Here is a 54,553-nt window from a genome sequence, read left to right on the forward strand (position 1 = left end):
CCGGATACACATATGCACCGATCTGCGAATTGCGAAGCATGTCGACGATCGACGACTGCTCCTGCAGTTTTTGTTCAAGATTTGCTGCCATGCTAGCTTCCTCTCTCAGTTGGAACCGATACGCTAAATTTGTAAGCACTACATACTAAATTTTTGCCGGCCTGCAAGCGTAAAGGCACGTTACCGTTAGGGAGCCAGGATATGCGAGTCGAGTCCCTCGACCATGTAAACATCATCACCGACCGGATGGAGGAAACCGCACAATTCTATGCGCAATTGCTCGATCTTGAACGGCGCGATGCACCGCCGCCGCTGACGCCCGACAATGCCACATGGATGTTCGATGCGGCGGGCCGTGCGATAATTCATATCAATACGGTGGATTGTCCGCGCACTTATGACCGCGCGGTGGAGCCGGGTTCGCTAACCGGCGCGCTGCATCACGTGGCTTTGAAATGCGAAGGCTATGAGTCGGTCATTTCGCGGCTCGATGCGATGGATGCCGATTATCAGACCAATCTGGTCGAAGCGATTGGCCTGCGGCAAATCTTCACTGCCGATCCGAACAATGTCCTGCTGGAACTGAATTTCTTTGCCGTATAAAAAGAGGGAGGGGACATCCCCCTCCCTCCGTTGACGGGTTTGCGGGACCGAAAGGCGCTCGCCCGGCTTAGTCCAGATTGCCGTTAAAGAAGCCGGTCAGCTTGTCGAAGGGGATGAGGCCGGTGCGGTCATAGAGATCGACATGGCCGGCCCCTTCCACCCAGAACAATTCCTTAGGCTCGGCCGCGCGGGCATAGGCGTCTTCGCTGAACTCGCGCGAATGCGCTTCGGTCCCGGTAATGAACAGCATGGGGCGCGGGCTGATCGTTTCGATATCCATGAAAGGATAGAAGTTCATGAACTTCGTGTTGCTGCTCGTGGTGGGATGTGTGGTGGTTTCCCGCGTCTGCCCCTTCGGTATGACTTCACCGCGCGGGGTGCGATAATAATCGTAGAATTCGTCTCCGATCGGATTGCCGGTGATTTCATGCGGTGTGCCGCTGGTATAGGCCAGCGGCGCGCCTTCGGCTTCGGCCCAGCGCTGCTGTGCGGCTTCGGCAATCGCAGCCTTGCGATCTTCGAGCGAGACCGATTTGTTGAGGCCATGCCGATTGGCCTGGCCCATATCGTACATGCTTACCGTCGCGACCGCCCGAATGCGCGGATCGATCCTGGCGGCGCTGATAACGAAGCTGCCGCTGCCGCAAATGCCGATAGCGCCGATCCGGTCGCGGTCGATATAATTCTGCGTGCCGAGATAATCCACCGCCGCGCTGAAGGCTTCGGCATACATATCGGGTGAAACGCGGTTGCGTGCACCTTCGCTGTCTCCCCAGAAGGGCAGATCGATAGCGATAGTGACAAAACCCTGCTCGGCCATTTTGGTGGCATAGAGATTGGCGCTCTGTTCCTTCACCGCTCCCATCGGATGGCCCACGACCAGAGCCGGATGAGTCGTGTTGCGGTCGAGATTCTTCGGGATGAACAGATTGCCCGCCACATGGGTGTCGTACACTGTCCTGAAAGTGATCGCGTCACGTGTAACGGCATCGCTCTTATAGAAATTGTCCGCTCCATTGGAGAGATCGGGCGTATATGTTTCGGATGCCATGCCTTCGGTTCCTTTCTCGTTTGGTCCGTTCAGACCGTGCCAGAGCGGAAAGACAATGTTACCTGTCCGGCACTGCCGTTATTCGGTACAGCTATGAGATAAGAAGGCCGTATATCTGGGGTAGATGCCATCCTTTGCACTCTGCGGTGAGCTGCGTTCAACAAAGCGATGGCAGGACTATGGCCCTTTGCGGCTAAGCGGCGAAACGGCGGCGATATTCAGCGGGGGTGAGGCCGACGATGCGACGGAAAACCCGGCGAAAGGCGCTGGCATCCTGATAGCCGACTTCCCAGCCGATCTGTTCGGCGGAGGCTTTGCTGAACTGCAATTGCTCCTGCGCGCGGGCGACCCGTAAACGCTGGGCATATTCGGTGGTGGTGTGCCCGGTGGCCTTGCGGAAGCGGCGCAGAAGGGTGCGTTCTTCAAGGCCCGACACATCGCATAAGACGGGCAGATCGATGTCGGTCGCGCCGGTGGTCTGAAGCCAGTGCTGCAATTTCAGAATGGTTTTGTCGCCATGAGAGAGATTAGGCGAAAACACGCTATAATAACGCTGTTCGCGCCCTGGCGGATCGATCAGGAACATGCGTGCCGTATCCATCATGATCGTGGGACCGAGATATTTTGCAATCAGTTGCAGGCCCAGATCGGTCCAGGCCATAACCCCGCCCGCGGTGAAAATATCGCCATCGTCGATCGTTAGCCGGTCAGTATCGGGCTGCGCTTCGGGAAAGCGGCTTTGCATCAGCTCCCGGTAAATCCAGTGGGTCGTGACCCGGCGTCCGTCCAGCAGGCCGGTTTCGCCCAGAAGCAAGGCCCCGCCGCACACCGATGCGAGAACAGTTCCCTCTTTATGCAGCGCCCGCAGCCATGGCGCATAGGATTGGGCCAGCGCGCGATCGACCGGCCCGCCCAGTGCCGGAGGAAGCACCACCACAGCGGGATGAACGTCTTGCTGACTATGCGAATGGAACACCGGAGCCGGGCTGCCCGTTTCTGCCGATTGTCGCCAATGGCTCACCGTGAGAACGGGCGGAGTGCCGCCGGGAGATTTGTCCTGCGCGATTTCATCGCCTTTCAGCAGCAGATCGGTCAGGCCCAGCACGGCGGCCATCTGGCATCCGGGATAGATCAGAATGGCGATATTCGGCGCAGCGGAAGCGGATGGAATCGACATATGGCGATATTAGCACGGATAATGTCGTTTCCGCCAATCTTCAGATCGCCTAGAGCGGATTAGGCTTGCCGCATCACATTTCAAACAAGGAGCTTTTTATGACCAGGCAAGCCGTTCTCGTCGTCGATTTGCAGAAGGATTATCTCCCCGAAGGCCGGATGGCGCTGGAAGGCGTGCATGAGGCTGTGGCCAATGCGGCCAGAGTGATCGCCGACGCTCGTGAAAAGGGCATTCCGGTTTTCCATATGTGGCATGAGGCGCCGGAGGCCGATGCAGGCTTTTTCCTGCCGGGCAGCGAAGGCACGCAGATTATTCCGCAGGTTACGCCGCAGGAAGGCGAACAGGTGCTGCGCAAGCATTATCCCAATTCCTTCCGCGAAACCGGGCTGCTGGACCTTTTGCGGGCCGAAGGGATCGAGGCGATCACGATGGTCGGTGCGATGTCGCATATCTGCATTGCCGCCACCGGCCGCGCCGCCACCGATTTCGGTTTCGATGTGACCACGATTCACGATGCCTGCGCCACCCGTGCGCTGGAATTCGATGGCGTCACGGTTCCTGCCGCGCAGGTCCACGCCGCCAATATGGCCGCGCTGGATTTTGCCTATGGCAAGGCGATTGCCACGGCCGATTATCTTTCCGATTAAGCCAAAGAAGGGGAGGGGCGTGCGGGATTCTTCCCTGCGCACCCTCTCGTTACCGCTTTTATGCTGGTGCCGATCCGGCGGTGGTGGTGCGGTACATCTCCCGCCGGAAGCCGTCATAATCATTGGCCGCCAGGTGCAGCGTGGCGCGATTATCCCACAGGGCGACCATGCCCGTTTCCCAGCGCAGACGGAAAGTGAAGGCGTGATTGGTGATATGGCGGCGGAGAAAATCGAGAATCGGGCCGCTTTCCTGCGATGTCATCCCTTCTATCCCCACAGCATAGACTTCATCGACATAGAGCGCTTCCTCCCCCGTGTCGGGATGGGTGCGGATCAGCGGATGATAACGCCCTTCGAGTGCTTCGCGTTTCTGCTGCTCGTCGGCAAAGGGCAGGCCCTTGCCCGCCAGTCTGGCCTGGGTCGCATAATTGGCTGCGGCCGACATATGCACCCGCAGCGGGCGTAGCATGTCCTGCATCACCGGGCTGAGGAAACGGAAAGCGAGCGCGGTATTGGTCCAGACCGTATCGCCGCCATAAGGCGGGATCTCCACAGCGCGCAGCATGGTGATGGAGGGCGGTTCGGCGAGAAACGGGGAATCGGTGTGCCAGCCACTGCCGAACAGCGCCTTGGAGCGGGTCGTGGCTTCCTTGATGATCGGATGAACATTGCGGTGCCCCTGCGTCCCCTGCGTATAGGCGTCCACAGCAAAGGGGCCGAGCTTTGCAGCAAAGGCTTCATGCTCGTCATGCGTCAGGTTCTGATCGCGCAGGAACAGAACCTTGTGGCGGTGCAGCGCATCGCGAAATTCGTTAAAAGCCGCATCGTTCAGATCGGGCAAACGGACATCGCACAGTTCGGCGCCCAGTGCAGCGGCGGCGGGTTGTACCGTAATATGGCGATAATCGCGCGGGGCATTATCGAAATCGCCATGCAGGCTGATCCGGGCTTCTTCCATCGATCCTCTCCTCTCGGCAGACGGTGCGCGGCTATTTTTCTGTCTGGCGCTCCGTTTTTTAAGCACATTGCCCTATTTTGGAAAGATAGCAGTTCGGCTCTGCATCCGTAAATAATCAGACAAAACGGCCTATTGAAAATAACTATTTAAAACCACGTGATTTTACTTAATCATCTGGCAACTTTAAGGCTTTACCCTGTCTGGATCGTAAGAGAGGTTTATGAATGCTGGATCGGGAAAAAGCAGAAAAGCATCGGCAGCGGACGCTCGCTATGCTGGCCATTCTCGATACCGCGCCGGAGCGAGAATTCGAAGCGATTGTGAGCGCTGCGCGGCGCATATTCCGCTGTAAGACGAGCTATATCTCGCTGATCGATGTCGATCGCCAATGGTTCAAGGCGCGGCAGGGTTTTGCCCCGCAGGAAGTGCCGCGCGAATGCTCGATCTGTGCAACTGCTGTCGACCAGGCCCGTTCGATTGTCGTGTCCGATTTACAGGCCGACCCGTATTTCAGCGCCTTGCCCGATATCCGCAATGCGCCGGAGCTGCATTTCTTCGTCACCTTGCCGCTGCTGGGGCCGGAGCTGGATGGGCAGAGAGTCCCGATCGGTACGCTATGCGTGATCGACGATAAGGCGCAAAATCCCGAGCCCGGCCAGTTGCGCGAACTGGGCGATCTGGCGCATCTGGTGGAGGTACTGTTCCAGACCCGTTTCGCGGAACGTCTGGCGCAGAATCAGATCAGGGATCAGGCCACGCTTTCCCGCAAACTGGAGCGGCGACAGCGGCAATTCGAACTGGCTGAAAAGATGGCCAATATCGGCTCCTGGCGGCTGGATCTGGTGACGCAGGAAGTGGACTGGTCTCACCAGACGCAGGTCATCCACGGTATCTCGGGTGCGCCGCATGACAATCTGGGCCATGCGCTCGAATATTTTCCGCCCAAAGACCGGCAATCGATCAATCAGGCAGTCGAAACCTGTATTGCCACGGGTGAATCCTACGATCTGGAAGTCGATCTGATCGATGCGCAGGGTATGAAGCGGCGGGTCCGGGCGATGGGAATGCCCGAGCGGGTCGATGGCAAGCCAGTGGCGCTAATCGGCGTAATTCAGGATGTGACGGAACGCCATATCATGCTGCAAAAGCTGCATCAGCGGGCCTTTACCGATGAGCTGACCGGCCTCGCCAATCGCGCACGTCTCAATCAATATCTCGATGACAGCATTATCGGCGCGCGGAAACGCGGGAGACGACTGGCCGCGGCGATTATCGATCTCGACAGATTCAAACAGGCCAATGACCGGTTCGGCCATGAAGCGGGTGACGATGTCCTGCGATTTATGGCGGACAGGCTGCGTCATGGCACGTGTTCGGCCCATCTCTCAGCCCGGCTGGGGGGCGATGAATTCGTGGTCGTGATCGAGGAAAGCGATTTGCTCGACGATCTGCCCGGCACTTTGCACGCGCTGCTCGAAGAACTGCGCTACGAAGTCGGTTCGGGCGACGATCGCGTTATCGTGACCGCGACGATCGGTGCAGCCTGGCTGACACGGGAGATCGACAATCGCAGTATGCTTCTGCGGTTTGCCGATTACGCTTTATATACGGCCAAAGAAAAAGGGCGGGGCACGGCGGCGATTTTCGATGGCAGCCATGCCCCGGTCTGGACGGGCGATCCTTCCGATATTCGTCTGGTGAGCTGACCGGAACGCCTGCTTGTGTCCGGCGGCCGGTCAGCTTGCTGCTTTTTACCCGTCCAGCTCGATCACCGTCTTGGAAAAGCTCTCCGGCCCCCAGGCATGGTCATAGGCTTTGGGCGCATCCTCGAAGGCGAAGCGTTTGCCGATCACCGGGGTGATACCGTTTACATCGATGGCCCGGTTGAGCTTGCGCGCCATGGCTGCCGAGCCGACAAAGATGCCGCGCATCGTGCCCGCATTCATCATCAGCCCGCGCGGATTGGGGCCGCCTTCGGGGGACAGCACACCGATAAAGGCGATTTCACCTTCCGTGCCCAGCGCCTGCATAGACTGTTCCGCCGTGCCGGCTCCGCCCACTTCGACGACCTTGTCCACCCCGCCGAATTGCTCCTGCACATAAGCGCCCCATTCGGGCGTGCTTTTGTAGTTGATCGTATGTGCGGCACCCAGAGCCTGCACTTTTTCGAGCTTGGCATCCGAAGAGCTGGTGGCGATCACTTCGGCCCCGGCGGTGCGGGCGATTTCCAGCGCGAGCATCGAAACACCGCCCGTGCCGAGCAGCAGGACCTTATCCCCCGGCTGGACCGGGCGCGGCCCTTCGATCAGCGCATTCCATGCGGTGACCCCGGCACAGGGAAGGCAGGCAGCCTGTCCGAAATCGAGGCTGCGCGCCATGGGCACCACCCCCGTTTCGGGCAGCACGACATATTCGGCCAGCATGCCGGGGGCCATGCCGTCTCCCAGAGCCGGACTGCGCCGCGGCGGGCCGTCCACCCAATTGGTGAAGAAAGTGCTTTGCACCCTGTCGCCCGGAGCGAAAGCGGTTACACCGTCGCCCACCGCTTCGACTTCGCCCGCTCCGTCGGAAAGCGGAATGGCCGGCCGGGTCAGCTTTCCGCCGAAATAGTCGCCCGAAGCCACGGCAAAGTCGCGGTAATTGATCGACCATGCACGCAGGCGGATAAGCACTTCGCCGGGACCGGGCGAGGGTTTGCCGATCTCCTTGAGTTCGAGCTGTTGATAGCCGTCGGAACCGGCGGGTAGCATCCATGCGCGCATGACTGATCTCCTGTTTCTGCACAGCCCGCAAAGGGGCTTTCATCTCTCCAACTACTGATCGCCGCTCCAGGTCCGAAGTCCGGGTGCTGTACGGTCCTCGCTTTGCAGCGCTTCGGCCACGGCCGGGCGTGCTTTCATTTTATCACGCCAGGCAATGGTGCGGGGAAAGCGGCCGGTCACATCCAGATCGGGGAACATTCGCTCCACCATCGCACCGCAATGGGAAAAGAAATTGATATCGGCGAGCGTGTAGCTGTCACCGGCCAGCCATTCGGTTTCCCCGAGCTGATTTTCGACTTTGTTCATCGCATATTCGATCTTTTCCATCGCATTGGCGAGATCAGCTTCCGAAAAGCCGGAGCGCGCCTGCATCCATTTCTTGCGCTGATCGGGCAGTGGCACATGCTCCATCAGTTTCTCGAATTCCCCGCTTTCGATATTGCGCGCGATAACCCGCACCAGACGGTGCCAGCCATGCATGGAAACATAATTCATCACATGCTCATCGACGAATTTGTTCCAGTAGCGCATCCGTGCCGCACCCACCGGATCGTATGGGCGCAGCGGGCCGGATGCGGGCTGCCGGTTGGGGAAAACATCTTCGAGATATTCATTAATGATCGTGGTGTGAGTGATGATCGTGCCATCGTGATCGAGCACCGGCACCTGCCCTTCGGGATTGATCGCCTTGAACCAGTCCGAATGCTGTTCGAACTTATGCAGATCGACATAGATGGATTCGTAGGCAATCCCCTTTTCCTTCAGGGGAATCATGCTCTTCAGCGAATTGGCCAGCGGCTCGGCATGGTAATATTTTATTGCCAATTATTCTCTCCCATTTGGCAGCCCGCCTTGCGGGCGGATCTTTATACTTCGATGGATTCCAGCACACCGCCATCCACGGCCCAGTCCTGACCCGTCACATGGCTGGCTGCATCGGACAGAAGGAAAGCGGCGACTTCGGCGAGCTCCCCGGCAGATCCCATGCGGCGCTGCGGCACACGGGCTTCGATGGTTGTTTTCTGCTCACCGGGAATTTCTTCCAGCATCGGTGTCTCGATAAAGCCGGGGATCACGCAATTGCAGCGTATGCCTTGCGGCGCCGTTTCCACCGCCACGGAGCGTGCAAGACCGAGCACGGCATGTTTCGATGCGACATAGCCCGCATTCATAGCCATGCCGCGCTTTGCCGCAAGGCTGGCCGTTATGAGAATCGCTCCCCTGCCTCGCTCGGCCATGCCGGGAAGCACATGTTTGATAGCCCAGAAAGGGGCCTTGAGATTGACTGCCAGAACCTGATCGAAAGTTTCGTCGCTATACTCGCCGATCGGAGCGAAAGTGCCGCCGATTCCGGCATTGAGAAAAAGACCGTCAATCGGGCCATTCTGCTCCATGGCGGAATCGAGCGCGGCGAGCGCCGCCGGTTTGTCCGCAACATCGGCCGCTGCCCATCTGGCGCTGTCGCCCAGCTCGGTGCAAAGCGCTTCCAGAAGATTGGCGCGGCGCGCTATCAGTGTGACGGTACCGCCTGCTTTGACGATACGATGTGCAGTGGCCTTGCCGATACCGGTCGAAGCCCCGGTAATGACAATGTGACGTCCGGTGAAATCCATCGCGCATCCTTTCTGCCGATCCGCCGCTTCTTCGCGGTCTTGCAGGATCGGTCTCTCCCATTCTTATGCAGGCGTATAATGACGGGAGGGAAAAGGGAACAGCGGATTACCCTGCTGCCACAGAGGAGAGACGGGTTGCATCGGAGGATGGTTCTCGCCCCGTCACGGGATAGCCAGAGCGGGGCGAGGGATTTACGATCTGTCGGCAAGCGCCTGCAGCGCATCGGTTACCGGGTGATCGCCGTCGGTCAGTTCGATGATACAATGGTGGAGTGCCGGCGTTTCGATCAGCGTCGCCAGCGTCAGCGCGACATTGTCACGCGAAACATTCCCATAAGGCACTGCCAGATCGGCATTGATCCGGCCATCGCCACTATCATTGGTCAGCGTGCCGGGGCGCAGAATGACCCAGTCGCGATCACTGGCAACCAGCTCGCAATCGGTCTGCTTTTTGACCCGCATATAATTTTCGAACCCTTCTTTCGGTTCGCCGCCGCGCCCCGATTCGGGAAAGGCCGAGACTTGCAAAAAACGCTTAACCCCGGCCATTTGTGCAGCCTGAAGCGATTTGCGGAATCCGTCTCCGTCGATTGCATTGGTGATTTCCTGTCCGGCACCGCCTGCACCGGCAGAAAAGACAAGCGCATCGCAGCCTGCCATCAGGGAAGCGAGGTCTTCAGCCGTGAGTTCCGTCAGATCGCCCGAAACGGGTGTTGCGCCCAGCTTTTCGAGTTCGCTTTCCTGTTCTGCCCGGCGAAAAAGCGAAAGCGGCTGATGCCCCTTATCCGCGCAGATTTTCGCAAGCCGGCGAGCGATCTTGCCGGCGCCTCCAACGATAAATATCTTCATAATCGGCCTCTTTTATCGGCTGTCCCTTCGAGCCCGGCGGGCAGGACAGATCCGATCTGCGCATGAGGCGAGAATTTTCAACCGCAGGCGCGGCAGTCCGGATCTTTCGCGATGCTGAGTGAGCGCATGCCCGGCTGCATTCCATCGAGCAGATGGAGCGTGCCCCATTGCGCGGCACCGAAAGCGCTTTTCCCGTCGAGCAGGAGGCGGATCGCCTGCATGGCGGCAAAGGTTCCCACCCAGCCCGCCATGGCCCCCAGCACACCGTCCTGCGCGCAGGTGTCGCAATCGTCGCCATCGAAAGCATCGCCGACATAGCAGCGATAACAGGGCTGATCGGCGCGGTGGCCGGCAAAACTGCCGACCTGCCCCTGAAACCGGCCGATAGCGGCGCTCAGCAAGGGGATTTGCGCGGCAACACACGCATCCGAGACGGCAAGGCGTGTGGCGAAATTGTCGCAGCCATCCAGCACCAGATCGGCACCCGCGATCAGCTCGCCCGCATTATCGGGATAGATCCGGGTGACTTTCGGGTCGACCGCAAGATTGGGATCGAACCGTGCGGCCCATTCGGCACCGGCCAGTGCCTTGTCGCGACCGATGTCGGCGATTGTGAAAATCGTCTGCCGCTGGAGATTGGTCTCATCCACCTGGTCGCTGTCGATCAGCGTCAGGCGTCCGATTCCGGCGCCGGCGCAATATTGCAAAGCCGGACAGCCAATCCCGCCGACCCCCACCAGAACCAGGTGAGCATTGCTCAGCGCAAGCTGCCCGGCCCCCCCGATTTCGGGGAGGACGATATGACGGGCGTAACGGTTGAGGCGATGGGTCGGCAGGCTGCTCATGGCCCGTTTCTAGAGTAACCTTTGTCAGGATTCCAGTTGGCGCAGAAGCGAACGGACATCGCCGTCCATATCGGCGTCGCGCTGGCGCAGATCTTCGATCAGGCGAACGGCATGGATCACGGTGGAGTGATCGCGCCCGCCAAATTTGCGCCCGATTTCGGGGTAGCTGCGCGGTGTGAGCACTTTGGCGAGATACATGGCGATCTGGCGTGGACGAACCACGGCGCGGGCGCGTCGCTTGCTCGACATTTCCGACCGGTCCACGCGATAGAACTGGCAGACCGTGCGCTGGATCTCGTCAATCGTGATGCGCTTGCGGTTGGCCGAGAGGATATCGGTCAGCTGCTCTTCGGCGAGCTGGAGCGACACATCCTGTCCGGTCAGCTGGGCATAGGCGATCAGCTTGTTGAGGCCGCCGACCAGCTCACGAACATTGCGATTGATCGTGCGGGCGAGAAATTCGATCACGTCCGAAGGTACCTCGAGCGGGGCGAATTTGGTCAGTTTCGATTCGAGTATCGCACGGCGCAGTTCGATATCGGCGGGCTGAATATCGGCCACCAGCCCCATGGAGAGGCGTGAAAGGAGCCGCTGTTCGACTCCGTCGAGAGCCTGCGGTGCCCGGTCGGCGGCGAAAACCAGCCGTTTGCCTTCGGCGAGCAGCGCATCGATCGTGTAAAGCAGCTCTTCCTGCGCCGAAGCCTTGCCGATGATGAACTGAATATCGTCGACCAGCAGCAGATCGAAACCGCGCAGCCTGGCCTTGAATTCGATCATCTCGTTCTGGCGCAGGGCCTGAACGAATTCGACCATGAAGCGTTCGGCTGAGCAGTAGAAGATCCGCGCCTTGGGATGATTTTGCAGATAGGCATGGCCGATTGCGTGGAGCAGGTGCGTTTTGCCCTGTCCGGTCGCAGCCTTGAGGTAAAGCGGCGAAAATTGCGGCTTTTCGACCTTGGCCATGCGCTCCGCCGCATTGAAAGCCAGCACATTGGTGGTGCCGGTCACGAAAGCGGCGAAAGTCAGCGTCGGGTCTAGCCCGACCGACGAAATGAACCCGTTATCGCTGAGCGAATCGCGGCCCTGCATCCGGTCATTCGCGGCATGCCGCTGCGCGCTCTGGGCGGTGCCGAGATTGAGATCGGCCATTTTGCGGCGGCCCGGATGGACCTGAATGCGCACATTCTTGACTTCGCTGCGGGCGATTTTCCAGGCGAGCGAAAGCCGGTCATGAAACCGGTCCTGTACCCAGTTGGCGGAAAATTCCGTCGGCAGGAAAAGATCCAGTGTTCCGCTTTGCTTGCAGAAACTGCCGAGCTGAATCGGCTTGATCCACTGGCTATGCATTTGCTGGCCAAGATCCTTGCGCAGCCCCTGACTGATATCGGCCCAGTCGGCCGCAAGGTCCAGCGCTTCCTGATCTTCCATGGTGCTCCCGTTTTTATCTGTTTTCGCGGAAGAGCCCCTGGCGAAATGTTTCTCGCTGCGAATCATGAGCCCCCCGAATAGCCAATTCGGCCAGTCTACCATTTTCATCCACCCGCCGAATTACGGATGAACACAGCTTCGCCGTTCGCCAGAAATGTGATTCCTGGCGCCCTTAAAAGCGAAGATCATTGTTTGATCGGCGCGGCAGTCAGTGCTGCGCCTGTGGATTTGATTTATGAGCCCCTTGCGGATTCGGGCAAGAGCTGCCGGGTAAAAAAAGTGAAATATAGCGGCTTGACTCAGGTGAGGCCCGCAGGCTCCTGTTTAAGTCTATGAAAAATATAGATTCTTATATTTCAACTTCGCGAATCGCAGGATTCCCTTGGCTTCTGAGAAGCGCTCCGCAAAAGCCCTTATGACAAACGAAAGAAGCCGGTTTGAAACAAACCGGCTTCTTTCAGATTTCGCAATTTGAAGTGCCCCGAAGGGCACGAATCACAGAGATGCGACTCGCTTGGTCAGCCGGCTGAACTTCCGGGCAGCCGTGTTCTTGTGTATCACGCCGCGAGCGACACCGCGCGCGATTTCGGGCTGAGCAGCCTTGAGAGCGTTCTGCGCTTCTTCTTTGTTACCGGCGTCGAGAGCGGTTTCGACCTTCTTCACGAAGCTGCGGATGCGGCTCATGCGCGAAGTGTTGATTTCAGCGCGGCGGTTGTTCCGGCGGATGCGCTTGCGGGCTTGCGGCGTATTGGCCATGTCTGTCCTTTTTTAGCGGCAGCGCGGCATGGCGCTGGTCCAAGCTTTCGTTCCAAGAATCTGTTAAGAAGCTGCGATCCCGGCGAGGCCGGTCCGCTGCGAAGGGCCGCCCTTAGCGAGAGTGCGCGCAAAGGTCAAGCAATCGGGTCTGTCCGGCCGCTTCAACCGCTCTTTTATGCGCGTTACATGGGATAAGGGCAAGCGCGAATGCTCTCAGCGCTGGCATTTGGGGCAATACCAGGTGCTACGCCCGCCTTGCGTGATTCGTCTGATCGTGCCGCCGCAGGGGCATGGTTCGCTCTCACGACCATAAACGTCGAACTGTTTGGAGAAATAGCCGAGCTCTCCGTCGGGTCGGGCGTAATCGCGCAGCGAGGAACCGCCGGCCGCTATGGCTTCTTCGAGAACGCCGCGAATGGCGGGCACCAGCCGTTTCAATGCGAGCGACACTTTACCGGCGGGTTTAAGCGGGCTGATATGGGCCCGGTACAAAGCTTCGCAGACATAGATATTGCCCAGCCCGGCCACGAAACGCTGATCGAGCAGCATCAGCTTGATGGCCTGTCTGCGCCCTGCAAAAGACGTGTGAAGATGGTGCGCTGTCAGCGCCGGCCCGAGCGGTTCGGGACCCATAGCGGCAAAAGGCGGCCATCGTTTGAGCAAGTCGCTTGCTACCAGATCGACCGAGCCGAAGCGTCGCGGATCGCATAGAGCAAAGCGGTGATCGACGGTTTCGATCACCAGATGGTCATGCTTTTCGATCCTCTCAGGGTCGATTCGCCAGCGCCCGCTCATACCCAGATGGAAGATGAGGCTACGCTCACGATTCATATGGATCAGCCCGTATTTGGCTCGCCGGCCGAGCCCTGTGACGGTCGCACCGGTCAGTGTCTGGACCAGATCGGGCGGGAAAGGCCGCCGCATATCGGGTCGGTTTGTCACAGCACGCGTAATGGTCGCGCCATCGAGAAAATGCGCGAGGCCGCGCACGGTGGTTTCGACTTCGGGAAGTTCGGGCATGGCAGGCTCTTAGACGATCCCGGCATAAAACGACATTCTTTCGCGCAGCGGCGGGCACTGCATAGCCGGAACACGCCGCCAAGCGAGACGAACGCAGCTTTGTGCAAGATTGTCCGCAGTGGCGGAGTCGAATTTGCTGAACAGACAGCCTATGGGCGCGTGACAAGCCAAGGATAATTCATGCCCCAAAAATCTCTTCAATTGCGTGCTTTCGCGATGCTCGGTCTGGTGATGCTTTGCTGGGCGGGCAACTCGATTATCGGCCGTGCGGTGCGATTCGATATTCCGCCGGTTCAGCTCGCTTTCGGGCGCTGGCTGCTGGCTCTGCTGGTACTGCTGCCTTTCGCCTGGCAGACCTTGTGGCAGGAACGGCACGCTATCCGTGAAAACTGGCGATGGATCGTGCTGCTGGGCCTGACGGGGATCGCAGCCTTCAACACGCTGCTTTATGCTGGCTTACGTTATACCACAGCGACCAATGCCTTATTGCTGCAATCGGCTGTTCCGGCGCTGGTGCTGGTCATGGATCGTGTCTTCTTCGGTATGCGTGCGCCGTGGTTACAGATTGTCGGCGTCATTTTTTCGGTCATCGGTGTGGTGGTGATTGTATTCGAAGGCGACCCGGCCGCTGCTTTGCGATTGCATCTGGGGGCAGGTGATCTGTGGGTACTGGCATCGGTGCTGGTCTGGTCGCTCTACACCGTTTCCCTGCGCAGGAAGCCTGCCATTGCACCGATCAATCTGGTGGCCTGCACTTTTGCGGTCGGCGTGATAGCCCTTGCGCCTTTCGCGTTTTGGGAATGGAGCAACGGCGCGATCGTGCATTGGAAATGGAGCACTCTTGGCGCTTATTTCTATGTTGCGGTGATTTCCTCGGTCATGGCCTATTTCATTTATAACTGGGCCGCCAGCGTCGCCGGTCCGGCACGCGCGGGGCAAGCCATTACACTGCTGCCGATCTTCGGAGCGATTCTTTCGGCCCTGCTGCTGGGCGAGCAGCTCTATTTCTATCATTTTGTGGGCATGGCGAGCATATTGGCGGGAATTGTTCTGGGAGCCTTCGCCCATCGTCAGTCCGTGCGGACAAAGGTTCCGCTGGTACAGGACAAATGAGGGCGCTAGAGGATGGCGCATGAGTGAGAGCGTTTCCTTCGGCTACGAAGAAGTGAGCCCCGAAGAGAAGACCCGTCGCGTCGGTGATGTCTTCTCTAATGTTGCTGCCAAATATGACATCATGAACGATGCCATGTCTGGCGGTATGCACCGCTTGTGGAAGGACCGTTTCGTGCGGCGGGTGAAACCGCAGCCCGGCGAACAGATCCTCGATATGGCGGGCGGCACCGGTGACATTGCTTTCCGGATGGAAGCCTGCGGAGCCGATGTCACCGTATCCGATATCAATCAGGAAATGCTCGATGTCGGAATCGAGCGGGCAATGAAGCGCGGGCTCGACAGCCTTGTCTGGTCGCGTCAGAACGCGGAAGAACTGACTTTCCCAAGCCGCACATTCGATGCCTATACCATCGCTTTCGGTATTCGGAATGTCACTCATATCGACAGGGCGCTGGCTGAAGCGCATCGCGTGCTGAAATTTGGCGGACGGTTCTTCTGTCTCGAATTTTCGACCACCGAATGGCCCGGTTTCAAGGACGCCTACGATTTTTATTCGCATAAGCTGGTGCCGCAGATCGGCAAGGCTGTGGCTGATGATGCAGACAGCTATCGCTATCTGATCGAATCGATCCGTCGTTTCCCCACCATGCCCGAATTCGAGCAGATGATCCGCGATGCCGGTTTCGTTCGCACAAGAGTGGAGCCGATACTGGGCGGGCTTGTGGCGATCCATTCCGGCTGGAAAGTCTGAGCGGGCTGACGGTTTCAAGTGACACGACCCACCACGCATATTCTTCGTCTCCTCAAATGGGGGCGTATTCTCGCTCGCCATGGGGTGCTGCGCGAAATCGAACGCAGTCCGGCCACACCGCCTGCCGTTGCGCGGCTGACCCGACTGGCTCGGTTCGGCGCGCGGCAGCCTGCTGAACCCGATTATGCCGGTGCTTTTCAGGCTATCGGCCCGGCCGCCATCAAGCTGGGCCAGACGCTCGCCACACGGCCCGATCTGGTGGGAGAGGATGCCGCGCAGAACCTCCTGTCCTTGCAGGACAGTTTACCACCGGTGCCCTTCAGTGCGATCAAGGCGCAGATCGAACAAAGTTTCGAACAGCCCGTCGAAGCACTTTATGCCGAGATCGACCCTGAGCCCGTGGGGGCGGCATCTATCGCGCAGGTCCATTCTGCGGTGACGACCGATGGCCGCAAGGTTGCGGTGAAAGTGCTGCGACCTGGTATTCGCGAGAAATTCGCGCATGATATCACCACTTATGAGTGGGCCGCTGCGCATCTGGAAGCACTGGGCGGCGAAGCCCAGAGGCTGCGCCCGCGCCTGACCATCGCCAATTTCAAGCGCTGGACCAATCGCGAACTCGATCTGCGGCGCGAAGCGGCTTCGGCCAGCGAATTATCCCAGTTGATGAGCGGTTATCACGGCTATCGGATTCCGGCGATCGACTGGGACCGGACTAATGGCCGGGTGATGACCATCGAATGGGTTGATGGCGTCAAGATCAGCAATATCGCTGCGCTGAAAGAGGCCGGGCATAATCTGCCGCAACTGGCACAGCGTCTGGTACTCGCTTTTCTGACGCAGGCGATCAGTGCCGGCTATTTCCATGCCGATATGCATCAGGGGAACCTGTTCGTGCGGCCCGATGGCGATATTGTCGCGATCGATTTCGGAATCATGGGCCGCATCGACCGGCGGGCGCGGCAATGGCTGGCGGAAATCCTCTATGGCCTTACGACCGGTAATTATCGCCGCGTGGCCGAAATCCATTTCGAAGCGCAATATGTGCCGAGCTATCACTCGGTCGATGAATTCGCGACTGCATTGCGGGCGGTGGGTGAACCCATGCGCGGGAAGCCGGTGAGCGAATTGTCGGTCGGCCAGATGCTCGACGGGCTGTTTGCTATTACGCGCGATTTCGACATGCAGACCCAGCCGCATCTGCTGTTACTGCAAAAGACTATGGTCATGGTCGAAGGCATCGCCACTCAGCTCGATCCCGATATCAATATGTGGGATGTGGCAGCGCCTTTCGTGCGCGACTGGATCAGGGACGAACTGGGCCCCGAAGCCGCTCTGGCGGATCGTTTGCGCCAGGATGTGAAGACTCTGTTCGGCCTGCCCGATCTGGTGCGCCGGGTGGAAGCGCGGTTTCCGCCCAAAGGCGGCGCGCCAGAACAGCCGCCACTGCCCGATGTGGAACTGGTATGGGAACGGCGCCGGCGTAAGGGAACGTCCCCCTGGGGCTATATCGCCACCGCACTGGGCGGCGGTGCGCTGGTCTGGGCCGGAATGGCACTGGGCTGGCTGAGCTGACCTGGCTGGGCAAGGATCGGTGAGACTTCCTGGCCAATGGGTGGATGCGTGGTGTAGCACCGCTCACCCTTTGCGGGCCCTCCCGCGCTGGACTGCCATTACGAGTCTGATTCTGATCGGTCTGGCACTGGTCTGGAGCGTTCCCGCTGCACAGCAGTTCCAGGCTAATGAGCAGGTTCGGCAAGCGCGCATCTCCAAGTCCACCCATGCGAAGCACCGCGATCTCGATCTTTACGAAGACATCAATGCGCGGGTCAGCAAGGGCGAAAGCTATTACACCGCAGCTCTGGCCGAACAGCGCAAGTGGAATTATCCCACTCAGCCCTTTGTCGTTGTGCGTCTGCCGACTCTGGCCTGGGGTCATGCGTTGTTCGGAGCAACCGGCTGGCGGATTATCGCTATTGCCCTGTTCATTGCCAATCTTCTCGTCTGGACCAGACGCTTCCGTTCGCCGCGGCATCCGCTCCTGTCGCTGATCGTGATTGGCGGATTACTGACTTTGGGGGGCGGACTGGCCTTCTATCCCCGAGTGGGTGTGGTGCATGATTATATGAGCGGGCTGTTCGTCTCGCTTTCGCTGGTGCTTTATACGCCGCAGCGGTGGTGGCCCAGTCTGTGTCTGGCGGTTTGTGCTATGGCTATTCGGGAAATGGCCTCGCTCTATGTGCTCGCCTGGGTTGCACTGGCAGCTGCCCGGATGCGTTGGCGCGAATGCGGTGCTTTGCTGGCGGCCTTGGCCCTGTTCGCGCTGGGGATGGCGGTTCATGCCCATTTCGTCGATGCAGCGGTTAAGCCGGGCGATCTGGTCTCGCCGGGCTGGGAGGGCATGAACGGCCTAGGTTTTCTGCTCTTTTCACTGGCCCATCTGTTCCCCCATGCCTTGCCCCTGTGGTGTGTGGCTTGGCTGGGGCTGGCTGCACTGATCGGCTGGATCGGGCGCGGGGAGCGGATCGGGCTGATGGGCAGCCTCTGGCTGGGCGGTTTCGGGCTGGCCGTGGCGATTTTTGCACGGGCGGATAATTATTACTGGGTAGCCATTATGCTGCCTGCCTATTGGGTGGGGCTGGCTTTCGCACCCCGTGCCCTGATCGATCTGTGGCAGGCAGCCCGTTTGCCCGGCTGGTCAGCCAACCGTTTCATGCGGCAATAATTTGCTGCCGACAAAAGTGATGATGGCGAAGAACAGGTCGGCGACCAGATAATAAGGCAGCGCGTCATAGGTGCCATCCACCAGTGCACCGAGCGACCGACCGATAAAGGCAATCGCACACATGGCGGCCGGAGCCAGCAGGATTTCGCCATTCCGTTTCCATGCCCCCCAGATCATGCAAAGCCCGGCGACCAGATAATAGGCAGCGGTTTCAGCACGCAGGGCGGCAAGACCGGCCGGACCGCGCCATTGCAGGCCCAGACTGGTTGCCGAAGAGGTCGGGTCCACCAGAAAACCGATCCCGGCAATGATAAAGAATATCCCGGCGATGAGGATAATGGCGGTCAGGAGGAAGCGGGTCATGCGTCAATTCTCTTTCATTCGCCGGGCGAATAAGCCGGACTACGGGCTTTTCACTGGCTATTTCCACTCATGGGAGTTCTCTCTAGGCTACTCTATGGAATTTTAAAGGGCAGGAGGCCATAGCGGCTTATATGTTGGAACCACATATCCTGTTGGTGATCGGAGGCGGCATCGCTGCCTATAAGGCCTGTGAGCTTGTTCGCCTGATCCGCAAAGGCGGCGGCGAGGTCACTTGCGTGCTTACCGAAGGAGGCGCGCAATTCGTGACTCCGATGAGCCTGGCTGCCCTGTCGGGCAGGCAAGTGCATACTTCGCTGTGGGATCTCAAGAACGAAGCCGAGATCGGTCATATTCAGCTCAGCCGGGAAGCCGATCTGGTGGTGGTTTGCCCGGCCACGGCCAATATGCTGGCCAAGATGGCAGCGGGTATTGCCGATGATCTGGCCACGACCATGCTGCTGGCGACCGACAAGCCGGTCATGGCGGTGCCGGCCATGAATGTCCGCATGTGGGGCCATGCCGCCACGCAGCGCAACCTGCGGACACTTAGCGAATCCGGTGTGCATATTGTGGCGCCCGACGAAGGGGCGATGGCTTGCGGAGAATTCGGCCCCGGTCGTTTGCCGGAACCCGACCGTATCTGGGACGAAATCGCGCAGTTACTGGGCCTTTATCCGGAAAACCGCTTGCGCGATGTGTCTGCTTCTCTGGACCAGTTCGACAAGGATATGTCGGATGCAGGGCGCGCTGACGATCCGTTGGAGGGGCAGGGCGCTTTCGATTCCCATCCTCCCCATCGCCCGCTTTACGGGCGGCACGTGCTGGTCACGGCAGGGCCGACTCATGAACCGATAGATCCGGTGCGCTACATCGCCAATCGTTCTTCGGGCAAACAGGGTTTTGCCATTGCCGAGGCAGCGGCGGCTGCGGGTGCCCGGGTGACGCTGGTGGCCGGGCCGGTCGTATTACAGACTCCGCCGGGTGTGGAGCGGTTCGATGTCGAAACGGCACGTGAAATGGCCGAGGCGGTGAATGAAGCTTTGCCGGCGGATGTGGCCGTGATGGTCGCGGCAGTGGCTGACTGGCATGTCGAAAACCGCGCCGGGCAGAAGATCAAGAAGAATGGTCATGGCTTGCCGCCGCTCGAACTGGTGGAAAATCCTGATATTCTCGCCGGTCTTGGGCAAAGCCCGGGCAAACCGCCCTTGCTGATCGGCTTTGCTGCGGAAACCGATAATGTGATCGATTACGCGGTGGATAAAAGACAGCGCAAGGGCGCGGACTGGATCGTGGCCAATGATGTGTCGGGCGATGTGATGGGCGGCAGAGAAAATACCGTGCATATTGTCACGGCTGACGGGGTTGAGGATTGGGAGCGGATGGATAAGGAGCGGGTCGCTGTCAAACTCGTTGAAAGGATTGCCGATGCCCTCTCCCGCTAATGTCGCTGTTCAGATCAGGCGGCTCGATCACGGTGAGGGTCTGCCTCTGCCGCATTATGCCACTGCCGGGGCTGCCGGAATGGATGTTCATGCGGCCGAAGATGTGACGCTCGAACCCGGTGCACGGCATCCTGTGGCCACCGGTTTCGCTCTGGCCATTCCGGAAGGCTATGAGATTCAGGTTCGCCCGCGCTCAGGTCTGGCGCTGAAACATGCGGTGACCGTTCCTAATACGCCCGGCACGATCGATTCGGATTATCGCGGTGAACTGAAGATCATCATGATCAATCACGGCAACGAAGCTTTTGCCATCGCACGCGGTGATCGCGTGGCCCAGCTCGTGCTGGCGCCTGTTATACAGGCTGTGTGGAGCGAAGTGGAAGAGCTGGATCAGACGGAACGGGGCGATAAGGGCTTCGGTTCGACCGGCGGACACAAGGCTTTGTAAAATCGTTTGCCAGTCTCTCTTACACGCTGGCCTCTCTTATAAAAAAGGCGGGTGCTTCTCTGGAAGGCCCGCCTTTTTATATCGGTTTCGCCTGCTTACTTCGAAGAGCGTTTAACCGGCTGATTTTCCGGTGCGATCGAAATGCGCACGGTTTCGCCCGAATTGCCGGGGAAATCGGTGAACATCGCTTCCACCAGATTGGGCACCAGATATTGCAAGCGGTCCGAAGTCGAAACGGCTTCGGCTCTGCCTTCGAACAGGCGCTTGCCGTCGGAAGCACGGTCGATCTTCATTTCGACATCGCTTGTATAGACGGTGTAACTGCTAACCGAAGGACGGTCGAAGAAAGGATCGTACCAGCCATAGCTCCATGAGCGGCGGGGATAATACCCGTAAGGTCCCCAGGACCCATAGCCATACCAGGGGCCCCAATAGGAACTGGGACCGTCCGACCGGATCCGTTCGCGCCCGTTATCCACGCCGTAATCGAAACGGACGATCAGATTGGCGCTGTCGGGTGAAGCGGCTTCGCGATAGCCCAGACGCTCCATCTGCTGATCGACATAATCGGCATACATGGAAAATTCGAGCCCGCCCGACAGGCTGGGATCTTCTGCCACGACGGCAAAAGTCTGTCCTTCGGGGGCAGGGAGCTGACTCTGGAAACGGGAGACATCGGCCTGGAAGGGCGATGCACAGGCCGCGAGGCTGGCCAGCAGGAGCGGGATGGCAGCCATTTTCAGGCTCCGTCCGATTTTTCCTTTCTTGAACATCATCTTACTTTCCCTTCGCGGCGTCTGTCGCCATCCGGCGGTTCATCTACCGCATACAACTCTTCAAGGATGAGCTGATATATATATAGGACGGTCTGAACCGGTCTTGAACACCCTTCGTAAAAATGACTGTTTTACAGTAACTTGTGCGGTGGACGATTTTATCGCCCCCGCACAAGCCCAAGAGCCTTATAGGCAGCATCCAGAGTGGGAACGCCAATTTCGCGGGCGCGAGCCGCGCCGCGTGCAAGGATCGCATCCAGCGCTTCACGATCCTGCTTCAGTTCAACGAAGCGTGTGACGATGGGGGCCAGCGATTCGACCATCAGTTCCGCCAGAGCGGGTTTGAACTGGCCGAAACCCTCTCCGCCATGATCGGCCAGCACTTCAGCCACACTCTTGCCTGACAAGGTGGCATAGATCGTCACCAGGTTGCGGGCTTCGGGCCGTTCTTCCAGTCCTGCTTCTTCAGAAGGCAGGGGTTCAGGATCGGTCTTGGCCTTCTTCACCTTCCTGGCGATCGTATCGACATCGTCGGACAAATTGATACGGCTCATATCCGAGGGGTCCGACTTGCTCATCTTCTTGCTGCCGTCGCGCAACGACATAATCCGCGCGGCACCCGGCGGGATGATCGGTTCGGGCAGTGTGAAGATCTCCTCGCCTTCGCCGAAATCATTGTTGAACTTGATGGCAATGTCGCGCGCCAGTTCGAGATGCTGCTTCTGGTCTTCGCCCACCGGAACATGGGTAGCCTGATGCAACAGGACGTCGGCTGCCTGCAGGACAGGATAGGTGAAGAGCGCCACGCTGGCGCCTTCGCGATTCTTGCCCGACTTGTCCTTGAACTGAGTCATGCGGTTGAGCCAGCCCATTCGTGCCGTTCCGTTCAGCAACCATTGCAGTTCCGCGTGGGCGGGAACCTGTGCCTGATTGAAAAGAATGGAACGGGCAGGGTCGATACCGCAGGCAACCAGCGCTGCGGTCATTTCCAGCGTTGCCGCATGCAGCTCTGCCGGATTATGGGGCATCGAGATGGCATGCAGATCGGCAAGGAAGAACATGCATTCGGCATCGTCTTCCAGCGAATCCTGCATGGCGGCCCAGTTCCGGATAGCCCCGAGGTAATTACCGAGATGGAGAGACCCTGTGGGTTGAATACCGGAAACGACACGCATGAATTGTAGCCTTGATTTACTGTTCGGAATCGCTCGCCTGACCATTGGCCGAGGCAGGCTTGCGCCGCCGTAGCTGGCCAAGAAGGTCCTTGTCGAGAGCCCCGACGGCATAAGCAATGACGAAAAAGGTTATCAGGCCCGCGCCCACCAGAACGCCAAGTGACCAGACTTTCTCGATAATGCTGCCGCCATAACGGCTTTGCATCAGCGGCATAAGTATGATGAGAACGCCTGCCATGGCCGCCGTAGCGATGAGCTGGCGCAGGACTTTTCCCATAAGGCGCGGGGTGAGCGTATACCAGCTGCGATGATGGAGCAGCACATAGAGCGCTGCCACATTAAGCGTCGACGTAAAGGCGGTTGCCGCTGCCAGCCCGACAATGCCGTAACGCGGAACGACATAAAAATTGATCGCGATATTCACGATCAGGGTTGCCGCTGCCACCCAGACAGGGGTGCGCGTATCCTCCCGGCTGAAGAAGGCTGGCTGGAAGACTTTTACCAGCACATAGGAAGGAAGGCCCGCCACAAGGGCAATCACGATATTGGCCATCACCGCTCCGTCGGCCGATGTCATCTTGCCGCCGACGAAGAAGGCTGTAACGAAGGCCGGGGCGCATACGGCCAGAGCTGCCGCTGCAGGCAGGGTCAGCAGCAGGCCGATTTCCACCGCATTGCTTTGCAGACGCTGTGCCTGTGCATTGTCATTGGTCTGAATATGGCGCGACAGCATCGGGAGAATCGCCGTGCCCAGCGCAATGCCGACAATGCCAAGCGGCATCTGGTTCAGCCGGTCGGCATATTTGAGCAATGTCAGCGAACCCTGTTCGAGCGAAGTTGCGAAGAATGTGTCGACGAACTGACTCACCTGATAGACGCCGGCGCCGAAAGTGGCCGGCAGGATCAGCATGGCGAGCCGTTTCACTTCGGGTGTGAAGCGGGGCACATGACATTTCAACCGGACGCCTGCTTTGCGGGTGGCCCAGACCATATAAGCCAGCTGTGCGATCCCCGACAGCGTGACCGCAATCGCCACGGCATAAGCAACAGTGACGTCACTTCCCCCATTCCTGCGCAGGAACCAGCCGGTTCCGATGCCGGTAATCAGAACAAGGTTGAGCAGAACCGGCACAAAAGCGCCCGGTGCGAAGCGTGAGCGGGCATTGAGGACACCCGACAGCATCGCAACCAGCGAAATGAGTGTCAGATAAGGAAAAGTGATCCGCGCCAGTGTTACGGAAAGGGCAAACTTTCCAGGAATTTCCCGGAATTCGGAAGCCAGCACCCAGACGATGGCAGGCATGGCCAGCATCGCAATGGCCGAAAAGCCGAGCAGGACCCAGATAAACACCGCCAAAACGTCATTGGCGAATTTTTCCGCGGCTTCCTCCCCGCCTTCTCCGGCCAGGCTGCGCGTATACATGGGTACGAAAGCGACCGAGAAGGCCCCTTCGGCAAAGAGGCGCCGGAATGTATTGGGCAGGATGAAGGCGAGCTGGAAAGCATCGGCGGCAAGCCCTGCCCCCAACACCCGCGCCAGTAATATATCGCGGGCAAAGCCGAAAATGCGGCTGAATGCTGTCAGCCCGCCAATCGTCCCGACATTTTTAACAAGGCTCATGGTTTTACAGGGCTCATGGGCGGCCAGATCTCACATCACATCAAAGGGCGCGTGATATGCGCCTGTCCGCCCGGAACCGCAATCGCCTGAGTTCGGGGACGATTGCCTCAGGCAATGACCGGTCAGGCGTGACCGGCTGCCGGTGCGCCGCCTTCCTGCTGGCGAGCCTGAAGTTGCTGGAGATAAAGACCCTGGAAGTCGATCGGGTCGAGCAGCAGCGGCTGGAAACCAGCGTCGCGCACGGCATCGGCAATCACGCGGCGCGCAAAGGGGAACAGAATGCGCGGGGCTTCGGCATAAGTGAAAGCGTGGATCTGTTCATCCGCCATATTGCGCATGCCGACGAGGCCACAATAGGACAGCTCGACAAGGTAGGCAGTGCCGGACTGGGATTTCGCCGTAACGGAAATCTTTAGTTCGACCTCTGTGATTTCCTCATTGATCTTTTTCCCACCGATATTGAACTGCACATCCAGTTCAGGCTGTTCCTGCCACTGGAAGCTTTCCGGAGCGTTCGGATTTTCGACCGAAAGATCCTTCACATATTGCGATATCAGACCGGCGACCGGCTGATTATCGGCGCCATTGCCGGCACTGTTGTTGAGATCGGTAAGAACGTCGCCTTCATCGGCCATGATGGATTACTTTCCACTGATGTTATAAAAAGATGGTCTTGCCTGCGCGCGTAGCATTGTGCCCTGCCACTCGCAACGGCCAGCCGACCGGCATATCGCTTTTGTGGCGTTCCCGCGGAGAGGGCTGTTCGGGGCGGAATATATATGAGCTGACAGCTTATGCTGTCGGTGATTCTGCATTGTGCAGCGGATATACGAGCCAAACATTACCTGATTTTAACGTAAATTCAGGACTTTTGGGCCCAAATATGCGGGTGACATGTTGTCGATTTGTAATTCAGGCCTATTTCAGGCACGATTGTTGAATGAAAACGTATTATACGATGCGTAACAAAGGTAATGTGCCGAATGCCGTCAGGGTGTCCGGCAAGGAGTTCGGATAGTCACGTGATTGTCGAAATCGTCATCCTCGCCATGATCGCAGCATTTCTGGGTCTGCGTCTCTATTCTGTCCTGGGACGCAGGGCGGAACATGAAGAAGAGCCGATCCCAACCCGCTTCGAACGGAAGGACCGGGCCAGCGCTCCTCAGCAGGTGGCGGCGCCCGAAGCACGTCAGGCGGACAATAATTCGCGCGAAATTATCGGCTTCCCGCCCGCGATCGAGCAGGGTTTGCGCGATATTTCTTCTGCCGATCGTAGCTTCGACCTTCTCGCTTTCATGTCCGGTGCCAAAGCGGCCTATGGCATGGTGCTCGAAGCGTTCTGGCGCGGTGATCGGGAAGAGCTGCGGCAACTTTGCGATGACGATGTCTATCGGGGCTTCGTCGCTGCGATCGATGCGCGCGAACAGGCAGGTGAGACGCTGGAAAACAGGCTTGTCCGGATTGAGGATAGCAGTGTGGATTCGGCTTCGCTGGATGGTCGTACAGCGCGAATCGCAGTTCGTTTCGTAGCGGACATTTCCGCTATTACGCGAGACAAGGACGGCAATGTCGTTGCCGGTTCGCTCGACGATGCGATCGAAAGCCGCGATATCTGGACATTCGCCCGCGATATTAATTCTGCCGGTCCCGACTGGTTGCTGGTTGAAACTGACGAAGGCTGATTTCCATGCGGGCGGGGGGCTTGAAAGGCTGGCTCGCCGGCATTGCAGGTGCCGTGGTCCTGGCAGGTTGCGGGCAGATGGTGCCTCCGTCAGGTAAGGCACCCCCGCCTGTCCCACCCACTGCTCTCGAAGCAGGGGTTGTGGCCGGGCCTTCCATTGCCTCTTTGAAGCTGACTGAGTCGCAGGCTGTTAGAGCGTTGCGATCTTTCGTCGAAAGTTGCCCTGTCCTTATCCGTCGAAACGATAACAGCGAACTGACGCAAGGGGCAGACTGGCAAGCTGTTTGTGAACAGGCTAAGGAAACCTCTCCGTCACAGGCGCTGCTTTTTTTCGAAACCAGTTTCGAAACGGCCCGTGTCTATAACGGGGTCAGCCATGTAACGGGCTATTATGAACCGGAAATCGCCGGGTCGCGTACAAAGCAGCCCGGTTTCGATGTCCCGGTCTATGGCTTGCCCGACGATCTGGTGCGCCGCTGGCCCGAAGATATGCCGCAGAGTGAAAGGGTCGGTCGTCCGCCGCTCGGTCGGATCGATGGGCAGGGGCATGTCGTACCTTATTACGACCGGGCTCAGATTGAGGATGGCGCCCTGGCGGGGCGGGGACTCGAAATTGCGTGGGTGGCCGATCCGGTCGAGTTCTTCTTTTTGCAAATTCAGGGCTCCGGGCGCATACATACACCGGAAGGTGAGGTAATTCGTATCGGTTACGCCGGGCAAAACGGCCTGCCCTATACCGGTATCGGATCGCTGATGCGCGAGCGTAATCTGTTCGGCACCGGGCCGGGCCAGTATCCGGCCTCTATGCAGGGTATCATGCAATATTTGCGCGACCATCCCCAGGAAGGCGATGCGTTGATGCGGATGAATCGAAGCTGGGTATTTTTCCGGGAACTGACCGGTGATGGGCCTCTTGGTGCGCTGGGCGTGCCGGTGCGGCCGCAGGGGTCTGTTGCGGCCGATCCGCGCTATGTGCCCCTGGGGGCACCTGTTTTTCTAGAAACCGACAGGCCAGAGGTGAACGGGTTATGGATTGCGCAGGATACAGGCGGCGCGATCAAAGGACCCAATCGCCTCGATGCCTTCTGGGGGGCAGGCCGTGATGCACGCGAAATCGCCGGTGGGATGAGTGCCCGCGGGGAAGCACTTCTTTTCCTGCCCAGGGGAACGCTGGACCGATTGAACAACCGCCCATGAAACCGCCCCGTGGTCTAAGCGAGAAGGAAGCGGCTCTCTGGTCGCAGGTGACGGCAAGCGTAAAGCCGATACATGGTGACGCACCGCCCAAATCAGCGCCCGACATCGTGCCGCCGCCTCCATCGCGCCAGCCGAAAGCGGTTAAATCACCGCCATCGCCTTCTCCTTTGGCGACATTGCCACCGAAAGTGGCTCGCAGTCCTGCATCCAAATCCAGAGGGCCCGCGGTTACTGTTACCAGCCCGGCCGCGCCCAAATTCGGGGAAGGGCTCGATTCGACATGGGACCGGAAGCTGGCGCGAAATGGTGTCTCGCCTGACTTTACCCTCGACTTGCATGGCCATACGCTTGAAACAGCGCATCAGCGATTGGATTGGGGGCTGACACAGGCCAAAGCAATGGGTGCGCGGGTGGTGCTGGTCATTACGGGCAAGCCGCGCAGAGCGGAAGCCGCCGACCGGGCCGAGCGGCGTGGTGCGATCCGGTCAAAAATTCTCGACTGGCTGGCTGCTGGTGCCCATTCATCGGACATTGCCGCCATAAGGAATGCGCACCGGCGCCATGGCGGCTCCGGTGCGCTGTATATTATTCTGCGCCGCCGCCGTTAAGCGGCAGGTCTTTTACCGAATTTAAGCCGGTACTTTTTCCGCTGCGGCCTGTGCTGCCTGTGCGATCTCCTCCGGCGCTTCATTACGGATCAGAAAGTCGAAAGCGGATAAGCCCGCCTTGGCTCCTTCGCCCATGGCAATGACGATCTGTTTATAGGGAACAGTCGTTGCATCGCCTGCGGCAAAGATACCGGGGATATTGGTCGCCGCCTTCGCATCGATTTCGATTTCACCGAACTTCGTCAGCTCGATGCCCGAATCGCGCAACCATTCGGTATTTGGCACCAGACCGATCTGAACGAAGACACCTTCCAGTTCGACGGTCTTTTCCTGATCCGTATTGCGGTCCTTATAAACCAGCCCGTTTACCTTCTGACCGTCTCCGGTGATTTCGGTTGTTGCAGCCGAAGTGATGATCTCGACATTACCCATCGAACGCAGTTTCTTTTGCAAAACTTCGTCGGCACGCAATTCATCGGCGAATTCGACCAGCGTTACATGGGCCACAATATTAGCGAGGTCGATAGCCGCTTCGACACCCGAATTACCGCCGCCGATCACCGCGACACGCTTGCCTTTGTAAAGCGGACCGTCACAGTGCGGGCAATAGGCTACGCCCTTATTGGCATATTCGGATTCGCCGGGAACGCCAAGCTGGCGCCAACGGGCTCCCGTGGTGAGTACGAGACTGCGCGCCTTCAGCGTACCACCATTCTCGAACACGATTTCATGATAGCCACCGGTTTGAGCTGCGGGAATCAGCTTTTCCGCTTTTTGCAGATTGATGACGTCAATATCATATTCGCTCACATGCGTTTCGAGCGCAGTGGCCAGTTTGGGCCCCTCGGTATAAGGCACCGAGATAAGGTTTTCGATGGCCATCGTATCGAGCACCTGCCCGCCGAAGCGTTCTGCTGCGATGCTGGTGCTGAAGCCTTTACGCGCGGTATAGATGGCCGCTGCGGCGCCTGCAGGCCCGCCACCGACAATCAGCACTTCCACAGGAGGCTTGGCATTCAGCTTGTCCGCAGCCCGGGCACCGGCATTGCTGTCCAGCTTACCGAGAATCTCTTCAAGATTCATCCGCCCATTGGCGAAGTTTTCTCCGTTCAGAAATACTGCCGGGACAGCCATGACCTGACGGGCATCGACTTCATCCTTGAACGCACCGCCTTCGATCAGCGTGGCCTTCACGCCCTTATTGTTCATGGCGAGCAGAGTCAGCGCCTGCACTACATCGGGGCAGTTTTGACAGGACAGTGAGAAATACATCTCGAAATCGTAATCGCCTTCCAGTGCACGAGCTTGTTCGAGCACTTCATCCGAGACCTTCGGCGGGTGTCCGCCGGCCCAGAGCAGAGCGAGCACGAGAGAGGTGAATTCATGACCCATTGGCAATCCGGCAAAGCGGACTGAAGCGTCATGATCCGATGCGCGCCGGATTTCGAAACTGGGTTTGCGTTGATCATCGCCATCAAAAGAGGCGCTGACTTTATCGTTCAGTTCTGCGATTTCATTGAGCAGTTCACGGGTTTCGTTCGATTTCGCATCGTCGCCAAGAGAGGCGACGAGCTCGATCGGTTCGCGCAGATTGCCGAGAAATTGCTGGAGCTGCTGCTTCATATTGGCGTCGAGCATGATGTTTTCCTTGTGTCTGGAAACAAAAACGGCCCGGGGCGAAGGGGTGCCCCGGGCCGTTTGCCTGTCTCGCTATTGCGAGAAAACGGGGCTTAGAGTTTACCGACGAGATCGAGCGACGGAGCGAGTGTTTCGCCGCCTTCTTCCCATTTGGCCGGGCAGACCTGGCCGGGATTGGCGCGGACATACTGAGCTGCCTTGACCTTGCGGACCAGTTCCTTGGCGTTACGACCAACACCTTCGCAGGTGATTTCCATGACCTGGATTACGCCATCGGGATCGACAAGGAAGGTCGCACGGTCAGCCAGGCCCATTTCTTCACGCAGCACACCGAAATTGTTGGAAATGGCGTGGAGCTGGTCTCCGAGCATCGGGAACTTGATCTTGGCGATCTTTTCCGACGTATCGTGCCATGCCTTATGGCTGAAATGGGTGTCGGTGGAGACGCCATAGACTTCAACGTCCATGCCTTTCAGCGTGTCATACTGTTCGGCAATGTCTTCCAGCTCGGTCGGGCAGACAAAAGTGAAGTCAGCCGGATAGAAGAAGAAGATCGCCCATTTGCCCTTCACGTCTTCATCCGTGACGTCGAAGAAGTCCTTGCCTTCCTGAAAGGCGGTGGCTTTGAACGGTTTGATCGTGCTTCCGATGATACCCATCTTTAATGCTCCGTATTGGTGTTGAACTCGTCTGAGCAACAGATAGGGCAGGTGGTTCGTTCCTGCCAATGAGGAGTATCGATTGGTTTGATTGAGTAAATCAATCAGCGGGTATTGATCGAAATCAACGATTAATGTTGTTTTCGCGACAGAACTGTCCGGATAATCGTTCTATTTCGTCAAATCGCTCTCCCCGGACTGCTCGATACCTAGCCGCATTGGGCGCGATGGAGCATCTTCTGATCGGCCAGCACCAGCGCCATCATCGCTTCGACTACGGGAACACCGCGAATACCGACACAAGGATCGTGGCGGCCTTTCGTCGCCAGTTCGGTGGCTTCACCTTCACGGGTGACGGTCGGTTGCGGGATAAGAATGGAGCTTGTGGGTTTGAAAGCGGTACGCACCACCACCGGCTGGCCAGTCGAAATGCCTCCGGCGATACCGCCGGCATGATTAGCCAGAAATTCGGGAGCGTTTTCACCGGGCCGCATCGGATCGGCATTGTCTTCACCGCGCAAACGGGCAGCGGCAAAACCATCGCCGATTTCCACGCCTTTCACAGCATTGATGCTCATAATCGCGGCGGCCAGATCGGCGTCGAGCTTGGCATAAAGCGGAGCGCCCCAGCCTGCAGGAACACCCGTGGCGACACATTCAACCACCGCACCGAGCGAAGATCCCTCCTTGCGGGCTTTGCCGACCAGATCTTCCCAACGTTTTGCCGCCGCCGCATCGGGGCAGAAAAAGGGATTCCGGGTAATTTCCGATGGGTCGAAAGCCGTCGGATCGATGGCGTCACCGCCGATTTCGGAGACATAGCCGCAGATTGTCACTTCGGGGATAACCAGCCGGGCCACTGCGCCAGCGGCGACACGGGCTGCCGTTTCGCGGGCTGAACTGCGCCCGCCGCCGCGATAATCGCGGAAACCGTATTTAGCGTCATAGGTATAATCGGCATGGCCGGGGCGATAGGCCCTGGCGACATCCGAATAATCTTTCGAGCGTTGATCGGTATTTTCGATCATCAGGCTGATCGGTGTGCCTGTGGTTTGCCCTTCGAAAACTCCGCTCAGAATTTTAACCTGATCGGGTTCGCGCCTTTGGGTGGTAAATTTGTTCTGTCCGGGTTTGCGGGCATCGAGAAACGGTTGAATCGCTTCTTCACTGATAGCCAGCCCCGGCGGGCAGCCATCCACAATGGCGCCAAGGGCTGGCCCATGGCTTTCCCCCCATGTGCTGAATCGAAAAACGCGGCCGGAAGTGTTCATGCTCATGAATTTGCTCATGCTGCAAGAGTGAAGGTCTGTCCATATTGCACTGGCCAAAAGAAGAGCGATAAGGCAGGAACAAAACATGATTGCAAAGCTGAAAGGGCGGCTGGACGATACCGGCACGGATTGGGCGGTGATTGACGTTCAGGGCGTCGGTTATCTGGTGCATTGTTCCAACCGGACACTGTCTTCGCTGGGTGAAAAAGGCGAAGCCTGTACGGTTTTCACTCATTTGCAGGTCAGTGAGACGGATATGCGCCTGATCGGGTTTGCCAGTGCCGCTGAGCGAGACTGGTTCAAATTGCTGACCAATGTGCAGGGAGTGGGCAGCAAGGTGGCATTGGCGATCCTGTCGGCGCTCACTACCGAGGAATTGCAGAGCGCCTGTGCCGGTCAGGATGCGGCTCAGGTGGCACGTGCCAATGGTGTGGGGCCGAAACTGGCCGGGCGGATCGTGAATGAGCTAAAAGATAAGGCTGGCGCTTTGCCTGCCGTCCCGGGGCCGACATTGTCGGGTGGCGGCACTTCACCTGTTGCCGGGGCAAGTGCGGATGCAGTATCGGCCTTGCAAAATCTTGGTTTCAAACCAGCGATTGCTGCCAGTGCTGTGGCCCATGCTCAGGCCGAACTGGGCGAAGCTGCCAGTGAAAGCGACCTTATCCGCGTAGCCCTGAAAAAGGCTGCCGGATGATGAGCATCCCAGTTTTATTCGCCTCCTATGTTCGGTCTGAAGCGGTAATCTCCTTTGTTGTGATGCGAATGCGGTATGGCGGATAACCCTCATCTTACACCCGAACGCCAGCCGGAAGATCAGGATGCAGCTTTGCGTCCCAAATCTCTGCGGGAATTTATTGGGCAGGAAGCGGCGCGCGATAATCTGCGGGTTTTTATCGAAAGTGCCCGTTCGCGTGGTGAAGCGATGGACCATACGCTTTTTTTTGGTCCTCCTGGCCTCGGTAAAACCACTCTCGCTCAGATCGTGGCCAAGGAATTGGGCGTAGGCTTTCGGGCTACGTCAGGACCGGTTATTGCCAAAGCAGGCGATCTTGCAGCTTTGCTGACCAATCTCGAATCGGGTGATGTTTTGTTCATCGACGAGATTCACCGGCTCAACCCGGTGGTCGAAGAAGTGCTCTATCCGGCGATGGAAGATCGTGCACTCGACCTGATTATCGGCGAGGGGCCTTCTGCACGGTCGGTGCGGATCGATCTGCCGCCCTTTACTCTGATCGGGGCGACCACCCGGCAGGGATTATTGACCACGCCTTTGCGCGATCGATTCGGTATTCCGGTCAGACTGATCTTCTACACGGAAGACGAACTGACATTGGTTGTCACGCGCGGTGCGCGCCTGCTGGGATTGGAGATCGATGATGCCGGAGCGAGAGAAATTGCCCGTCGTTCGCGCGGCACTCCTCGTGTAGCAGGGCGGTTGCTACGTCGCGTGCGGGACTTTGCCCATGTTGCCGGCGGAGACAGAGTAACCGCACGGATTGCCGATCATGCCCTGACACGGCTGGAAGTGGATACGCTCGGGCTCGATGCCATGGACAGGCGCTATCTCACTATGATTGCCGATATCTATAAGGGTGGGCCGGTGGGTGTGGAAACTCTGGCGGCGGGTCTGGCTGAACCGCGTGATACGGTGGAGGATGTGGTCGAACCCTATTTGATCCAGCTCGGCCTTGTCGCGCGTACAGCAAGGGGACGGTGTCTTAACGATCGTGGATGGAGTCATCTCGGTTTAACGCCTCCCAAAGGAGGGCAAGGCGGCCTGTTCGATTCGCAGGATGATCAGGGCTGAGCTTCCAAGTCTGGAATATGGTTAACATTGTGCTCCAGTATGTGGTATCACTCTGGGACACACTGATGACAGTTCTCGGAAATCATACGATTTATCGCCAGTGAAACAATCAAACATTCTTAATATTGTCATGCCGATTCTCGTGGTGATGGTTTTAGGGGAGTAAAGCGGGATCGGGCCATATGGCGCTAACCGCTTTCGGGTAAGCAGAGAGAGATTACATGTCAGTCCGCATGGCCCTTGCAAAATTGTCTGCCGTCGCAGCAGGTGGTGCATTGATTGGTGGCGGAGCTGTCCATATGGCTGAGCCGCAGGCTGCAACGGTCACTTCTACCAAACATGTGAAGGGAAAACGAACCAAGCTGGTTCCCATCAAGACGGTTAAGAGGGCTCGACGGGCGATTCCTCCAAAGCTTCCCGAAGAACCGCGCATCCGTCGTGCCATTGAGCGCCCACCTCAGGTCGCTGCAGCGATTCCCTTGCCTCCTTTACCGCCGCAACCGGTGATCGGCGGATCAGGCGGTATACCGCCCGTTATCGGCGGCTCAAGCGGTGGCGGCGGTTATGTCGGTTCTTCCGGGGGATTTTTTGGCGGTTACTTTGGTGGTGGCTCAAGTGGTGGCAACGTAGTGGTGACATCGACTACCACAGGCGGCGTCTCGACTTCCACATCGACTTCAAGCGGCGTTTCGACCAGCACGGGCGGTGTGTCCACTTCCACCGGGGGCGTTTCGACCAGCACAGGTGGTGTATCGACTTCCACCGGTGGTGTTTCGACCAGCACCAGTACGAGCAGTTCCACCAGTAGCAGCAGCTCGACAAGTAGCAGCACCAGCAGTTCTACCAGCTCGAGCACTAGCAGCTCGACCAGTTCTTCTTCCGGAGGCGAAACAAGTTCCGGAGGCACGACAACCGGCGGGGATCCAGGCACGCCGGTTCCTGCGCCGCCTGTTATCCTTCTGTTCGGAGCGGGTGCGGCGGTTCTGTTCGCTCGGCGCCGGCGTTCGAAAGGGACAGGAAACGCTCTCGCAGATTGATTTATGGTAGAATTTCATCACCCCCTCAGGTGATCGAAGGCGGCTTCCACGGGAGCCGCCTTTTTGCTTACCAGAATGCTCTCATGCTCTGGCCATACTAAAGGCTGGGATAAGGCCGAATACGAAAAGGCCCCGCCGTTAAGCGGGGCCTTCGATCATTTAGCGGCAGAATAGCTCAGGAAGCGAGGTTCCTGAGCACATACTGCAGAATGCCGCCATTCTTGTAATATTCCATTTCATTGGCGGTATCGATGCGGCATTTGGCTGTGAAGGTAAAGGTCTCGCCATTCGGACGTGTAACTTCGACTTCGACGTCCTGAGCTGGCGTTAGATCGGCTAGACCTTTAATGGTGAAGGCGTCTTCACCCGTCAGACCCAGTGTTTCGCGTGTATCGCCACCGGTGAATTGCAGCGGCAGAACGCCCATGCCAACCAGATTCGAACGATGGATTCGCTCATAGCTTTCGACGATGACTGCCCGTACACCAAGCAGATTGGTGCCCTTGGCAGCCCAGTCACGGCTGGAACCTGTACCGTATTCCTTACCGGCAATGACGACCAGCGGTGTACCGTCGGCTTTGTGCTTCATGGCCGCATCATAGATGGCCATTTGTTCACCCTGATAGGTGGTCATTCCGCCTTCAACGCCTGGCACCATTTCGTTGCGGATGCGAATATTGGCGAAGGTGCCGCGCATCATAACTTCGTGATTGCCGCGACGAGAGCCGTAGGAGTTAAAATCCTTCTTCTCTACGCCATTGGCAATCAGATAGCGTCCGGCAGGCGAATCTTCCTTGATCGAACCTGCCGGTGAAATGTGGTCTGTGGTTACGGAATCGCCCAGAATAGCCAGTGGCTTGGCACTTTCGATATCGGCCACCGGCGCAGGGGTCATGCCCATACCTTCGAAATAAGGCGGATTGGCGACATAGGTCGAACCGGCTTGCCACTGATAAGTGTCCGAACCGGTAACATCGATTGCCTGCCAATGTTCATCGCCCTTATATACGTCGGCATAACGGGTTTCGAACATTTCGCGGTCGATTGACCGGTTACGCAATTCGGCGACTTCGAGATTGCTCGGCCAGATGTCCTTGAGGAAGACATCCTTGCCTTCCTGATCCTGACCGATGGGCGTGGTGGTAATGTCTTCGGTCACCGTCCCTTTCAGAGCGTAAGCAACGACCAGCGGCGGCGATGCGAGAAAGTTCGCCCGTACATCGGGAGAGACGCGGCCTTCAAAGTTGCGGTTGCCCGACAGCACGGAGGCGGCAACGATATCGTTTTCGTTGATCGCTTTGCTGATCGGTTCGGCGAGCGGGCCGGAATTGCCGATGCAGGTGGTGCAACCATAACCGACGAGATCGAAGCCGATTGCGTCCATATGGTCCTGAACGCCGGCCTTTTCGAGGTAGTCGGTCACGACTTTGGAGCCTGGTGCCAGACTGGTTTTGACCCACGGTTTGGGTTTCAGACCCTTTTCATGCGCCTTTTTTGCTACCAGACCGGCAGCGAGCATCACATCGGGGTTGGACGTGTTAGTGCAGGAGGTGATGGCGGCAATAACGACGTCACCATCACCGACATCGTGGCCTTCGCCATCGACTACCACACGTTCCGGCGCGCTTTTGCCATAAAGCTTCTCAAGGTCGGTGTTGAACAGTTCGTCCACCTCGGGAAGGATAACCTTGTCCTGCGGACGCTTCGGCCCGGCGAGCGAGGGGACCACACTGCCAAGATCGAGTTCGAGGAGATCCGTGAAGACCGGGTCCGGATTGGACGGATCGGCCCAGAAACCCTGTTCCTTGGCATAGGCTTCGACCAGCGTGATCTGCTCTTCGGTGCGGCCGCTGAGACGCAGATAGTCCAGCGTCTTGTCGTCAATGCCGAAAAAGCCGCAGGTTGCACCATATTCGGGAGCCATATTGGCGAGAGTGGCGCGGTCTGCGAGGCTGAGCGAAGCGAGGCCCGGACCGAAATATTCAACGAAGCGGCCAACAACGCCTTTTTCACGCAACATCTGGGTGCAGGTGAGTACAAGGTCAGTTGCGGTAACGCCTTCGGCCAGCTTGCCGGTGAATTTGAAGCCGACCACTTCGGGAATCAACATGGAAATAGGCTGGCCGAGCATGGCGGCTTCGGCTTCAATACCGCCGACACCCCAGCCCAGCACACCAAGGCCATTGACCATGGTTGTGTGGCTGTCCGTGCCCACGCAAGTGTCGGGATAGGCGACCAGTTCACCGTTCGGGTCTTCACTCGACCAGACACATTGCGCGATATTTTCGAGATTTACCTGATGGCAGATGCCGGTGCCCGGGGGGACGGCGTAGAAGTTCTTGAGGCTCTTCGCACCCCATTTCAGGAAGTCATACCGCTCCGCATTTCGTTGATATTCGAACTCCATATTATGTTCGAAAGCCTTGGGGTGGCCGAACTCATCGACCATGACTGAGTGGTCGATGACGAGATTGACGGGAACTTGCGGATTGATCTTGGCCGTGTCGCCACCAAGAGCTGAAATGGCATCACGCATGGCGGCCAGATCGACCACGCAAGGCACACCGGTGAAGTCCTGCAACAGCACACGGGCCGGGCGGTACTGGATTTCACTGCCGGTTTTGGGGTCCTTCTGCCAGTCGGCAATCGCCTGAATATCGTCTTTGGAAACGGTAAAACCTGCATCTTCGAAGCGTAGCAGGTTTTCGAGCAGTACTTTCATCGAAAAAGGAAGACGGCTGACATCGCCGATCTTTTCCGCTGCTTTCTTGAGCGAATAATAAGCGACGGTCTTGCCGTTCACTTCCATTGTACTACGCGTATCGAGCGAGTTTTTGCCGACCTGAGTCATTGATGCGCTATCCTTCCTGAATGGAGCCGCTAATCGCCCTTGGGGGAAAGGGCGGAAATTTTGTCTCGGCAGTTGCGCGTTCCGGCGCGCAAGGTCAAGAGTTTCGCTTAATGGAACACATGGAATGGCGACCGGTTTCATTTTTGTAAGTAAATTTGGACGACCATAATGAGCCTTGGTGGATCGAATCTTGGCGGATCCGGCCGACAGGAACCGCTTTATATAATACCTATGGCGATTGCGCTGGCCCTGGCGGCTTTTGCCGGAGGAGGGCTGGGGCTGTGGTGGAATTCTGCCAAGGAAAGCCAGGCTGGCGCAGCCGAAGCAGATGAAGAGACCAAAACCGCAGAGGCTGCGAACGACAATCAGGACGAAGGAGCAAAGGCTGAAAATGGGCAGGCTGACTGATCTGACAGGAAGGTCGCCGGGCTGATTCAGCCGCTGGCAAGGCGTCAGAACACATAAGTACAGACTAGGGGATATTTTGAGGCTGGTCTTAAAGAAGAGCCTGCCTACATAATGCCTGACTATAGATAAGGCTTTTAAAAGATGACGTTTTTCATGAAATTCTCCGTCATGTCCGCACTGGTGTTGTCTGCACCAGTTTCGGCCATTGCACAGGAGGATCTGTTGCCTCCGGAAGGAGAAGTTCCGCCGCCTGCCACTGTTTCGAATCCGGTGATTCAGCCTGTGCCGGGTATTAATTTCGAGCCGCCGAAGCCGGTGGTTCAGGAATGGAATAGGGAGGATGCCCGCGCTTTGCTCACCTTCATTGAAGGAATAAGCGCGGAAGGGCTAAACCCGCAGGACTACCAGCCAAATGAGTTGCGCCAGGCGCTGGATGGCGATGAAGGCGGTGTCAGTTCCAATGTCGATAGCTGGTCTATGTTCGATGCTACGGGGGAAGAGCCGCAACTGGACGAAGTGGCAAGCCGCAGTTTCACCTGGCTGGTGGAGGACTTGCGAGATGGTCGTACACCGATGGATGATCGCAAACAGTGGTTTGTGATCGATTCCGATCCGGATTTTTATCCGACCGGGGATCTGATGGCCGAAGCGCTGGAGAAGCATGATGTTGCCGGTGTTCTGCAGTCGCTTAATCCGACGCATCCCGATTATGCGGTTTTGAAGCAGGCGCTGGCCGATACGCCCGAAAGTGAAAAGGCAAAACGCAAGCTGATCCGTGCTAATATGGATCGCTGGCGGTGGCTCCCGCGTGATCTGGGTACGCAATATCTGATTACCAATGTGCCCGAATATGAGCTGCGTCTGACGGTAAACGATCAGATCATCCGCACCTATAAGACGGTTGTGGGTAAGCCGGGACGTACAGCGACTCCACAGCTTGCGGAAGTGGTCGAAGGGGTTGTTTTCAACCCGACCTGGACAGTGCCGCAAAGCATTGTGAAAGGGGAAGGACTGGGGCAAAAAGTGCTAAACAATCCGCAATGGGCTGCGGCGCATGGTTATAAAGCTACAAAAGGTGAGAACGGCTTCATCAATGTCGTTCAGCAGCCTGGACCCGGCAATTCGCTGGGTGTCATGAAGCTCGACATGCCCAATGAACATGCCATCTTTTTGCACGATACGCCGGCCAAGGCCTATTTTAACCGCGATAAACGCGCACTCAGCCATGGCTGCATCCGCACTGAAAGAGCGCTGGAGCTGGGCATGACCATGGCTATTCTCGGTAAAGGCGCCACCAAGGACGAGGCTGTCGAGATTTCGACCTCCGGTGAATATACGAAGGTGCCGCTCAAGAAGACAATGCCGGTTTATATCACCTATTTCACGATGGCGACGGACATTAACGGTGAGCTCAATACGTTCGACGACATCTATGATCGCGACGGTCCGGTTCTGGCCAGCTTCGATAAACCGCGCGAGCGCAACCGGGCGCGTGTTACCGATGAAGAAGTGGTGCCGATCGAGGATCCCGGCCTGTAATGCTTTTAAGAAGGCTCAGCCTGTAATGGGAGGAGATGGTTCGATTTTTCCGTCTCCTTCCAGATTAAGCTGATCGGCAAAAAGCAGTCTGCCGCCGGACAAGTGCCACAGAGCCTCGCGGAAATTATCCGGGCTCATGGCAAAACAGCCATTGGAACGACCCAGTCTGCCCCATCTCGCGACATGTTCAGGGGTCGCATAAGTGGCTGGATGCATTACGATGGCGCGGGGCAGGGCGTTGGAATTGCTTCCGTCTAGTCCACCCAGGCGGATGGAGGTGCCATAACGGCCTTTATACCATTCCCAGGTCACATAGGCACCGCGACTCGTGCAGTTCGAACCTTCGACATTGGAAAAATTGTCGAGATAGCCGTCATGTTCGGGGTCGGACCCTGTCCCATGGGCTACAAGGAAGGAGCGTACTGTGCCTTGCTCCAGATTGGCAAAATGGAATCTCGGCTGGGAAGAGTGGGCACTGAAATCGGCTATTCCGGCAATATCCCGACGCCATAGAACATTACCTGCACGTTCGACTTCGCGCCTGGCAATTTCCATGATCTGCCTGCCGCGCGCATCGAGCGGCGAGGGCTGGGCTGCCACACGCAGGGGCAAAGATACGCTGCCTGCGGCGATTGCCACTCCGCCTAGGAAATTACGCCGGTTGAAAGTTCTTGCCATATTCGGTCTCTGGAGTTTTCAAGAGCATATCATAGCTTTTTGCCTGTTTTCCAGGCTGTTTTATTGACCCTTCTGGCCTAGCCAGCCAGTGCTGGATTTTAGCTCATCTATAGCTATGCGACTGGCGCGCTTATAAGCATCCTGATGATAACGATAGGTGCCTACGAAGTGAATAAAGGCAGCTTCTTTGCTCCATCCCTCTCCCCAGTAATTAAGATAGCGCTCATAAGGCAGCAGGACCGGATTGGGATCATTAGAGATCTGGAAGTTCGAAGCCACTTGCTCTGTCCCCCATTCGGACAAAGCTTCGCTGCCCAGTAGTTTTTCGATTGCTTTCATAAAAGAAGCAGCCAGCGGCCTGCCTTGCCCACCTGCGGCAAAGCCCGCAAAACCGGAACATCCACGGATATAGTGCCAGCGAGGTGCTTCGGGGATCAGATCGAGACGGCTTTCTATCCGTGTCTGAATATGGCCTTCCTCTGGACCATCCGGGTAACGGGTCGTTCTAAACTGAGCGAGGTCGAGTGGAGCGGCTCCGGCCTCTGTATCGCCCAGCAGGATAAAGCTGCGATTGCTGGCGATGGCCTGCAGGATATCGGGAACCGGACCCATAGTGACCGTATCGCTGTTCAGCTGGACCCAGTATTCATGTTGGCGGCGATCCAGAATGGTCAAAAAGCGTTCCCATGTTCCCCCTGCAGGAAAGGGCCCGAGTTTGACATCGCGAATAGCCAGAATTTCGGGGTCCCCGCAATGGCGGGCAAGAACGGCCTTGTCGCGTCCTGTCAATGTGCCGTCATCAAGCAGGACGATTCGTCCTCTGCCAAGCTGATTCCACAGTGACTTGACGGCTACCAGATAAGGCAAAATGACGGCTGTTCCAATCATAGAGAACAGCACCAGCCCATCATTTCTTGGAATGACGGGCGGTGTTTGGAGAATGTCTTCGATGGCTCTGGCGTGTCGAGTGGCGTCCCGGCGATTGCGTAAACGATAAGGCAGGAGGCTGTTAATTCCCATAATGCCTCTTGTTTACCTCTGAACCCTGAACATTACAGCTTACAAATCTGCCTTTGAACGAATTGTCATTATTCAGCCGCCTGTGCAGGCATTCCATCGTTTTTCCCGGCATCGGTACTTTGAGCTTCGATTTCAGCCGCCTTGGCTTCGACCAGTTCAACAATATGATCGAGCATATCGTTGCTCTCGACATGATGATCAGTCACGCCGGAGAGATAGACCATATGCTTGCCATTGCCGCCGCCGGTAATGCCGATGTCAGTTTCGCGGGCTTCGCCAGGCCCATTGACGACACAGCCGAGGACAGAAAGCGATAATGGTGTTTTGATGTGCTGCAAACGCTCTTCAAGCAAGGTGACAGTCTTGATAACATCAAAGCCTTGCCGGGCGCAGGAAGGGCAGGAAACAACGCGCACACCACGGGTGCGCAAACCCAGCGCTTTGAGCATTTCGAATCCGACCCGAACTTCCTGCTCCGGTTCTGCGGATAGAGAGACGCGTAATGTATCGCCAATACCCGACCATAGCAGATTGCCCATGCCGATGGAACTTTTGACGGTACCTCCGATCAGGCCGCCCGCTTCGGTAATGCCCAGATGCAACGGGCAATCGACCGCTTCGGCCAGTCCCATATAAGCTGCAACGGCAAGGAATACATCGCTTGCTTTGACAGCCACCTTGAACTCATGAAAGTCATGGTCCTGCAGCAGTTTGATATGGTCAAGTGCGCTTTCGACCAATGCTTCGGGGCAGGGCTCGCCATATTTTTCGAGCAGGTCACGTTCCAGACTGCCGGCATTCACCCCTATGCGGATGGCACAGCCATTGGCTTTAGCAGCTCGGACGACTTCGGCTACGCGATCATCGCTGCCGATATTACCGGGGTTGATCCGCAGGCAAGCCGCCCCCGCATCGGCAGCTTCGAGCGCGCGTTTATAGTGGAAGTGAATATCCGCTACCAAAGGTACTTGAGCAGCTTTGACGATGTCTTTGAAAGCCGCAGTGCTGTCCGTATCCGGGCAGGAGACACGGACAATATCCGCACCGGCTTCTTCGCAGCGGCGAATCTGATCGATCGTTGCAGCGACATCTGTGGTCGGCGTGTTGGTCATAGTCTGCACCGAAATCGGCGCATCACCGCCAACAGGTACAGCGCCGACCATAATCTGACGGCTTTTGCGGCGCTCAATATCGCGCCATGGACGAACGGAAGACATGGATGCTCTATAGACCAGAGCTGTGACTGGCGAAAGACATCCTGTCAGACATATGGCCAAAACGCCTCGAAAAGAATCTGAAGACGCTTTTCAAGGCGAGGGCTGCTATTCTAGTCGTTATCGACCCTGTCGGGCAGATCCTTGCGGTCGGTACTGGCGTAGTCTTCCAATTCGCTTTCATTCATCGAATCGTACATGTCTTTCGATGCGCCTTGCAGATCGGACACTTTGATATCGCCGCGCTTGGCAGCCAGCGCTGCCCCTGCTGCTTTTTGCTGGGCTTTCGATTTCGCAGGCATGTTTAAATCGCCTCCAGTTCAGATCCGAGCTTTAGAACCTCATCGCTATCCTCCTCTGGCGAACAGGATAAGCGGGATTACTTTATACTACCTTTCCGTATGATTTTTGATCCCTTGAGCGTGCGGGTTACGTCACGCTCAAAGAGATTGACAATCTGGCTCTGTCCCGCGCCATCGCCCCAGTTCCACTGGACATACTGTCCTTTCCGGAAGCGATTTTTGTCTGACACGGTATCAGTTCTCGATGACTTCAAGGCCATCGTCTTCCTGTATTTGCGAGGAAGATTCTTCCATAGCTGCGGGGCCGTCATCAAGCAGGACGCCGTCATTATCTGTGTTTTGTGCGTTTTGTCCGGTTTGCGGAATCATCGCTCCGGAAGACAGTCCGGCATCAGCCTCTTCATCTGTCAGAGCAGGAAGCATCCAGCTTGCCGATAAAAGAATAATGGCTAGCACCACGCTAATAATCAGCACCCACCGTGTAACATTGGGTGTCGATCCCCCACGGGCTTCATCCGTGCTGACGTGAAATTCATCTCCCTTACGTTCCATATTTCAGGCTCTCCCGTAATTCGATGGGACTTTTATTAGTTCTCCATCGAATTACGATTTTGCCTGTAAAAAGGCTGCAAGGAAAGGGGTTAGTCGCGCAGCAACTCATTGATGCCTGTTTTGGAACGGGTCTGGGCGTCGACTGTCTTGACGATCACGGCGCAATAAAGCGAGGGGCCGGTTGATCCGTCAGGCAGCATTTTGCCCGGCGTTGTGCCGGGCACGACCACCGCGTAAGGCGGTACTTCGCCAATATGCACTTCGCCTGTCTGACGATCGATAATCTTGGTGGAAGCACCTAGATAAACGCCCATGGAAAGAACGGCGCCTTCGCCGACACGAACGCCTTCAGCCACTTCGGACCGGGCTCCGATAAAAGCGCCATCGCCGATGATGACGGGATCCGCCTGGAGCGGCTCAAGAACACCACCGATGCCGGCGCCCCCTGAAATATGCACATTTTTGCCGATCTGTGCACAGCTTCCGACTGTAGCCCAGGTATCGATCATCGTTCCTTCGTCAATAAAAGCGCCGATATTGGTGAAGCTGGGCATCAGGACCACGCCTTTTGCAACATGGCTGCCGCGACGGACAATTGCGCCGGGTACGGCACGGAAACCTGCATCACGAAAACGGGTATCGTCCCAGCCGGCAAATTTAGACGGCACCTTGTCGAACCAGGGGCCGGGTGTGGCATCGGCGGCGCCATTGGCACCCATCATGACATTGTCATTCAAGCGGAATGACAGGAGTACGGCTTTTTTAAGCCACTGATTAACGAACCAGCCTCCTTTGCCATCAGGTTCGGCGACTCGAGCTGTTCCGTTATCCAGCAAGGCGAGAGCCTGTTCGACGACTTCGCGGACATCGTCGCTGGCCGGAGTGACGTCAGCGCGGTTCTCCCAGGCAGTTTCGATCGAGCTTTGCAGTTCTGCGGACATGATAATGCGTTTCTCCGGCACGTATTATTGGGAAATGTGCAAATGATAATGCGCCGGTAGCGGCAACGCCAAGAGCGAGCAACCCGCAAAGCAGATGAGCGCTGGCTTCCAGCAGACGCAGAGCGAAAAGCGCCGGAAGCCCGCCTTGAGCTGCTTTCGGAGGCTGGTCTGATCCCCGTAATAATCCTTAAAGCCGCCCAAAGAAATTTTGGTTAGAAAAATAAAGAAGGGAGCATTGCAGGAGCTGCAGTAATGTTAAGAAAACGGGCTGGTGTATCCGTATATGCTTTAGGAACTGCTACATTGCTGGCTGCCTGTGGCAATGGAGGCGGCGATGTAAGTTCCACACCTTCTCCCACTCCCACTCCCACTCCCACTCCCACTCCCACGCCGAGCCCTACACCGCCGCCCTTTGTCTATGATACGGAAGAATTTCGCCGGTCTGGCGGGCCCGAGCAGCATGGGGCACCCGCCATGTGGACATTGGGTGCAACGGGTAGCGGCGTGACAATTGCTGTGATCGATAGCGGCATCGATATGGATAGCCCTGAATTTGCAAACCGGATTTCGTCTTCTTCAGTCGATATCTATGCAGGTGAAACCAGCAGGGGGCTCAAAGGCAGCGACGGTCATGGAACACATGTCGCACTGGTTGCTGCAGCCGGGCGAAACGACCAGGGCATTCTGGGTATGGCATGGGATGCCAGCGTTATGGCTTTGCGGGCGGACCGCCCTGGTACGTGCTCGTCTGACGGTACGATGAATGTGGCAAGCACTTGTGCTTTCGATGATATCAAGGTTGCGGAAGCAATCGACTATGCCGTGGGAAATGGCGCGAAGATCATTAACATTTCGCTGAGTGGAAGTTCGGCCAGTACGATTCTACGCAATTCGGTAAAAAATGCGGTCAATGCCGGGCTTCTTGTCGTTATTGCGTCGGGAAATGACGGTGCGACTGAACCATCCGCTTATGCTTCATCGCTGGCTAATGGGACGGGAGGTGTTTTGATCGTTGGATCGGCCGATGAAACGGGCACGATTTCCGATTTCAGTAATCGTGCAGGCAGCGATGGCAATCATTTCATCACCGCGCGCGGTGAAGGGATTTGCTGTGTCTATAAGGACGGACAAATCTATCAGTCGGGCGGTATTGTTTATCTTCTGCGCGGAACGAGTTTCGCTGCTCCTCAGGTGGCTGGAGCAGCTGCCCTTTTGGCGCAAGCTTTTCCGACACTGACGGGAAACGAAATCGCTCAAATCCTGATCGAGTCAGCCGCCGATGCAGGAGATGAAGGGGTAGATTCGATCTATGGAATGGGTCTCCTCGATCTGGAAAGTGCGTTTGCCCCGGCGGGAGTTACCCGATTGGCGGGAACGGACCATGCACTCGCACTGAGCGACAATGTTGCAATAGCGTCTCCAGCCATGGGAGATGCGTTAGACACGGCGTCTTTGCAAACCGTGATGCTCGACAAATATCAGCGTGCCTATCAGGTGAAGCTGAATGGCAACTTTCGCAGTGCAGGGCTGGCGAACCGGCTTTATGCTGCACTGGCTGGCGATCAGCGGCAAGCGGCCCTCTCGTCTGACAAAGCTTCTATCGCCTTCACTATTGATGCGCGGGGATAGAACAACCCGATGCCGCATATCGAAGTTTTGCGTTTGCCGCAGGATGATGCGCGCCGGGCCAGAGTGTTGGCAGCGCGCATCGCATATCAGATTTCGCCCGATACCCAATTGGGCTTTGCCTTTGCGCAAGGAGCTGATGGCCTGGTCGCGCAATTGCAGGGACAGGATCAGCCAGCTTTTCTTATATCACCGGTTGCCAGTGCCAACCGGATCGGCTGGCAAAGACAAGATATTGCGTTCGCCGCTCGCCGCCGCTTCGGTCACTGGGGGGTGACGGCCAAAGCGGAGTTTGGCCACTCAACGGACCGGCAGAATACAGAGCGCGGCGGAGCATTCGAGAACATTTTTGCAGGCGGCAAAGCGCAGCGTTTCGGGGCGATGCTGGATCGCGAAATGGCAGAATGGGATATCGCGCTGGGGGGAGAATGGCTGCAGGAAAGGAATAGTTTTTTCGGCGGTCATTTCCACGATGCATTCGGCCTTAAGGGCGCCGACACATTTTTTCTCGATATGAACGCCGCATGGCAGGCCTCTCCGATGTGGCGTTTTGGCATGTCCTTTCGTCAGGGTTGGACAAACGCCAACGGTGACCAAACAATAGTAGACCGCGCGTATTTGCAGAGCCGGGCCTGGTCAATCGATGTCGAGCGTGTGGGTTTTGTTCGGAACAATGACCGGATCGCCTTGCGGTTTGCCCAGCCTTTGCGAGTGTCAGGGGGCGGATTGCGACTGAATCTTCCTGTGGCTTACGACTATGCTACGCAGAACCCGATTTATGGTCTCCGACCAATCTCGCTCATTCCACATGGGCGAGAAATCATGGGTGAGCTTGCCTGGCGCGGGGCTTTATGGGGCGGTTATGCCTCGACGAGCCTGTTTTATCGGCATGAACCGGGGCATTATGCCAGAGTGGCAGCTGATAAAGGCGTAGCGTTTCGCTGGAATAGTCGTTTTTGATTCGTCAGACTGCATCTGGAGCGGTTAGGCCACGCACGAAATCGACCAGCCCGGTCTGGCGTGAACGGCGCATTCTTTCGGCATCGAGAATAGTGCGCACTTTCTCGAAACAGCGTTCGATATCGTCATTGATGACGACATAATCATAACCGTCCCAATGACTGATTTCGGCTCGGGCGCGGTCCATACGCCCGGAAATAATCTCTTCACTATCCGTACCGCGGGATCGCAAACGGTTCTCGAGCACATCGATCCCCGGCGGCAGCAGAAAAACCCGGACTACATCGGCCCCGGCTCGCTGGTAGAGCTGCTGTGCACCCTGCCAATCTATATCGAAGAGATAATCGCACCCCGCATCGAGCCCTTCCATAATATGCGCGCGCGGAGTGCCATAACAATTGCCGAAAACCTCTGCATATTCGAGGAAGGCATTGTCATGAACCATAGTGTCGAAAGTCGGTCGATCGACGAAATGATAATCGCGGCCATTTATTTCGCCGGGGCGGATCGGGCGGGTTGTGGCGGAAACCGACATTTGCAGATTGTGATGCGATTCCAGTAGTTTGCGCGCGATCGTTGTTTTTCCTGCACCCGACGGGGAGGAAAGGATCAGCATCAAACCTCTGCGATGATGATATTCTGTCTGGGCCATGTGCGCTGTTGGCGCAGGGAGGGGGAGAAAATCAAGCCCCAAGGGCAGGAATTCAGCGCTTTGTCTTTTTACCCAGCAATTGCTGGTCGCCCCTGCGCCGTGCCTGTCGCCGACTGAGGGAGCGATCAACCAATGCTTTGGCGGCCAGCCCGCCACCGACAATCATGGCACCTGGCAGCGATTTTGTGGCGATTCGCGCTACGATGACCGAAGTTAGGGTTTCACCAAGCGATCGCTCATCCAGAATCGCCTGACGTTCTGCTTTGGTGTAATGCTTGCGTAGAAGGTTCTTCTCAACGCCACGGCGGAAAATCCGCGAAGCGGCGCGGGTGGCGATGTCAGCAATCATGAGATTGGTTGCCGGATTAGGGCTTAGTCCGGAAACGGGCGCGTCTCTATCAGTATCCATCGCTAGTCGCTTGCGCAAACCCATGCGTTTCCGGCGCTTCTTGAGTTCGGCTTTGCTTTTGGCCTTGATGCGTGAAACCGACGATCTTTTCATGTCGCATGCCCCCGTTGCGTAAGGGCTCCCGATGAATGAGGCCCGCCCGCTCTATTTCTTCCGGCCAAAATCGACCGAGACGACATTGGAGCCGTCTTCTGAAGAAACGTCCGGACGGTCAGCCTGTTCCGTAGCGCCCTGCGATCCGTCATTTTCCGCATCGTCATGCGGTTCAGGTTCATCTTCTGCGATTTCTGCTTGAAATTGCAGGCCAAAATCCACGGCCGGATCGACAAAAGCCGTGATGGCGGAAAAAGGTATGTTGAGTGTAGAGGGGATCTGATTGAAGCTGAGGCCTACAGAAAAGCCTTCTTCATCGACCAGTAAATCCCAGAATTTGTTCTGCAGAACGATTGTCATTTCATCAGGAAAACGTTCTTGAAGATGACGTGGAATCGAGACGCCGGGGGCCCCGGTCTTAAACGTTATATAGAAATGATGATTGCCGGGAAGCTGGCTTCCGTTTTTCTGGACTTCTCCCAGAACACGGCCAACTACGGCGCGCAGGGCTTCCTGCACGATCTCGTCATAGGGGATCAGGCTGTCAGGCGTTGCATCATTCATGGGCGCATGAGTGGCGATGCCGGGCGAAGTGGTCAAGCGTAAAACAGATGCTGTGAATGATTGATTCCCACAGCACGCGTCCTATACGCGGCATTATGCGTACTGCCAGAATAGCCCGCACGACCAGTGAAACCGATATTCTCGTCGAGATCGATCTCGACGGAACCGGAGCATATGATGTTTCCACCGGTATAGGCTTCCTCGATCATATGATCGAGCAATTCTCCCGACATTCGCTGATTGATGTCACACTCAAAGTTGATGGTGATCTTCATGTGGATCAGCATCATACCACCGAGGATAGTGCCCTGGCATTGGGGCAGGCAATTACGCAGGCCCTGGGAGATAAGGCCGGTATCGGACGATATGGCACGGCCTATTCGCCGATGGATGAAACGCTGGCGCGTGTGGCGCTGGATATTTCCGGACGACCTTATCTTGTTTGGAATGCGCATTTTACGCAGGAGAAGCTGGGTGAACTCGATACCGAGCTGATCGAGCACTGGTTTCATTCGGTTGCACAGACAGCCGGGATTACGCTGCATATCGAACAGATATACGGCCAGAACAATCATCATATCTGCGAGGCAATCTATAAAGGGTTTGCTCGCGCGATGCGCACAGCGGTTGAACCCGATCCGCGCAAGGAAGGGATGATTCCTTCTACCAAGGGGCAGCTTGGAGGCTGAGGAAGTATATGGCTGAAGCACTTGCTCTGATCGATTACGGGGCCGGAAATCTCCATTCGGTCAATAATGCCTTGCTGGCTGCCGGAGCGGAGCGTGTCGCCGTTACGTCCGATCCCGATCTGGTGCGTGGAGCGCAGCGGATTGTGCTGCCGGGTGTCGGGTCCTTCAAGGCCTGTGCCGAAGGGTTGCGCGCGATTGACGGAATGGAAGAAGCTCTGACCGACCGTGTTGTCAGGGATGGCATTCCCTTTCTCGGCATTTGTGTCGGCATGCAATTGATGGCAACGCGCGGTCTGGAGCACGGCACCACGCCAGGACTCGACTGGATTGCCGGTGATGTTGTCGCGATTGAGCGGACTGATCCAGCGATTAAAGTGCCGCATATGGGATGGAACGATGTGTCCCCCATGCGGCATCACGATGGGGCGGAATTGTTAGAGGGCGGTGAAGCTTATTTCCTTCATTCCTATCATTTCGAGCCGGAAAGCGGCCGCGATATTGCTGCCATGACAGACCATGGCGGTGGTCTGGTGGCGGCTGTTGCACGCGATAATATGCTCGGTGTGCAATTCCATCCCGAGAAGAGTCAGGCTTTTGGCCTGTCTTTGCTGGCCCGTTTTCTGGAGTGGATGCCATGATTGTTTTTCCCGCCATTGATCTGAAGGGCGGACAGGTAGTTCGTCTCGCTGAAGGCGATATGGATCGCGCCACGGTGTATGGTGATGATCCCGCAGAACAGGCGCAGATTTTCGCCGATGAAGGGGCGAAGCACCTTCATGTTGTGGATCTTGACGGAGCTTTCGCCGGTGAGAGTCGCAATCGTGCGGCGGTAGAAGCGATCGTGGCGCGCTTTCCCGGGCATGTGCAACTGGGGGGAGGCATTCGCTCTCCCGAAGCGGTTGCAGGCTGGTTCAATCTCGGTGTCAGCCGTATCGTGATCGGCAGTGCTGCACTTACTGACCCGCAATTTGTCAAAGATATGGCGCGTGAATGGGAAAACGGCGTCGTCGTAGCCGTTGATGCAAGAGATGGCATGGTGGCAACCGAAGGCTGGGCCAAAGTATCTGATGTGCCGGTTGCCGATCTGGCGCGCCGTTTCGAAGATGCAGGTGTGGCCAGCGTACTTTTCACGGATATTGGTCGAGACGGATTGCTCAAAGGTTGCAATATTGATGCGACTGTCGAACTGGCGCGGCAGACCGATATGCCTGTAATTGCCAGTGGCGGAGTGAAGGGTCTCGACGATATTCGCCTGCTTGCTTTGCATGAGAAAGATGGAATTGAAGGCGTGATTACCGGGCGGGCCTTGTACGATGGCAGGCTCGATCTGGCAGCGGCTCTTCAGATGGCAGGACGCGTATGACGGTCAGGGTTCGTGTCATTCCGTGTCTCGATGTGGCCGAAGGCCGCGTGGTGAAGGGTGTCAACTTTGTCGATCTGAAAGATGCCGGCGATCCGGTTGAGCAGGCGCAGGCTTATGACAGGGCCGGTGCCGACGAATTGTGTTTTCTGGACATTTCGGCAAGCCATGAGGGGCGTGGCACGTTGCTGGATATCGTTCAGCGGACTGCGAAAGTGTGCTTTATGCCTCTGACTGTCGGAGGCGGCGTACGTTCGGTGGAAGATGCGCGTGCTTTGTTGCTGGCTGGTGCCGATAAGGTAGCGGTTAATTCAGCAGCCGTTTCCCGGCCTGAAGTGGTAAAGGACATCGCTGAACGCATGGGCAGCCAGTGCGTGGTCGCTTCTGTCGATGCGCGTCGTTCGGGTGAGGGCTGGGAAATCTTTACGCATGGCGGCCGTCGCGCCACCGGGATTGATGCTATTGAGCATGCCAGAAAACTGGCGGCCCTTGGCGCAGGCGAATTGCTTGTCACATCGATGGATGGCGATGGCACGCAGCAGGGTTATGATCTGCAACTGACCCGCGCTATCGCGGACAATGTCGGCGTACCGGTGGTCGCCAGCGGGGGTGTCGGCAATCTCCAGCATCTGGTGGATGGTGTGAAACAGGGCCATGCCAGTGCAGTGCTGGCCGCTTCGATCTTTCATTTCGGTACCTATTCGATTGCGGAAGCGCATGAAGCCTTGCGAGCTGCGGGAATATCGGCTCGGGGTTGATGCCTCAGGCTCTCTTCGCTTGACCAATCGCGCGCTTTGCTTTCATGGCTGGCATATGGATATGCTGAATCGCCTGGAAGAGATCATTGCCGAAAGGCGCTCCGCTTCACCCGAAACGAGCTATGTGGCCAAGCTTCATGAACGTGGCCTTCCTGTCATGGCGCGGAAATTGGGCGAAGAAGCGGTGGAAACCGTGGTTGCCGCGCTGTCTGGTGAACGGGATGAACTGATCGGCGAAGCTGCCGATATTCTGTTCCATTTGCTCGTGCTGCTCGGTGCTCGAGATGTAACTCTTTCTGATGTCATGTCTGAACTGGAGCGACGCGAAGGCACGTCCGGAATTGTCGAGAAAGCTTCCAGGAGCGCGTAATGGCCATTGATGCGAATAAGCCGTATGATGACGAAAATATTTTCGCCAAAATCCTCCGCGGCGAGATTCCCTCTAAAAAGGTCTATGAGGATGAATGGGCCTATGCCTTTCATGACATTGCTCCGCAGGCACCACTGCATATTCTGGTGATTCCGAAAGGCCGTTATGTCAGCTGGAACGATTTCAGTGCCAGTGCAAGTTCGGAAGAAATCGCCGGGTTTGTCCGTGCAGTGGGTAAGATCGCGCGAGACCATGATCTGGTCGAACCGGGCTACCGCCTGCTGGCCAATGTCGGTGAAAATGGCGGGCAGGAAGTGCCGCATTTTCATATTCATCTGTTTGGCGGGAAGCCGCTGGGCCGAATGATTTCGGCCTGACGGATGCCGATCGAGCGGTATACGCTGAACGATTTATCGCTTTAGTATGCCATCCTGTCGAACGCGCTTGCCGAAAGACTCATCTACCCGCTAAGCGACGTCGCCGGATGATTAGTATACCGGAACCTCCCAGCGGACGATTCGAAGGGGACAGCCATCTGTTCCCGGTTCGAGTCTATTACGAAGATACCGACCTTTCCGGGATCGTCTATCACGCGAATTATCTGCGTTGGTTTGAACGGGCCCGGTCCGATATGCTGCGCCTGCTCGATATTGACCAGCGAGCGGCGATTGAGGCGGGAGACGGCGCTTATGCTGTTTCCGAACTGGCCTTACGCTATCGCTCACCTGCCAGGCTGGACGATGCTGTTCTTATACAAAGCGATGTTGTGGAACTGCGCGGGGCAAGTGTGCGTTTGGTCCAGCGTGCGTTCAGGAAGGATTGTCTTCTTTGTGACGCAACAGTGCGTGTAGGTTTCGTCGCCCCCGATGGTCGCCCCCGTCGTCAGCCCGACAGCTGGCGCGCAGCTTTTAAAATGATAATTACCCAGGGAAACCCTGAATGACCGCCCTTTCGTTCCTTTCTGCATCGACCCTCTCCGTTCCCACCCGACTGGACCCGATTCAGCTTTTTCTGGATGCCGATATTGTCGTTAAACTTGTGATGGCGGGTTTGTTGCTGGCAAGTGTCTGGTGCTGGACGATCATCGTCAGCTTCTCGATGCGTATTTCTTCGGTAAAGCGTCGGAGCGGACATTTTGAAGAAGAGTTCTGGGACAGTGAAAGCCCTGAACAATTACTGGTAGGCAAACGTAAACGGGATAATCCTTCCGCACGCGTTGCCTCTGCTGGCCTGAATGAATTGCGCAAATCGACCAGTGAGAAGAGTAGCCCACTGGATCGCGAAGGTATACGTCAGCGTGTGGCTCTGGCGATGGAAGGCCAAGTCGCGATTGAGGCGGATCGTCTGGCAGATCGGCTAAACTTTCTTGCCACGACGGGCGCGGTGGCGCCCTTTGTAGGTCTTTTTGGAACCGTTTGGGGCATCATGAACAGCTTTTTTCAGATCGGTTCGCAACAGAACAGTTCGTTGGCTATTGTCGCTCCGGGTATTTCTGAAGCTCTGTTTGCCACCGCTATAGGCCTGTTTGCCGCGATTCCTGCGGTGATTGCGTATAACCGGTTCAGCCATCGCGTGAACGGATTTGAAGCGCGTTTGCAACGCTTCGCCGACAGGGTTCATGCCCAGATCAGTCGCGAGCTGGAGGCCGCCTGATGGCCATGGGAGCTATGTCTTCGGGCAGGCCATCGCGAAGGGGGCGTGGGGCACGCCGAACGCCTATGGCGGAAATCAATGTCACACCGCTGGTGGACGTGATGCTGGTTCTGCTTATCATTTTTATGGTTACAGCGCCGCTTATGACGGCAGGTGTGCCTGTCGATCTGCCTGACAGCCGGGCAGAGGCGCTTGAACAGGAGCGTGACCAGATTACCGTTTCGATCGATGCGTCCGGCTATATCTACATTGACGATGAAGCCGTGCCTGTCGGTGCTTTTGGTGAACGGCTGGCTACTGTTGCGCCATCTGCCGGGGAAAAGCCGCTGGTTACTCTCCGGGCTGATCGTAGTTTGGAATATGCCCGTGTCATGGCGGTGATGGGCGAACTCAACAATGCCGGTTTCAACAGCATTTCGCTGGTCACCAACAGTTCAGACACGTCCCCATAGCGCGTTATTATGGCTGCTCTTGCCCAACTGAAAAAAGAAGAACGTGTCGGCCTCGGGATCGCTATTGCTGCGCATCTTGCGCTGTTCGCAACATTCATTTTGCTGGATAATCGTCCGCTGCCGACATTCAATCGGCCCGATCGTATGACGGTGAGTCTGGCGGATGAGGTCGGTCTGGCCGACACGGCGCCCGATCCGGCGAGCGATCCGCGTGCTGCTGTGGCGCCCACTTTGTCGGATGATCCCGAGCCTGTGCCGCAACCCGAACCCGAGGCGCGGGAAGATGTGCTGCCAACGCCCCAACCGCGCCCAGAACCCGAGCCGGTTCGCCGCCCGGCACCCGCTCCTTCTCCCAAACCAAAACCAAAACCGGAGCCGAAACCAGCGCCCAAAAAGCAGGAAGCGCCGAGCAAGGCTAAAAGCAGTGGCAGCCGCATTGGCAACGACTTTCTCGATGGTGCAAGCGCCAGTGATAGCGGTTCGGATAGCGGCACGCCAGCAGCGGAAATCGGGCCGCGAGTGCAGGCCTCGCTCGCCTCAGCCATTACGCGTCAGCTTAAACCGCATTGGTCTGCACCTCAGGGGGCCGATGCGGAGTTGCTGGTCACCGTTCTTCGTTTCCGCCTTAATCGGGATGGTAGCCTGGCAGGCACCCCCGAAGTTGTTCGCCAGTCGGGCGTAACTCCCAGTAATCAAGCCCAAAAAGCACGGCATGCCGAACAGGCTATTCGTGCTGTACGGCTTGCGGCCCCTTTCGATTTGCCCGAACGTTTCTATGATGGCTGGAAAGTCGTCACATCTCAATTTGACAGAAGGTTGTCGCAATGATTCTTCGCATTTCCGCTGCCCTGTCTCTGGCGCTGCTGGCGACACCCGCCATGGCGCAGACATCGTCGCCCCAGGCGTCACCCGAGCAATCTGTCGCTCAGGCTCCTATCACGCCTGACACAACAGAGCCGGCTCAGAGCAATGAAGGCGGTCTATCGATTGTCGTGTCTGACGATAATGACTGGCAGGATCTCGGCGTTGCGATCCCCGCTTTTGCAACGGACCGTAATGTACCGACGCCAGCCAATTCGGATGGAACGGCCGCGCTTGGGCTGGAACTGGCACGGGTGATCACGGCTGATCTTAAAAATAATGGTCTGTTCCGGCCAGTTGGCCCGGATGTGTTGCCACGTCCGGAATATGGCCAGATTACGTCGCCGGCATGGTCGGTATGGACCGGGCGTTCGGTCGATATGCTGGTGCACGGTTATGTTCGCGCTGCTGCAGATGATGAACTGACGGTAGGCTGTTATCTCTACGACGTGGCGCTTGAGGATCAGCTTGCTAAGGGCGGTTGGGTTGTCAAACCATCCGACTGGCGCCGTGCAGCCCATAAATGCGCAGACATGGTTTATTCGCGTCTGTCTGGGGAAGATCCCTTCTTCGACAGCAA

General features: G+C 57.2%; 60 protein-coding genes (2 of these 60 only partly in view). 29 read left to right on the top strand and 31 right to left on the bottom strand.

The features are described from left to right. On the bottom strand, positions 1–91 hold the 5' end (the start) of the coding sequence (ligM, locus tag D6851_RS06205; protein WP_120324039.1) for a vanillate/3-O-methylgallate O-demethylase. It extends 1,310 nt beyond the left edge of the window; only the first 91 of its 1,401 coding nucleotides appear in the window; it begins with the start codon at positions 89–91; its stop codon lies off the left edge, out of view. A 110-nt stretch (positions 92–201) separates the two neighbouring features. On the opposite strand from ligM, the gene D6851_RS06210 reads away from it, so the two are divergent. Beyond that, positions 202–603 (top strand): VOC family protein, encoded by a 402-nt coding sequence (locus D6851_RS06210; RefSeq protein WP_120324040.1) that lies wholly within the window; start codon positions 202–204, stop codon positions 601–603. Positions 604–670: 67 nt separating this feature from the next. On the opposite strand, the gene D6851_RS06215 is transcribed toward D6851_RS06210, so the two are convergent. Both D6851_RS06215 and D6851_RS06220 read right to left on the bottom strand, forming a co-directional pair. Further along, positions 671–1,654 (bottom strand): alpha/beta hydrolase, encoded by a 984-nt coding sequence (locus tag D6851_RS06215; RefSeq protein ID WP_120324041.1) that lies wholly within the window; start codon positions 1,652–1,654, stop codon positions 671–673. Positions 1,655–1,847: 193 nt separating this feature from the next. Further along, positions 1,848–2,831, bottom strand: a complete 984-nt coding sequence (locus D6851_RS06220) for a GlxA family transcriptional regulator (RefSeq protein WP_120324042.1) — start codon at positions 2,829–2,831, stop codon at positions 1,848–1,850. A gap of 98 nt (positions 2,832–2,929) precedes the next feature. On the opposite strand from D6851_RS06220, the gene D6851_RS06225 reads away from it, so the two are divergent. Then, positions 2,930–3,478, top strand: coding sequence for a cysteine hydrolase family protein (locus D6851_RS06225; protein ID WP_120324043.1), 549 nt, complete (start codon positions 2,930–2,932; stop codon positions 3,476–3,478). A 58-nt stretch (positions 3,479–3,536) separates the two neighbouring features. On the opposite strand, the gene D6851_RS06230 is transcribed toward D6851_RS06225, so the two are convergent. Then, positions 3,537–4,436, bottom strand: coding sequence for a TauD/TfdA dioxygenase family protein (locus D6851_RS06230; RefSeq protein WP_120324044.1), 900 nt, complete (start codon positions 4,434–4,436; stop codon positions 3,537–3,539). Positions 4,437–4,660: 224 nt separating this feature from the next. Here D6851_RS06230 and D6851_RS06235 point away from each other — a divergent pair, with 224 nt between their 5' ends. Further along, the gene (locus tag D6851_RS06235) at positions 4,661–6,142 is read left to right on the top strand and encodes a diguanylate cyclase (RefSeq protein ID WP_120324045.1); all 1,482 of its coding nucleotides are present in this window, start codon (positions 4,661–4,663) and stop codon (positions 6,140–6,142) included. Between the two features lie 45 nt (positions 6,143–6,187). On the opposite strand, the gene D6851_RS06240 is transcribed toward D6851_RS06235, so the two are convergent. The 8 genes from D6851_RS06240 to mutM form a co-directional block, all read right to left on the bottom strand. Beyond that, complete coding sequence (locus D6851_RS06240; protein ID WP_120324046.1) at positions 6,188–7,198, bottom strand: zinc-dependent alcohol dehydrogenase family protein; 1,011 nt, start codon at positions 7,196–7,198, stop codon at positions 6,188–6,190. 51 nt (positions 7,199–7,249) lie between these two features. Then, the gene (locus tag D6851_RS06245) at positions 7,250–8,023 is read right to left on the bottom strand and encodes a glutathione S-transferase family protein (protein ID WP_120324047.1); all 774 of its coding nucleotides are present in this window, start codon (positions 8,021–8,023) and stop codon (positions 7,250–7,252) included. Positions 8,024–8,064: 41 nt separating this feature from the next. Continuing rightward, positions 8,065–8,811 (bottom strand): SDR family NAD(P)-dependent oxidoreductase, encoded by a 747-nt coding sequence (locus tag D6851_RS06250; RefSeq protein ID WP_120324048.1) that lies wholly within the window; start codon positions 8,809–8,811, stop codon positions 8,065–8,067. A 192-nt stretch (positions 8,812–9,003) separates the two neighbouring features. Next, positions 9,004–9,660: an SDR family oxidoreductase gene (locus D6851_RS06255; protein WP_210210333.1), complete on the bottom strand. Its 657-nt coding sequence runs from the start codon at positions 9,658–9,660 to the stop codon at positions 9,004–9,006. A gap of 77 nt (positions 9,661–9,737) precedes the next feature. Continuing rightward, positions 9,738–10,505 (bottom strand): HesA/MoeB/ThiF family protein, encoded by a 768-nt coding sequence (locus D6851_RS06260; RefSeq protein ID WP_120324050.1) that lies wholly within the window; start codon positions 10,503–10,505, stop codon positions 9,738–9,740. Positions 10,506–10,529: 24 nt separating this feature from the next. Beyond that, positions 10,530–11,933: a chromosomal replication initiator protein DnaA gene (dnaA, locus tag D6851_RS06265; RefSeq protein WP_238473970.1), complete on the bottom strand. Its 1,404-nt coding sequence runs from the start codon at positions 11,931–11,933 to the stop codon at positions 10,530–10,532. Between the two features lie 495 nt (positions 11,934–12,428). Then, complete coding sequence (rpsT, locus tag D6851_RS06270) at positions 12,429–12,689, bottom strand: 30S ribosomal protein S20 (protein WP_120324052.1); 261 nt, start codon at positions 12,687–12,689, stop codon at positions 12,429–12,431. A gap of 213 nt (positions 12,690–12,902) precedes the next feature. After that, positions 12,903–13,709 (bottom strand): bifunctional DNA-formamidopyrimidine glycosylase/DNA-(apurinic or apyrimidinic site) lyase, encoded by an 807-nt coding sequence (gene mutM / locus D6851_RS06275; RefSeq protein WP_120324053.1) that lies wholly within the window; start codon positions 13,707–13,709, stop codon positions 12,903–12,905. 180 nt (positions 13,710–13,889) lie between these two features. Between mutM and D6851_RS06280 the strand changes: the two genes are divergently transcribed. From D6851_RS06280 to D6851_RS06295, 4 genes are read left to right on the top strand one after another with little or no spacing between them, the layout of a single operon-like run. Beyond that, complete coding sequence (locus D6851_RS06280) at positions 13,890–14,822, top strand: DMT family transporter (RefSeq protein WP_120324054.1); 933 nt, start codon at positions 13,890–13,892, stop codon at positions 14,820–14,822. A gap of 19 nt (positions 14,823–14,841) precedes the next feature. Beyond that, complete coding sequence (locus tag D6851_RS06285) at positions 14,842–15,573, top strand: class I SAM-dependent methyltransferase (RefSeq protein ID WP_120324055.1); 732 nt, start codon at positions 14,842–14,844, stop codon at positions 15,571–15,573. 18 nt (positions 15,574–15,591) lie between these two features. Continuing rightward, positions 15,592–17,148 (top strand): 2-polyprenylphenol 6-hydroxylase, encoded by a 1,557-nt coding sequence (ubiB, locus tag D6851_RS06290; protein WP_120324056.1) that lies wholly within the window; start codon positions 15,592–15,594, stop codon positions 17,146–17,148. Between the two features lie 19 nt (positions 17,149–17,167). Continuing rightward, the gene (locus D6851_RS06295; protein WP_147395440.1) at positions 17,168–18,298 is read left to right on the top strand and encodes a hypothetical protein; all 1,131 of its coding nucleotides are present in this window, start codon (positions 17,168–17,170) and stop codon (positions 18,296–18,298) included. Here the strand turns inward: D6851_RS06295 and D6851_RS06300 are convergent. Continuing rightward, the gene (locus D6851_RS06300) at positions 18,272–18,661 is read right to left on the bottom strand and encodes a hypothetical protein (protein ID WP_120324058.1); all 390 of its coding nucleotides are present in this window, start codon (positions 18,659–18,661) and stop codon (positions 18,272–18,274) included. The two genes, D6851_RS06295 and D6851_RS06300, sit on opposite strands and share 27 nt — an antisense overlap. A gap of 131 nt (positions 18,662–18,792) precedes the next feature. Here D6851_RS06300 and D6851_RS06305 point away from each other — a divergent pair, with 131 nt between their 5' ends. Next, positions 18,793–20,103, top strand: coding sequence for a bifunctional phosphopantothenoylcysteine decarboxylase/phosphopantothenate synthase (locus tag D6851_RS06305; protein ID WP_120324059.1), 1,311 nt, complete (start codon positions 18,793–18,795; stop codon positions 20,101–20,103). Continuing rightward, complete coding sequence (gene dut, locus D6851_RS06310) at positions 20,087–20,551, top strand: dUTP diphosphatase (protein ID WP_120324060.1); 465 nt, start codon at positions 20,087–20,089, stop codon at positions 20,549–20,551. The genes D6851_RS06305 and dut overlap by 17 nt, the downstream gene beginning before the upstream one ends. A gap of 95 nt (positions 20,552–20,646) precedes the next feature. On the opposite strand, the gene D6851_RS06315 is transcribed toward dut, so the two are convergent. From D6851_RS06315 to secB, 4 genes are all read right to left on the bottom strand, one after another. Next, complete coding sequence (locus tag D6851_RS06315) at positions 20,647–21,288, bottom strand: DUF4136 domain-containing protein (RefSeq protein WP_238473971.1); 642 nt, start codon at positions 21,286–21,288, stop codon at positions 20,647–20,649. A gap of 197 nt (positions 21,289–21,485) precedes the next feature. Further along, entirely contained in the window at positions 21,486–22,502 is a 1,017-nt protein-coding gene (trpS, locus tag D6851_RS06320) for a tryptophan--tRNA ligase (RefSeq protein WP_120324061.1), read from the bottom strand. Positions 22,503–22,518: 16 nt separating this feature from the next. Beyond that, positions 22,519–24,123, bottom strand: a complete 1,605-nt coding sequence (gene murJ / locus D6851_RS06325) for a murein biosynthesis integral membrane protein MurJ (RefSeq protein WP_120324062.1) — start codon at positions 24,121–24,123, stop codon at positions 22,519–22,521. A 122-nt stretch (positions 24,124–24,245) separates the two neighbouring features. After that, positions 24,246–24,758, bottom strand: a complete 513-nt coding sequence (gene secB / locus D6851_RS06330) for a protein-export chaperone SecB (RefSeq protein WP_120324063.1) — start codon at positions 24,756–24,758, stop codon at positions 24,246–24,248. A gap of 387 nt (positions 24,759–25,145) precedes the next feature. Here secB and D6851_RS06335 point away from each other — a divergent pair, with 387 nt between their 5' ends. The 3 genes from D6851_RS06335 to D6851_RS06345 are packed head-to-tail and all read left to right on the top strand — an operon-like array spanning position 25,146 to position 27,609. Then, complete coding sequence (locus tag D6851_RS06335; RefSeq protein WP_120324064.1) at positions 25,146–25,805, top strand: Tim44/TimA family putative adaptor protein; 660 nt, start codon at positions 25,146–25,148, stop codon at positions 25,803–25,805. A 5-nt stretch (positions 25,806–25,810) separates the two neighbouring features. Further along, positions 25,811–27,001 (top strand): murein transglycosylase A, encoded by a 1,191-nt coding sequence (gene mltA / locus D6851_RS06340; protein ID WP_120324065.1) that lies wholly within the window; start codon positions 25,811–25,813, stop codon positions 26,999–27,001. Next, positions 26,998–27,609: a Smr/MutS family protein gene (locus tag D6851_RS06345; RefSeq protein ID WP_120324066.1), complete on the top strand. Its 612-nt coding sequence runs from the start codon at positions 26,998–27,000 to the stop codon at positions 27,607–27,609. The genes mltA and D6851_RS06345 overlap by 4 nt, the downstream gene beginning before the upstream one ends. A 21-nt stretch (positions 27,610–27,630) precedes the next feature. Here D6851_RS06345 and ahpF read toward each other — a convergent pair whose 3' ends face one another. The 3 genes from ahpF to aroC form a co-directional block, all read right to left on the bottom strand. Further along, positions 27,631–29,247, bottom strand: coding sequence for an alkyl hydroperoxide reductase subunit F (gene ahpF / locus D6851_RS06350; protein WP_120324067.1), 1,617 nt, complete (start codon positions 29,245–29,247; stop codon positions 27,631–27,633). A 92-nt stretch (positions 29,248–29,339) separates the two neighbouring features. Continuing rightward, positions 29,340–29,906: an alkyl hydroperoxide reductase subunit C gene (ahpC, locus tag D6851_RS06355; protein WP_120324068.1), complete on the bottom strand. Its 567-nt coding sequence runs from the start codon at positions 29,904–29,906 to the stop codon at positions 29,340–29,342. Positions 29,907–30,115: 209 nt separating this feature from the next. After that, on the bottom strand, positions 30,116–31,183 hold the full coding sequence (gene aroC / locus D6851_RS06360; protein WP_120324417.1) for a chorismate synthase: 1,068 nt from the start codon (positions 31,181–31,183) through the stop codon (positions 30,116–30,118). A gap of 79 nt (positions 31,184–31,262) precedes the next feature. Between aroC and ruvA the strand changes: the two genes are divergently transcribed. Further along, complete coding sequence (gene ruvA, locus D6851_RS06365) at positions 31,263–31,871, top strand: Holliday junction branch migration protein RuvA (protein WP_120324069.1); 609 nt, start codon at positions 31,263–31,265, stop codon at positions 31,869–31,871. Between the two features lie 75 nt (positions 31,872–31,946). Further along, positions 31,947–32,984, top strand: a complete 1,038-nt coding sequence (ruvB, locus tag D6851_RS06370) for a Holliday junction branch migration DNA helicase RuvB (protein WP_120324070.1) — start codon at positions 31,947–31,949, stop codon at positions 32,982–32,984. Positions 32,985–33,579: 595 nt separating this feature from the next. Here the strand turns inward: ruvB and D6851_RS17735 are convergent. Together D6851_RS17735 and acnA are read right to left on the bottom strand one after the other, a co-directional pair. Further along, complete coding sequence (locus tag D6851_RS17735; protein WP_183030010.1) at positions 33,580–33,915, bottom strand: hypothetical protein; 336 nt, start codon at positions 33,913–33,915, stop codon at positions 33,580–33,582. Positions 33,916–34,196: 281 nt separating this feature from the next. Then, on the bottom strand, positions 34,197–36,872 hold the full coding sequence (gene acnA / locus D6851_RS06380; protein WP_120324072.1) for an aconitate hydratase AcnA: 2,676 nt from the start codon (positions 36,870–36,872) through the stop codon (positions 34,197–34,199). Between the two features lie 168 nt (positions 36,873–37,040). On the opposite strand from acnA, the gene D6851_RS06385 reads away from it, so the two are divergent. Both D6851_RS06385 and D6851_RS06390 read left to right on the top strand, forming a co-directional pair. After that, entirely contained in the window at positions 37,041–37,280 is a 240-nt protein-coding gene (locus D6851_RS06385) for a hypothetical protein (protein ID WP_120324073.1), read from the top strand. A 153-nt stretch (positions 37,281–37,433) separates the two neighbouring features. Then, a complete protein-coding gene (locus D6851_RS06390) occupies positions 37,434–38,819 on the top strand; it encodes a L,D-transpeptidase family protein (RefSeq protein WP_238473972.1) in 1,386 nt (461 codons plus the stop codon). A gap of 15 nt (positions 38,820–38,834) precedes the next feature. On the opposite strand, the gene D6851_RS06395 is transcribed toward D6851_RS06390, so the two are convergent. The 6 genes from D6851_RS06395 to dapD form a co-directional block, all read right to left on the bottom strand. Then, a complete protein-coding gene (locus D6851_RS06395; protein WP_120324075.1) occupies positions 38,835–39,497 on the bottom strand; it encodes a murein L,D-transpeptidase catalytic domain-containing protein in 663 nt (220 codons plus the stop codon). A gap of 60 nt (positions 39,498–39,557) precedes the next feature. Then, a complete protein-coding gene (locus D6851_RS06400) occupies positions 39,558–40,517 on the bottom strand; it encodes a hypothetical protein (RefSeq protein WP_120324076.1) in 960 nt (319 codons plus the stop codon). Positions 40,518–40,585: 68 nt separating this feature from the next. After that, entirely contained in the window at positions 40,586–41,734 is a 1,149-nt protein-coding gene (gene ispG / locus D6851_RS06405) for a flavodoxin-dependent (E)-4-hydroxy-3-methylbut-2-enyl-diphosphate synthase (RefSeq protein ID WP_120324077.1), read from the bottom strand. A 110-nt stretch (positions 41,735–41,844) separates the two neighbouring features. Further along, positions 41,845–42,033 carry a DUF3008 family protein gene (locus D6851_RS06410; protein WP_120324078.1) on the bottom strand — a complete coding sequence of 63 codons (189 nt, stop codon included), beginning with the start codon at positions 42,031–42,033 and terminating at the stop codon, positions 41,845–41,847. 234 nt (positions 42,034–42,267) lie between these two features. After that, a complete protein-coding gene (locus D6851_RS06420) occupies positions 42,268–42,585 on the bottom strand; it encodes a hypothetical protein (protein ID WP_120324079.1) in 318 nt (105 codons plus the stop codon). An 89-nt stretch (positions 42,586–42,674) separates the two neighbouring features. Next, positions 42,675–43,526, bottom strand: a complete 852-nt coding sequence (dapD, locus tag D6851_RS06425) for a 2,3,4,5-tetrahydropyridine-2,6-dicarboxylate N-succinyltransferase (protein ID WP_120324080.1) — start codon at positions 43,524–43,526, stop codon at positions 42,675–42,677. A gap of 303 nt (positions 43,527–43,829) precedes the next feature. Here dapD and D6851_RS06430 point away from each other — a divergent pair, with 303 nt between their 5' ends. Both D6851_RS06430 and D6851_RS06435 read left to right on the top strand, forming a co-directional pair. Next, positions 43,830–45,155: a S8 family peptidase gene (locus D6851_RS06430; RefSeq protein WP_183030011.1), complete on the top strand. Its 1,326-nt coding sequence runs from the start codon at positions 43,830–43,832 to the stop codon at positions 45,153–45,155. A gap of 9 nt (positions 45,156–45,164) precedes the next feature. Beyond that, entirely contained in the window at positions 45,165–46,112 is a 948-nt protein-coding gene (locus D6851_RS06435; protein ID WP_120324082.1) for a hypothetical protein, read from the top strand. Positions 46,113–46,116: 4 nt separating this feature from the next. Here the strand turns inward: D6851_RS06435 and gmk are convergent, their stop codons facing one another. From gmk to D6851_RS06450, 3 genes are read right to left on the bottom strand one after another with little or no spacing between them, the layout of a single operon-like run. Next, positions 46,117–46,764, bottom strand: coding sequence for a guanylate kinase (gene gmk, locus D6851_RS06440; RefSeq protein ID WP_238473973.1), 648 nt, complete (start codon positions 46,762–46,764; stop codon positions 46,117–46,119). Positions 46,765–46,816: 52 nt separating this feature from the next. Then, positions 46,817–47,266, bottom strand: a complete 450-nt coding sequence (locus tag D6851_RS06445) for a hypothetical protein (protein WP_120324083.1) — start codon at positions 47,264–47,266, stop codon at positions 46,817–46,819. 51 nt (positions 47,267–47,317) lie between these two features. Beyond that, complete coding sequence (locus tag D6851_RS06450; protein ID WP_120324419.1) at positions 47,318–47,830, bottom strand: SspB family protein; 513 nt, start codon at positions 47,828–47,830, stop codon at positions 47,318–47,320. Positions 47,831–47,925: 95 nt separating this feature from the next. Here D6851_RS06450 and hisB point away from each other — a divergent pair, with 95 nt between their 5' ends. From hisB to tolB, 11 genes are all read left to right on the top strand, one after another. After that, entirely contained in the window at positions 47,926–48,519 is a 594-nt protein-coding gene (gene hisB / locus D6851_RS06455; protein WP_120324420.1) for an imidazoleglycerol-phosphate dehydratase HisB, read from the top strand. 8 nt (positions 48,520–48,527) lie between these two features. Continuing rightward, positions 48,528–49,157 carry an imidazole glycerol phosphate synthase subunit HisH gene (gene hisH, locus D6851_RS06460; RefSeq protein WP_120324084.1) on the top strand — a complete coding sequence of 210 codons (630 nt, stop codon included), beginning with the start codon at positions 48,528–48,530 and terminating at the stop codon, positions 49,155–49,157. Further along, positions 49,154–49,882 carry a 1-(5-phosphoribosyl)-5-[(5-phosphoribosylamino)methylideneamino]imidazole-4-carboxamide isomerase gene (gene hisA, locus D6851_RS06465; RefSeq protein ID WP_120324085.1) on the top strand — a complete coding sequence of 243 codons (729 nt, stop codon included), beginning with the start codon at positions 49,154–49,156 and terminating at the stop codon, positions 49,880–49,882. The genes hisH and hisA overlap by 4 nt, the downstream gene beginning before the upstream one ends. Continuing rightward, the gene (hisF, locus tag D6851_RS06470) at positions 49,879–50,637 is read left to right on the top strand and encodes an imidazole glycerol phosphate synthase subunit HisF (protein ID WP_120324086.1); all 759 of its coding nucleotides are present in this window, start codon (positions 49,879–49,881) and stop codon (positions 50,635–50,637) included. The genes hisA and hisF overlap by 4 nt, the downstream gene beginning before the upstream one ends. A 55-nt stretch (positions 50,638–50,692) precedes the next feature. Further along, entirely contained in the window at positions 50,693–51,007 is a 315-nt protein-coding gene (locus D6851_RS06475) for a phosphoribosyl-ATP diphosphatase (protein WP_120324421.1), read from the top strand. Then, positions 51,007–51,384, top strand: a complete 378-nt coding sequence (locus D6851_RS06480; protein ID WP_120324087.1) for a histidine triad nucleotide-binding protein — start codon at positions 51,007–51,009, stop codon at positions 51,382–51,384. Before D6851_RS06475 ends, D6851_RS06480 begins: the two co-directional genes overlap by 1 nt. A 107-nt stretch (positions 51,385–51,491) precedes the next feature. Continuing rightward, on the top strand, positions 51,492–51,950 hold the full coding sequence (locus tag D6851_RS06485) for a YbgC/FadM family acyl-CoA thioesterase (protein WP_120324088.1): 459 nt from the start codon (positions 51,492–51,494) through the stop codon (positions 51,948–51,950). After that, the gene (tolQ, locus tag D6851_RS06490; protein ID WP_120324089.1) at positions 51,947–52,660 is read left to right on the top strand and encodes a protein TolQ; all 714 of its coding nucleotides are present in this window, start codon (positions 51,947–51,949) and stop codon (positions 52,658–52,660) included. Before D6851_RS06485 ends, tolQ begins: the two co-directional genes overlap by 4 nt. Beyond that, positions 52,660–53,112: an ExbD/TolR family protein gene (locus D6851_RS06495; protein ID WP_120324090.1), complete on the top strand. Its 453-nt coding sequence runs from the start codon at positions 52,660–52,662 to the stop codon at positions 53,110–53,112. The genes tolQ and D6851_RS06495 overlap by 1 nt, the downstream gene beginning before the upstream one ends. Before the next feature lie 9 nt (positions 53,113–53,121). Further along, positions 53,122–53,940 (top strand): energy transducer TonB, encoded by an 819-nt coding sequence (locus D6851_RS06500; protein WP_120324091.1) that lies wholly within the window; start codon positions 53,122–53,124, stop codon positions 53,938–53,940. Beyond that, positions 53,937–54,553: the start of a Tol-Pal system beta propeller repeat protein TolB gene (tolB, locus tag D6851_RS06505; protein WP_120324092.1), read on the top strand. It continues 802 nt past the right edge of the window; 617 of the gene's 1,419 nt are visible here — the first part of the coding sequence; the start codon lies at positions 53,937–53,939; its stop codon lies beyond the right edge, outside the window. The genes D6851_RS06500 and tolB overlap by 4 nt, the downstream gene beginning before the upstream one ends.

It is taken from the genome of Altericroceibacterium spongiae (assembly GCF_003610805.1).
In the GTDB taxonomy this organism is placed as follows: Bacteria; Pseudomonadota; Alphaproteobacteria; order Sphingomonadales; family Sphingomonadaceae; genus Altericroceibacterium; species Altericroceibacterium spongiae.

What these genes read in the sequence shown, in the direction of transcription:
- D6851_RS06210 (WP_120324040.1), top strand. Translation starts at nt 202, where the DNA reads ATGCGAGTCGAGTCCCTCGACCATGTAAACATCATCACCGACCGGATG.
- D6851_RS06215 (WP_120324041.1), bottom strand. Translation starts at nt 1,654, where the DNA reads ATGGCATCCGAAACATATACGCCCGATCTCTCCAATGGAGCGGACAAT.
- D6851_RS06220 (WP_120324042.1), bottom strand. Translation starts at nt 2,831, where the DNA reads ATGTCGATTCCATCCGCTTCCGCTGCGCCGAATATCGCCATTCTGATC.
- D6851_RS06225 (WP_120324043.1), top strand. Translation starts at nt 2,930, where the DNA reads ATGACCAGGCAAGCCGTTCTCGTCGTCGATTTGCAGAAGGATTATCTC.
- D6851_RS06230 (WP_120324044.1), bottom strand. Translation starts at nt 4,436, where the DNA reads ATGGAAGAAGCCCGGATCAGCCTGCATGGCGATTTCGATAATGCCCCG.
- D6851_RS06235 (WP_120324045.1), top strand. Translation starts at nt 4,661, where the DNA reads ATGCTGGATCGGGAAAAAGCAGAAAAGCATCGGCAGCGGACGCTCGCT.
- D6851_RS06240 (WP_120324046.1), bottom strand. Translation starts at nt 7,198, where the DNA reads ATGCGCGCATGGATGCTACCCGCCGGTTCCGACGGCTATCAACAGCTC.
- D6851_RS06250 (WP_120324048.1), bottom strand. Translation starts at nt 8,811, where the DNA reads ATGGATTTCACCGGACGTCACATTGTCATTACCGGGGCTTCGACCGGT.
- D6851_RS06255 (WP_210210333.1), bottom strand. Translation starts at nt 9,660, where the DNA reads ATGAAGATATTTATCGTTGGAGGCGCCGGCAAGATCGCTCGCCGGCTT.
- D6851_RS06260 (WP_120324050.1), bottom strand. Translation starts at nt 10,505, where the DNA reads ATGAGCAGCCTGCCGACCCATCGCCTCAACCGTTACGCCCGTCATATC.
- dnaA (WP_238473970.1), bottom strand. Translation starts at nt 11,933, where the DNA reads ATGGAAGATCAGGAAGCGCTGGACCTTGCGGCCGACTGGGCCGATATC.
- rpsT (WP_120324052.1), bottom strand. Translation starts at nt 12,689, where the DNA reads ATGGCCAATACGCCGCAAGCCCGCAAGCGCATCCGCCGGAACAACCGC.
- mutM (WP_120324053.1), bottom strand. Translation starts at nt 13,709, where the DNA reads ATGCCCGAACTTCCCGAAGTCGAAACCACCGTGCGCGGCCTCGCGCAT.
- D6851_RS06280 (WP_120324054.1), top strand. Translation starts at nt 13,890, where the DNA reads ATGCCCCAAAAATCTCTTCAATTGCGTGCTTTCGCGATGCTCGGTCTG.
- D6851_RS06285 (WP_120324055.1), top strand. Translation starts at nt 14,842, where the DNA reads ATGAGTGAGAGCGTTTCCTTCGGCTACGAAGAAGTGAGCCCCGAAGAG.
- D6851_RS06300 (WP_120324058.1), bottom strand. Translation starts at nt 18,661, where the DNA reads ATGACCCGCTTCCTCCTGACCGCCATTATCCTCATCGCCGGGATATTC.
- D6851_RS06305 (WP_120324059.1), top strand. Translation starts at nt 18,793, where the DNA reads ATGTTGGAACCACATATCCTGTTGGTGATCGGAGGCGGCATCGCTGCC.
- dut (WP_120324060.1), top strand. Translation starts at nt 20,087, where the DNA reads ATGCCCTCTCCCGCTAATGTCGCTGTTCAGATCAGGCGGCTCGATCAC.
- D6851_RS06315 (WP_238473971.1), bottom strand. Translation starts at nt 21,288, where the DNA reads ATGGCTGCCATCCCGCTCCTGCTGGCCAGCCTCGCGGCCTGTGCATCG.
- trpS (WP_120324061.1), bottom strand. Translation starts at nt 22,502, where the DNA reads ATGCGTGTCGTTTCCGGTATTCAACCCACAGGGTCTCTCCATCTCGGT.
- murJ (WP_120324062.1), bottom strand. Translation starts at nt 24,123, where the DNA reads ATGAGCCTTGTTAAAAATGTCGGGACGATTGGCGGGCTGACAGCATTC.
- secB (WP_120324063.1), bottom strand. Translation starts at nt 24,758, where the DNA reads ATGGCCGATGAAGGCGACGTTCTTACCGATCTCAACAACAGTGCCGGC.
- mltA (WP_120324065.1), top strand. Translation starts at nt 25,811, where the DNA reads ATGCGGGCGGGGGGCTTGAAAGGCTGGCTCGCCGGCATTGCAGGTGCC.
- D6851_RS06345 (WP_120324066.1), top strand. Translation starts at nt 26,998, where the DNA reads ATGAAACCGCCCCGTGGTCTAAGCGAGAAGGAAGCGGCTCTCTGGTCG.
- ahpF (WP_120324067.1), bottom strand. Translation starts at nt 29,247, where the DNA reads ATGCTCGACGCCAATATGAAGCAGCAGCTCCAGCAATTTCTCGGCAAT.
- ahpC (WP_120324068.1), bottom strand. Translation starts at nt 29,906, where the DNA reads ATGGGTATCATCGGAAGCACGATCAAACCGTTCAAAGCCACCGCCTTT.
- aroC (WP_120324417.1), bottom strand. Translation starts at nt 31,183, where the DNA reads ATGAGCATGAACACTTCCGGCCGCGTTTTTCGATTCAGCACATGGGGG.
- ruvA (WP_120324069.1), top strand. Translation starts at nt 31,263, where the DNA reads ATGATTGCAAAGCTGAAAGGGCGGCTGGACGATACCGGCACGGATTGG.
- ruvB (WP_120324070.1), top strand. Translation starts at nt 31,947, where the DNA reads ATGGCGGATAACCCTCATCTTACACCCGAACGCCAGCCGGAAGATCAG.
- acnA (WP_120324072.1), bottom strand. Translation starts at nt 36,872, where the DNA reads ATGACTCAGGTCGGCAAAAACTCGCTCGATACGCGTAGTACAATGGAA.
- D6851_RS06385 (WP_120324073.1), top strand. Translation starts at nt 37,041, where the DNA reads ATGAGCCTTGGTGGATCGAATCTTGGCGGATCCGGCCGACAGGAACCG.
- D6851_RS06390 (WP_238473972.1), top strand. Translation starts at nt 37,434, where the DNA reads ATGAAATTCTCCGTCATGTCCGCACTGGTGTTGTCTGCACCAGTTTCG.
- D6851_RS06395 (WP_120324075.1), bottom strand. Translation starts at nt 39,497, where the DNA reads ATGGCAAGAACTTTCAACCGGCGTAATTTCCTAGGCGGAGTGGCAATC.
- D6851_RS06400 (WP_120324076.1), bottom strand. Translation starts at nt 40,517, where the DNA reads ATGGGAATTAACAGCCTCCTGCCTTATCGTTTACGCAATCGCCGGGAC.
- ispG (WP_120324077.1), bottom strand. Translation starts at nt 41,734, where the DNA reads ATGTCTTCCGTTCGTCCATGGCGCGATATTGAGCGCCGCAAAAGCCGT.
- D6851_RS06410 (WP_120324078.1), bottom strand. Translation starts at nt 42,033, where the DNA reads ATGCCTGCGAAATCGAAAGCCCAGCAAAAAGCAGCAGGGGCAGCGCTG.
- D6851_RS06420 (WP_120324079.1), bottom strand. Translation starts at nt 42,585, where the DNA reads ATGGAACGTAAGGGAGATGAATTTCACGTCAGCACGGATGAAGCCCGT.
- dapD (WP_120324080.1), bottom strand. Translation starts at nt 43,526, where the DNA reads ATGTCCGCAGAACTGCAAAGCTCGATCGAAACTGCCTGGGAGAACCGC.
- D6851_RS06435 (WP_120324082.1), top strand. Translation starts at nt 45,165, where the DNA reads ATGCCGCATATCGAAGTTTTGCGTTTGCCGCAGGATGATGCGCGCCGG.
- gmk (WP_238473973.1), bottom strand. Translation starts at nt 46,764, where the DNA reads ATGGCCCAGACAGAATATCATCATCGCAGAGGTTTGATGCTGATCCTT.
- D6851_RS06445 (WP_120324083.1), bottom strand. Translation starts at nt 47,266, where the DNA reads ATGAAAAGATCGTCGGTTTCACGCATCAAGGCCAAAAGCAAAGCCGAA.
- D6851_RS06450 (WP_120324419.1), bottom strand. Translation starts at nt 47,830, where the DNA reads ATGAATGATGCAACGCCTGACAGCCTGATCCCCTATGACGAGATCGTG.
- hisB (WP_120324420.1), top strand. Translation starts at nt 47,926, where the DNA reads ATGCGTACTGCCAGAATAGCCCGCACGACCAGTGAAACCGATATTCTC.
- hisH (WP_120324084.1), top strand. Translation starts at nt 48,528, where the DNA reads ATGGCTGAAGCACTTGCTCTGATCGATTACGGGGCCGGAAATCTCCAT.
- hisA (WP_120324085.1), top strand. Translation starts at nt 49,154, where the DNA reads ATGATTGTTTTTCCCGCCATTGATCTGAAGGGCGGACAGGTAGTTCGT.
- hisF (WP_120324086.1), top strand. Translation starts at nt 49,879, where the DNA reads ATGACGGTCAGGGTTCGTGTCATTCCGTGTCTCGATGTGGCCGAAGGC.
- D6851_RS06475 (WP_120324421.1), top strand. Translation starts at nt 50,693, where the DNA reads ATGGATATGCTGAATCGCCTGGAAGAGATCATTGCCGAAAGGCGCTCC.
- D6851_RS06480 (WP_120324087.1), top strand. Translation starts at nt 51,007, where the DNA reads ATGGCCATTGATGCGAATAAGCCGTATGATGACGAAAATATTTTCGCC.
- D6851_RS06485 (WP_120324088.1), top strand. Translation starts at nt 51,492, where the DNA reads ATGATTAGTATACCGGAACCTCCCAGCGGACGATTCGAAGGGGACAGC.
- tolQ (WP_120324089.1), top strand. Translation starts at nt 51,947, where the DNA reads ATGACCGCCCTTTCGTTCCTTTCTGCATCGACCCTCTCCGTTCCCACC.
- D6851_RS06495 (WP_120324090.1), top strand. Translation starts at nt 52,660, where the DNA reads ATGGCCATGGGAGCTATGTCTTCGGGCAGGCCATCGCGAAGGGGGCGT.
- D6851_RS06500 (WP_120324091.1), top strand. Translation starts at nt 53,122, where the DNA reads ATGGCTGCTCTTGCCCAACTGAAAAAAGAAGAACGTGTCGGCCTCGGG.